Below are 41,770 nucleotides of genomic sequence, written 5' to 3' on the forward strand. Positions count from 1 at the left end.
AAGACAAGGTTAATATCAACCTTGTCTTTTTTGTAGCTCTCTCATTAATTCATCTACAATATATGCATCGCTCATGAGATATAGATCTCCAAGTCGGTGGACAATGCGCTGGTAGCTTTCGCTATTATAAAATATATCAAGTGCCTGTAGACTGGAAATATGCAGACGGGTAGCAAGAAGTTCTACAATGCTGTAATATTTGCCTTGCATTACAATATCAGCATTGGGGATTTCTTTTGAGAGAGATGGGAAAGGCAAAAGTATAGCATCCACAAAATGTAAGTGTTCGTCAATTATTTTTTGGTTCGTAATACAAATTTGATTGTTAGGCTCTTGATGAATCAAACGTGACAACGCTTCTTCACGAGTGTAATCACCACGCATATAAAGGTCAATAGTACGTATCACACGGTCATCTGCTATACCGCCTTCTATTATGTCATAATCCTGCCATATAACATTCCCTTGTCGACATGCTACAACAAAATCCAGCCAATGTGCATCGTAAGTGGTAAAGTGCAAATAATTAAAAGAAGAGTTGCGGCAGGCATCTATATCCAATGAATAAATATTGAGCCACACACTATTCTCATGGCGAATATCAGCTGTGCGAAGAGCCCAACGAACTGCCTGTTCCTTTAAATCAGTAAGATAAAAGCCCACTCCGAAATCAAGATTCGGTCGGCATACGCCAGCTAATGGTTGTTCTACACGGTAAGTAGAACCATGATAAACAGTTAACATGACTTATCTCCTTTTTGCTGTGTCGAAACTTGAAAAGGACGATAATCTTCCGGTAACCATTGTGGATCACGATGATAGATATATTCTAATAAAGAATCTACTATGTAGGCTTTGCCTTGGGTATGCAAAGTATCATAAAAAGCATTTATATAGCCGTCTATAGCACCTAATTCTTTTAGTTTATTATATACATCCGCACTATAGCGTCCTAACCGTTCGGCTGTATTCTCTATACAATAGATAATAAACTCTAATTGTTTTTCTTTGAGGGTCATATTATTTTCTCCTTTCTTATCTTAATCAATTAGCGAAAAAGATTAATATTAGCAAAGATAGAAAAGTTCCTTCTTTCTTCCAATTAATTAGTATAGTATATCACGTTTCATTATGGATTAAATCAAAATCAATATACTTTCATTATAGCTTTATAGCTTTTTCTTCTTTCACCAACTTCCTCCATCTTTGAAATGCCCTCATCAGCGTTTCTTCCTGTACCAGTCCTACCATTTCGTAGTGCTCTACGAATTGTTCTATTGACTTTTTAAATATCACTCCTTTATTGAACTTATTATCCAATAGAAAGGAGTATAATTCCGCTTTCATCTCCGTTTCTATTTCCTTTTCTATAATCAATGCACTATCGTTTCCGATATAGTTATAGACTTCCGGATTCTTCCCATTACGCGGTTTGGGCAGTACAAAGCAAATATTCCCAATTTCTTTCCATGAAGTATTTTGCGGATGAGGGACAGATAGTTGATGAAGGAAGTGATAAACTGGAGTAATGTGGGAGAGATGGATAGGGATAAGTCGTTTGGAAGAAGAAGAAGGAGAGGAGGAATGAGACTGGTTCTCTGGATCGGGTTCTAAACTTTGTCGATATCGGACATACATATATCCAGCCAAATATGGCTTGATATTAATTGTAACTGTAACCATGGGAAAATTTTTAAAGTTTGTAATAAAAAAGTATGTATATACAGCTCTTTGGACTGTGAATTCCGTTTGGTTTATTGAGAATATTCCCATGGTTATCGGGACGGAATTCTTCTTTTTATAATAAATTGATATACAGTGTATTATAGATACTGTTTTTTGGTTTAAAACCAAGGAACCGTTCCTTTTAAAGGAACGACCTGTTTCTCACCGAGGAACGCCTTGTTCCTTTTAAAGAAACGGATGACTCCTTAAAATCCGGGAACAAAACTAGTTGTAATATTCCGATATTTCAAGATGGATGATTGAAGCATTAAACAATACGTGTAAATATAAATAATCATTTTTATACATCGTTTATTTTACGCGTGTATAAACAACCGGTATGTCATGAAAGTTAATTGAATAGAATGGATAATAATTTAACAATGTTTACCGGATAAACCTTTTTTGAGAGTGTTAAAACTCGCTTCTTAGATGATTATGTGGCTATTTTGAGTGAAATTTCGGAATCTGTGTGCAATTTCAGAACGTTTTATTTTAATATATATTTCTTTTGTAAATCTGCAGCATATAATATTTAAATAAACATAAGCGAATAAGCAATAAATATACGCATTTTAATGAAGATACATGACATAGCAATTCTTTTTTTTATATTTTGGGGAAGCATTTCACAATGTGCGGCTCAAAAGATAGCGGTAAAAACAAACCTACTCTACGGTACATACGCCAGTTCACCTAATCTGGAAACCGAATTCGGGATTTCACCGCGAGGTACAGTAGATCTGGGTGCTGGCTTCAACTGGTTTACATCCGTTCATTCATCCTCAAACAAGAAACTGGTGCATTGGCTTGGCTCGGTAGAATATCGTTATTGGACGTGTGAAAGATTCAGCGGACATTTTTTGGGAATACATATACTAGGCGGACAGTACAACATAGCCGGTCATCATTTGCCGCTTCTATTTGGAGATGATTCCGGTCACTATCGCTATGAAGGATGGGGAATAGGCGGAGGCATTTCGTACGGCTACCATTTTCTTTTAGGCAATCGTTGGAGTCTCGAAGCAAATATAGGTATAGGGTATGTCAGACTACATTATGACAAGTTCCGATGCGAGACTTGTGGTGAAAAGACCGGAACAGAAAATCGCAACTATTTCGGACCTACTAAAGCAGCAGTTTCACTTATATTTCTTATAAAATAACAAAAACATGATAAATCTAAAATCTATCCTATGGCTGTTGCCTCTGTCACTGCTCGTTTCTCCATTACTATATGGAGAAAACCTGCCGGACAAATGGTATAAAGGAACGATACAAGCAACAGCCATCGAATTGCAACAAGTGGGGGATTCCCTACATATTCAAGTGCTTTATGACCTTGATAAAATAAAAGTCAGTTCCAATCATTCGATAGAACTGATACCGGTATTGATTGCTGCAAACCACCAACTGGAGTTACCGGAGATTTCTGTCAAAGGGCATAGTAATTTCCAAAACCTGAAACGTAAACTGGCTTTAATGAATACACAGGAACGTGATTTTTACCAGTCGGAAGCTCCGTACTATGTTGTGAAAGGATATGGAATAACCGAAGAAAAACAAATTCGATATTCCTTGGTCATTCCATTCGAATCGTGGATGAAAGATGCACGTTTGGATATAAAAAAGGAAGTAATGGGCTGTTGCAAACCGGGCAAGTTATTATCGACGTTTCCGCTTTTCGGTACCGTCACTTTGGAGCAACCGCCTGTTCCATATCACATCGTCCCGCATATCAGTTATGTCCGCCCCCAAGTTGAACCTGTAAAAAAACGTGAGATGTCATGTGAAGCGTTCCTGGATTTTGTTGTATCAAAGACCATCATAAGGCCGGATTACATGAACAACCCGGTCGAACTGGAAAAAATATCCTCTATGCTTGCCGAAGTGAGAAATGATACAACTATTACCATTCGTGGAATATCAGTCATTGGTTATGCTTCACCGGAGGGTTCTGTCCTTTTTAACAAACAGCTTTCCGAAGGACGTGCAAAGGCACTTGTTAATTACCTTCTCCCTCGTTTCCCTTTCTCTAAAGAATTATACAAGGTGGAATATGGTGGCGAAAACTGGGAAGGACTACGTAAAATGGTTGCAGAGTCTGACATGGCAGAAAAGGATAGAATTCTTCATATTATAGATCACATACCAGTTGAAATAAACTACCGAACGAATACCAGTCGCAAGAAATCGTTGATGCTATATAAACAGGGCAATCCTTATCGGTTTATGTTGCGTGAGTATTACCCACATCTGCGTAAAGCGATCTGTAAAATAGAGTACGATGTTCAGAATTTTAATATAGAACAGGCAAAAGTGCTGATTCATAGTCGGCCACAAAATTTGAGCCTGAATGAAATTTATTTGGTCGCTCTCACTTACAAAAACGGATCACCGGAGTTTATAGAATTGTTTGAAAAAGCTGTCAGTCTCTTTCCTGATGATAAGATTGCCAACCTGAATGCTGCCTCGGCTGCACTTTCGCGAGAAGACATTGCATTAGCAGAAAAATATCTTAAGAAAGCAGAGATTTCTGCACCGGAATATGAAAATGCCGTAGGAGTGTTGTACCTGTTGAAAAGCGACTATAAACAGGCAAAGCTACATCTAATCAAAGCTGCCGAATCCGGATTGGAACAAGCATATTTCAATCTGGAGGAATTGAATAAAAAGGAAGAAGATATTCGATCAATGACTAAACTAGATTATTGATTTTTTATTTATTATAATTATCATTTTATTTACAACATTTTAAAATTTAACAAAGATGAAAACAAAAAGTTTTCTATTATCTACATTGGTGACTTTTATGTTTGCCGGCTGTAGTAGTGATGATGCCCGGGAAGGGAATATTCCGAGCGGTGAACTGAATGGAAAGGCGTATCTGTCGCTTTCCCTGCAAAGTCACACATCCACTACAAGAGCAGAGAATGTAGTAGAAAAACCGGGAAGTTCAGGGGAAAGTAAAGCAGGGACAGTCAGAGTTTTATTATTTGACGAGGAAGATGTGTGCCTTGATGTGGTTAATTTTGATGGTCTTACTGTTGGGAATAGCGGAGGAACAAGTGCAGAGGGGACAGGGACCCCGGAAGCTGCAGCTAGTGAAGCTCAATTAGTACCGGAGAAGACTAAAAAAGTATTTGTGGTTATCAATCCTTACACCGACGGGAATAAAGGGTGGAATTTAACTGCGGATGCTGTAAAAGGTAAACCTTGGTCTGCAATTAACACTGCTATTGAGGCGGTTATTGCCAATGTCGCTACCACCAATCAATTCATGATGACGAGTGCTGGCAAAGGTACTGGGATAGAAGGAGCATTAACGAATGTAACAGTGCATAAGCCAAGTGGATATACCAATGAAGCCATAAATCAGGCAAAAACAGATGCCAAAAACAATCCTGCTGAAATTAGTGTGGATCGATTGAGTGCAAAAGTAGAAGTTGCGGTTAAAGACCCTTTCAGTACAAAACCTGATGGTGCCAAATTTGCTTTCGGCGGTTGGGAATTAAGCGTTACCAATAAGAGTGTGAAACTGTATAGTGAACTTATCACTTACGATAATGCCACGACTGGAGCGGTTTATCGTCGGGATAAAAACTACTTGTCTGACGAACAACCTGATGTATCAAATGCGAGTACTATGGAAACGAATATGGATGCAGCTTTCAATTATCTAAAAAATATAGATAGCGAAAGTGAGGAGATACCTGCTGTTGCACAGAGTAAGGGAACAAGTCTGTATTGTCTTGAAAATACAATGGAAGCTAAGGCACAGCAATTAGGATTCACCACCAAGGTAGTGGTAAAAGCTACATATACTCCCAATGGTTTGACCGAAAATAGCAGTTATTTCTCTTGGAAAGGGAACTATTATACATTAGACCAGCTTAAAGATGAATATAATAACACTGCTAGTGGCGGACTGAAAACAGACTTACCTATATTCTTAAAAAAAGCGGGTGTCGTGGCAGAGGGTGTTTCGGACATAGATAAGGCGATTGCAGAGCTTACCGCAGACAAATTTACTGCGAAAACCGGTATCATCGGACGCTTCTGTGCCGTACGTTATTATCATGAATCTGTATGCTATTACGATGTCCTGATTCGTCATGACCAAAATGTAACAACCAAAATGGCTTTGGGTAGATACGGTGTGGTACGTAACAACTGGTATCACCTGGAACTTCAGAGCGTGAGCGGTCCCGGAACACCGTGGATTCCCGACCCGTCTGATCCTGATCCTACTAATCCTACACCTCCGGGTACCGATGATGATGAAGCAGACGCATACATTTCTGTAAAAATCACTATCAATCCATGGACTTACTGGACACAAGGTGTTGATTTGCATTAATAGATGAAAATCAAGAGACACATAAAGAAATACATAATAATCCTTGCCGCTTTTATGGCGGCAGGGATTACCGGTTGCGACGTCTTTCATGACGATCTCGACCAGTGTGACCTTTTTCTTGAATTCAGGTATGACTATAACATGGTAAATGAAGACTGGTTTGCCGATCAGGTGGAGGAAGTAAAAGTCTATGTGTTCGATGCAGAAGGGAAATATCTTCAGACATTCATCGAAAAAGGTAATCCGCTGAAAAATACGGACTATCGTATGCTGATCCCTTATCGACTGAAAGGCTGTACGGCTGTTGTATGGGCCGGAAAAACAGATGAGTTTTACCGGCTATCATCAATGACTGCAGGTGATCCGATAGACAAACTATCCTTAAAATACGAACCCGATAATGACATGAGCAACAATCATCTTGATGCATTATGGCATAGCGGTCCCCTGCAAATGTTTTCTCCGGAGAACATAAGCAATACAGAAACTGTCAGCCTGATACGTAATACCAATGATATAACGATAGGCATTACACGAGGCAGCAATCAGGTCGATCTTTCAAAATACAATATACAATTGATAGCGGCAAACAGTATTTATGACTATAAAAATAATTTTGGAGATGGAAACAAGAACATAATTTACCACCCTTGTGCAGATGAGGAAGACAACAAACTATCTCTTCAGACCCGGCTCCACACGCTTAGATTCGTCAAAGATGTCGCTATGCCTTTTTCCATTACGGAGCAAACATCAGGAAAAGCGATAGACATTGGAGGAGAAACAACCATAAACCTTATTGACTACTTGCTGAAAAGTAAACCAGAAACGATGGGGGACCAGGAATATCTCGACCGCAGATATCAGTGGGACATTAACATCCGCATCGGAGATAAGGAAGAGAACGGTTACATAGCATTAAGTATCACTATTAACAACTGGACCTACTGGTTCCAACCAACGGATATGTAAGACGTTTCTTTGAAACGGAATTATGGCACGATAAAGGATGAATATAACTATCAACATAAAATTTTCGGCAATTATTCTGCTTTTGACGATGTTTGCCCTGTTTACATACTCTTGTACAAAGGAGAATGAAACAACAGGCGCACGTATTTACGAAGGAGAAAGGATACCGATGAGTATTAAAATGGGGACACGCAATACTACCGTCGACGAAGATGAAGTCATAAAATCCGTACGTGCAATTGTGTTTAATGACAAAAACGAATTGGTATACAACGACGTTTCTGACGCTTCCATAAATGCTGATGGTATATACACCGCTTCCATAAGAGCGGCACGGGGATATAATAACATTTACATCATCTGTAACGAAACACCGGAGCTTACGGAAAAGCTCGCTGCCATTACATTGGAAAATGAAATAGAAAAAGTGACATTCTCCGCCATAGGTATTGTTGCTCCGCCACCTATGTATGGAAATGTGTCACGTGCCTATGTGGAATCCCGTAGCGACGGAACAAATGCCACAGTTACCATCAATAATGTTACGACAACGGAACTGCCGATTGAGGTAAACCGCATGGTGTCCCGCATCAGCTTTACGGCAATTAAAAATATCGCCAATGAGGATGAAGATTTTAAAGTAACCAGACTGAATGTAAAAGTGTGTCGAATGCCGGTTGCCACTACTATAGGGGAGGGGCAGGCATATACGGAAAATATATGGTCGGATGATCTTACTATATCAGGAACAGGCGAGCTCGATAATAACGGTACGTATACGATAAATGGAAATAACTACACCATTCCTGATAACATAGATTTCATAACGATTCCTACTACTTATATTCCCGAACACATATTGGCCGACCCTCAAAATGCTTCACAAGCAACCTATCTTAAAATAGATGCACAATGCGTTCTTAAAAACGGCAGCACACAGGTGCTGAACTGCATCTATCTGCTGAATATCGGTCAGGAGCCTCCTAAGAATCATAACCTGATACGAAACAACCATTATCAAATATACGCCACCATTACCGGCATGGGAGCAATGGGACTTTATGCAGAAATAGTGGCAATGGAGGAACATGATATCACTATCAACTGGAAACCGATTGACGGGCTGGTCATTGTAAGTGACAAGGCTGCAGACTATGACGCCGTAGCCGATACGTCCAGAAATGTGAATATATGGAATGACTTTAGTGTTTATTCAGGGATACTGAAAGCATATCATTCAGGAACAGGATACAAGGATATCCTATTTAAATACGGCAGCCTGATAGCCATAAGTTCACCGGATGCAGATACGGGATTCACCCCACCTGCCAATGCCACTACATTGAACGATGTACTTTGGTATCCGGGCTCGTACACTCCTTTAAATATTACGGAATGGGCGGATATTCCTTATCTGGAAACGGATAAAATACCCACAGATAATACAATCGCCCAAGTGACAGCGGGAAAGGGAGACCCTTGCAAACTTGCCGGACTATCCGAATCCCAAATTAAGACTTTGGGGATTGTGGATAATAAGCAGTGGCGCATGGCTACTCCGGCTGAAAATCAAATACTGAAAACGGCAGCGGATAATGAAAGTAATTCACGGGGTTATCCTTCATTCCATTGGTTGTTTTCTCCACATAATAGGTATAGGGATACAAACGGTATATCGCAAGGAGACCGTTCCAATGGATGGTATTGGGACAACAATGCTACCGTATTCAATTTTTCCGGAGAAAATCCGCAAAATGCAGGAATTCAAGAAAATATGAACAGGCAAAACGCGTATATGATCCGTTGTGTGCGCAATGAGATGATAAAAAGCCAACTGGAAGTAGGTATCGTCAGCAGCCCGACTTATCAGGGAACCGAAACAAGTGGAAATGCTTATTTTGGTATTATCTCGAATATTCCTTACTGGACAGCAACACTTGTCACAGAAGGAGCAGATGTGGGATCAACAACCGAATTTGACGATTTCTCATTTGTAGCCGGAGAAACAATACATACCACCCATGGCAATAACACTCAAAACATTCCTATATACGTCAAACGTAAAGAAAGCACCTCATCCCGTTCATTTAGAGTGAAAGTGGAGGGGATCGGTTTGGAAGGAAAGACAGTCAATAAAATACTCACAGTTTCTCAAAGCGGGTATATTTTACGTGCGAAGACAGGATTAAGTAGCATAGGTAATATACCACAAGGAGAACACTCTTATACTACGACTATTGCCCTTACTCCTACAGACGTAACCCTGCCTGCTGGAAAGTTGTATTTACAAATTACTTACGGAGGTACTGTAAGGTGTGAAAGTACTAAAGTAGATATTGAATCGGGTAAATATAGTTATAATGTTGATATTACCATTCCGGAAAACAATAGTCCAAGTATCGTTGAACTTATAGGAAATATATATTTAGAGTATGAAAACAACTATACAGTTTCTCTTGGCAGTCCGATAATTAAGCAGAACGGGACAATATCCTCCGACAATGAGAATTGAGATGAAAGTATGATGATAAATAGATACAATATGACAATAAATATAAAATATAATGCGTATTTCCGGACAGCTTGCATTGCTTTGTTTTCACTGATATTCACAGGCTGTACAAAAGATAAACTGGAAGAATTCAGTCCTGGAAATGCTACCGGTAAAATGGTAATGGTCAGCCTGAATGTCAGCCTTCCCCCTGCTGTAGAGCCAACATCTGTGAGCAGGTATGCAGTTACCAAGCCATTTTTTAGAAACAGAACCAATGCTGATTCGCCGTTTACGGTGATTTTGGGAGAGGGGCAAAAGGAATATGCAATAAACTCTAATACCCGGGTATCCGATGGTACAACCTCGTTATATAATCTTTGGCTTTTCCAGTTTCATGAGAATGGTTCGATCAACGGAAAACCTCACAAACTTAGTGATGTAAAGACAGCTATTAATGACATGGTAACTATAGATGTTCCCTTAGTTGTGGCAGATAATCAGACTTTATACCTGCTTGTACTGGGACCTAAACTTGATTGTGATATGAGTGAAGTGGGAACACTTGATGATCTCAAGAAATGGAATTTCAAATATCTAACTAATGTAGAAGGACATACCCAATCGCTTATCACAGCTGATAATGAGGTGCCATTTGCCGGAGAAGTGTCAGGAGTCACTGTCGTAAACGTTGATGATGGTAAACGTGGCCTGGTGGAATACAACAAGCCCGTCGGTTTTGTAGGAGGTATTGAAATCAGGAGGTTGATGGCACGCATTACATTACGCTATAAATTTGAAGTGGAGAATTACCAATTACAAGGACTGAAATTATTGAATGTCAACAATACGATTCGACTTACCAACCCTTCAAAAAATACCACCGAGGACACTTATGCCACGCTTGAAACTGTTGATTTTGAGGGACCCGATTCCAATGATTTCTATTCGGCAACCTGGTATGTTGCACAGAATTGTCAAGGGACGATAGAAAAAATTCTTAGTGAAAATCAACGCTACTATAAAATTGTTGATAAAACCCCTGCTGGGGATGCACCGCCATTGGGTACGCAGATTGAGGCATGGGCATACCCGACAACTGCATCTGCAACTGACGAATATGCAATTTACCAGATGTATGTTGGAAATAACAATACCAATAACTTTGACGTAGAACCCAACCATTTTTACAACCTACGTACTACCATAAATGCAGACCTAACTTCAGCAAAGAATGACGAACGGATCAGAACGTATACCGCCAGTCAGTATGTAGAGTTTCATGCCAGTCAGAATATAAGCGTTGGTGGAGGAGCGAAATTTTATTATACAAAATACAACAAAGCGGGCGTAAGCTATGATCTTGATGCAGCCTATGATGTACGTCCCATAGTTATACAGACTCAAGGACGGAAAGTGGAAGTTGGGATATATACGGATAATCTCTGTATCACAAAAGTTTCTTCTGATAAGAGTTGGCTCTATCTGTCTTCCTCATCTAATTATACAGATGCGTTCAACAATACTGATGAGCCATTGGCTACATCTGCCAAAGCAAATACCATACTTCCTACACAAGTGAAGTTTTATCTTTACAATGATGAATATGTTTATGATGAAAACGGTAAACTGGTCAATCCTGGTGAAAATGATAAGGACGGAAAGCGTTCCCTGTATATTAAAGTGACTACTACAACCGAGGGTGACGAAGGAGAGCCTATACAAGCTTATCATATATTCAAGATGGATCAGCGACCAGCTGTATATGCCGGACGTTTCGGAGGAGGGAAAGATGCAGACGGGAACTATATGATGGGATTAGTGCATGACAGATTGCCTGCGCGCGGCAGCTCTAAATATTTGGAAGACATAACAGTTGGAACAATACAATATGGTTATGATAAAGTTGAAACAGCTACATACTCATACGGAACCGATAATATGGATTACGGAAAAGAGGCAACGAGAAATTTGGCTGAGAATATTAAAAATCTCACTTGGAATAACGAAAAAATAGCTGCTCCGCAAAAAAATGCATCTGGATATGTATTGCTCTATCAATATCAATATCCGGCCAGCTCCTTTTCAGCGAGAGTTTGCTATGACAAAAACAGGGATAAAAATGGAAACGGACGAATTGATAAAGAGGAAATGGAATGGTATTTCCCGGCCTCTAATCAAATGATTGGTATGTATATAGGCAGTTTTTTAAATAACGAAAACTTTCCTGGTGGTGCAACAACAGAAGACGGAAATGACAATGTCAAAAGATGGTACCAAGGGGTGAATTCTTATCAAAAAATGCAAACCGGATTTTCCAGATGTGTCAGAGATATAGATATCTCGCTCGATACTGATTAATGATGACATGAACTAAAATAAATAAAGAACAAAATGAAAAGAATAACAGTCATAATCTTCGTATCTTTTTTTATCCTGCTGAAAGGGTATTCTCAAAAGATTGAAATATATGAAGAGGCGGGAATTAAGTATGCAGCTATTAAATCAATGGAGTTACCGGCAAACAGGGTGGAAAATAGAAGTGAAAACCCTGACTTTTATAAAACTATTCAATTATTTAAGTACACCGACAGCGGTATGGATACTGAACCCATTCAAGTTAACGGTGAGAATGTTTATGTAAAACGGATTACACGACATCCTTACAACGAGAATAATCAAACAATAAAAATCGTTTGGAAAGTATCGGAATACTTTATCATTTCTCCGGATAATGTATGTAGCGATGGAAATGATAGTGATGGAAAGAATGTGGGAGAGAAAACAATGAAATGGGCTACAGCGAACGGATACCTTGCTACGGCAAACACAAATAGTTACACTACGGCAAGTTTTGCAGTACCTAAAGGATGTGCAATGTATCGTGGAAAGGACGGGAAAGATGAACCTGGGACATGGCGGATACCTACATTAAGGGAGGGAAGCCTAATTATGATTTTTTATAAGGAATTAGAGAGAACCAAGGATAAAGGCACCGATTTCCAGCCGTTTGATTTGTCGTTAGATGATAAAAAGGGAACAGCTTATTGGTTGGCAACAGAAAATAATAGTAGTGGGAGTGCATGGTCTATAAAATTTTATCCTATGGCAGTGAAATATACATCATCCCTTATCTCCAAGGGTAGCACTCTTTATCTCCGCTGTATCCGGGATATTCCATTAAAATGAGTTACGAACAAAATCATTATCAGTTTATATACACACTTATTATCATACCAAATGAAAACGATAAAAGCCGAAATATTAATGATTGAAGGAGCACCATTCCCTGCCATTGAAAAAGTATATGATCCTTCAAGTAAAAAATGTAATGGGAGGATTACACCACAAGCCCCCATTGTCATCACCGGACATCACTTGGATATGTTAACATGGGATAGCGCCAATCTATACCTTGTGTCTTCAGTAAATGACAGAATGTTGATAGAATGTGGTGATATTCATAAATATTCGGACGATAAAGTGTATACAACCATTCCTGATATTGATGAAGGTGAATATTTTCTGGCACTGATGATTCTGATGAAAGATAAAGAAAGTTTCTTATATATCTTTCCCATATCTTTGATTGTACAATTTACTTAATCAAAATGTCACGATTAACATATGTATATGATAGAAGCAAGAAATAAAGACAAACAGCATAATAGCATAAATTGCAGTCAATGAAAGATAATAAGCCATATAGGCAAAATAAAGTATTTGATAATATATCAGAAACAGAAGAGTTTAATGTCTATACTAAAATAGACGATTTACCGCTTAATGAAACTCCTGCGTATCTTGAAGAAGGGATAAACGGGATATGTACGGGAGGCAGTGCGCTTTTCAATGTTTTTGGTAATAAACGACGGATTGTTTCCAATGATCTGGTTGTTATTTTTCCTTTCCAGTTGGCTGCTGTCACAGAGATTAGCGATGACTTTTCAATGACTTTTCTCAAAGTATCCAAAAACTTGTTTATGGATACGATAAGCGGAGTATGTATACCTACTCTTGATTTTTTCTTTTATATGCGGAAAAATTTCAGCACTCCGCTATGCGATGAAGAATGTCAACGCTTCATTCACTTTTGTCATATACTGATTTATCGTATCAACTTGCCTCGGAACTTATTCAGACGGGAGTCTATTATGCAACTATTACGTGTTTTCTATTGGGATATCTATGTGGCTTATAAAAGAAATCCGAAAGCTGCCGAATTAGTAAAATATACCCGTAAGGAAAAACTTTTATTCGACTTCTTTTGTTTGGTGATCGAATTTCATACCGTAAGCCGGGATGTTGCGTTTTATGCGCAAAAGATGTGCGTGTCCGCTAAACACCTTACAATGGTAATTACGGATATGAGCGGCCGTTCGGCAAAAGACTGGATTATAGAATATTCCATTCTTGAGATAAAGGCTCTTCTACGGGATTCGGACCTTGAAATAAAAGAAGTGGCATCACGTACAAACTTCCAGTCGAATTCCGTTATGACAAGGTTCTTTCGCGAACATACCGGCATGACACCGTCTGATTATAGAGAAAGAATTTTTATTCAGATAGATGGATCATGATTTATAGTTAGTTAAGTAATATACGAAATACTGCCTGTGAAGGTCGTCTATTGTTTGTTTTGTTTGTGTGGTGCACCTTCTTCCGAGAGTAGGAAAGGAGGTGCACCTTTTTTTTGATTAAAGTTGTTATATTCCTGATCTCATAAGCTAATAGTGAGTACAAAACAGAGTGATTTTCGTCTTTACTTTAGTAAAAATATAGACTGGAATGAAAAGCCGACTGAAACAACAAATATTTGCACTTTCTCTATTAGCATGGACAGCCGTATGCCCTGCCGATGCACAGCAAACACGCTCACTTAGGGAGCAATTTCAAAATCCGTCAGACGAAGCAAAACCCTGGACCTTTTGGTATTGGATGTATGGTGCCGTGTCTAAAGAAGGCATTACAGCCGACTTGGAGGCAATGAAACATGCCGGATTAGGAGGTACTTATCTGATGCCGATTAAAGGTATTCATGAAGGTGCCCAATACGATGGCAAGGCGCAGCAGCTAACTCCCGAATGGTGGGAGATGGTACGTTTCAGCATGGAAGAAGCAGATCGTTTGGGGCTGAAATTGGGGATGCACATTTGTGATGGTTTCGCATTGGCGGGAGGCCCCTGGATTACTCCCGAAGAATCTATGCAAAAAGTGGTTTGGAGTGATACGATTGTAAACGGAGGAAAGCTGATGGCTATTCGCTTGCCACAACCGGAGGCTTATGAAAACTACTATGAAGACATCGCATTATTCGCTTTGCCGGTAGAAGGCGCAGCGGACGAAATGCAGGCAAAAATTACCTGTGTCAATTTAGCCACAACAGGAAATGTAAAAGCTGCTCAAACAGTGAATATGGATGCGGCAGGGGTGATCCGTTCTTCGTATCCTTGTTATATCCAGTATGAATACGAACAACCCTTCACTTGTCGGAATATTGAAATCGTTTTAAATGGTAATAATTATCAGGCACACCGCTTGAAAGTAATGGCCAGTGATGACGGAGTGAATTATCGTTTGGTTAAGCAGTTGGTTCCTGCCCGTCAGGGATGGCAGAATACGGATGAGAATTCAACTCATAGTATTCCTCCGACTACCGCCCGTTTCTTCCGTTTCTACTGGACTCCTGAAGGAAGCGAACCGGGAAGTGAAGATATGGATGCTGCCAAATGGAAGCCCAATCTGAAAATAAAAGAATTACGCCTGCATCGGGAAGCCCGTCTGAACCAGTGGGAAGGAAAAGCCGGACTGGTATGGCGTGTTGCTCAAGCTACCAAAGAAGAGGAAGTTGGGAAACAGGACTGCTATTCACTTTCACAAGTCATCAATCTGACAGAGCAATATACCGGTCATTTGAATGGAAAAACATTGACTGCCACTCTCCCCAAAGGAAAATGGAAATTACTACGCATGGGACATACAGCTACTGGACATACCAATGCCACAGCGGGAGGCGGAAAAGGATTGGAATGTGATAAGTTTAACCCGAAAACGGTACGGAAACAATTCGATAACTGGTTTGCGCAGGCATTTGCAAAGACCAATCCCGAAGTAGCTCGTCGCGTACTGAAATATATGCATGTCGACAGTTGGGAATGTGGCAGCCAAAACTGGAATAAACGTTTCGCTATTGAATTTCAGAAACGTCGTGGCTACGATTTGATGCCTTATCTACCTCTATTGGCAGGTATTCCGATGGAAAGTGTCGAACAAAGTGAAAAGATTCTGCGAGACGTACGTACTACCATATCAGAACTCGTCGTAGATGTGTTTTATCAGGTATTGGCGGACTGTGCGAGAGAATATGATTGCCAGTTTTCGGCAGAATGTGTAGCTCCGACGATGGTAAGCGATGGTCTACTACATTATCAAAAAGTAGATCTTCCGATGGGTGAATTTTGGTTGAACAGTCCTACACATGACAAACCGAATGATATGCTCGATGCTATTAGCGGAGCACATATCTACGGAAAGAATATTATTCAGGCTGAAGGATTCACCGAAGTGCGTGGCACGTGGGATGAATACCCCGGAATGTTGAAAGCCTTATTGGATCGTAATTACGCATTAGGAATCAACCGCCTTTTCTACCATGTATATGTACATAATCCTTGGCTGGACCGCAAGCCCGGCATGACATTGGATGGCATCGGACTTTTCTTCCAACGAGATCAGACCTGGTGGGATAAAGGCGCAAAAGCCTTTTCCGAATATGCTACCCGTTGCCAGTCGTTATTGCAATATGGACATCCGGTAACAGACATCGCAGTCTTTACAGGCGAAGAAGTTCCAAGACGTTCGATATTACCGGAACGATTGGTTCCCTCTCTACCGGGAATCTTCGGTGCAGAACGAGTGGAAAGTGAACGCATCCGTCTGGCTAATGAGGGACAGCCTTTACGTGTACGTCCAGTAGGTGTTACTCATTCAGCTAACATGGCGGATCCGGAGAAATGGGTGAATCCGCTTCGTGGATATGCATACGATAGTTTTAATAAAGATGCAATCCTTCGTTTGGCGAAAGCAGAAAACGGACGAATAACGTTGCCGGGTGGAGCAAGTTATAAAGTGTTGGTACTGCCTCTTTCGCGTCCTATGAATCCCGAACCTGTATTGTCATCGGAAGTGCAGAAGAAAATCAATGAACTAAAAGAAGCTGGCATTTTGGTACCTTCTTTACCTTATACAGAAGAAGATTTTTCTGTGTATGGCTTGGAACGTGACATGATCGTGCCGGAAGATATTGCCTGGACGCATCGTCGTGGCGAACTTGGCGAACTCTATTTCGTAGCCAACCAAAAGGACGAAACACGCACGTTTACCGCAAGTATGCGTATTAACGGTAGAAAACCGGAATGTTGGAACCCGGTGACGGGTGAAATGAATGTCCATCCTTCCTATCGTATCAACGGAAACCGGACGGAAGTTACTCTCACATTGGCTCCTAATGAGTCCGTATTCATCGTATATCCTGTGGAGGGAGTACATGAAGGCTATGGAGAATCCTCTCTCCAACTGCAAAAGGAGAAAAAAGATACAGCTAAAGCCCCTTTAAACATAGCTTTGGAGGCAAAGGAATATACTATAACTTTTGCAGCTAACCAAAAAATGCTCACACGACAAGAACTCTTCGACTGGAGCCAAGAATCGGACGAACAGACACGTTACTATTCGGGGACAGCGACTTATAAGATCACTTTCCGCTGGAAAAATAAACCGAATAAAGACCAACAGATTTATCTGAATCTGGGAACAGTTTATAATTTGGCAACTGTTCGTGTGAATGGCGTAGATTGTGGCACAATCTGGACTGCTCCTTATCGTGCAAATATTACAGGTGCCCTGAAAAAAGGAACTAATGAGCTTGAAATAGAGGTTACAAATACTTGGGCGAATGCACTGACAGGAGCTGATGAAGGAAAAGCACCGTTTGATGGCATTTGGACTAATGCAAAATATCGCAGGGCAGAGAAAACGTTGCTTCCGGCAGGATTGCTCGGACCTTTGAGTTTTTCTACCACAGAATAAAATAGATTTTTAAGGCACGGATTACGCGGATTACACGGTTTATGAGAATCGTATTACATAAAGTAACAGCGCAATCCATGTAATCCGTGCCCAATTCATTATAATATAGCTAAAGTATGAAAAGTTCAATTATTAAAACAGGTACAATGTTGGCAGGTTTTCTGCTTGCTGCCTGCCTGTCAACACACGCAGAAGTAAAGCTACCGGCTATTTTTTCTGATGGCATGGTGATGCAGCAACAGACCAATGCAAACCTTTGGGGGACGGCAACTCCTCATAAAAAAGTAACAGTAACCACTAGTTGGAATGGAAAACAATATGCAGCAACAGCAGATAAAAATGGGGCATGGAAACTGACAGTAGCTACTCCCGAAGCGGGAGGCCCTTATACTGTGACTTTTGATGATGGAACCCAAAAGACACTGAATAATATTCTGATAGGCGAACTTTGGCTTTGTTCCGGACAAAGTAATATGGAAATGCCGATGAAAGGCTTCAAAAACCAACCGGTGGAAAATGCCAATATGGACATTCTTCACAGCAAGAATCCACAAATCCGTCTGTTTACGGTGAAACGTACTTCTACATTCACTCCGCAGAATGACGTTATCGGTTCGTGGAAAGAAGCAACCCCGGCCAGCGTCCGTGATTTCAGCGCAACAGCCTATTATTTCGGGAGACTGGTAAATGAAATATTAGATGTTCCGGTTGGGTTGGTTGTAGCAGCCTGGGGTGGTTCCGCCTGTGAAGCATGGATGACAGCGGACTGGCTGAAAGCCTTCCCGGAAGCGAAGATTCCTCAAACGGAAGCCGACATAAAATCTAAAAACCGTACTCCGACCGTGCTTTATAACGGTATGTTGCATCCGTTAATCGGTATGACCATGAAAGGAGTGATTTGGTATCAGGGCGAAGATAACTGGAATCGTGCCCATACGTATGCTGATATGTTTACCCGATTGATTAACGGTTGGCGTGCCGAATGGAAACAGGGTGATTTTCCCTTTTATTATTGCCAGATAGCTCCGTATGATTACGGGATTATTACCGAAAAAGGAAAGGAAGTGATAAATTCGGCATATCTCCGGGAGGCACAGGCAAAAGTTGAACATCGTGTAGCTAACAGCGGTATGGCTGTATTACTGGATGCAGGAATGGAAAAAGGTATTCATCCCGCAAAGAAACAGGTTGCAGGCGAACGCCTGGCACTTCTGGCTTTAACTAAAACGTATGGAGTGGAAGGCGTGAATGGCGAAAGTCCTTATTATAAAAGCATTGAAATAAAGAACGACACCGTAGTTGTCAGCTTCGAACGTGCCAATATGTGGATCAGCGGCAAGAACTGTTTCGAATCGAAAAACTTTCAGGTAGCCGGCGAAGATAAAGTTTTTTACCCGGCCAAAGCATGGATAGAACGTAGTAAGATGCTGGTGAAAAGCGATAAAGTACCGCACCCGGTAGCTGTTCGATATTGTTTTGAAAACTATGTGGAAGGAGATGTATATTGCGACGGATTGCCTTTAGGGTCTTTTCGTTCGGATGATTGGTAATAGCAAATAGACAAGGTAAAATATGAAAAATATATGAAGAGATTTTATCTGATTATAACCATACTGTTTGTTGGCGTGTCGGCTCTTTGGAGTCAGCATGCCAATGTCATTTGGAATACTCCCAGTCGTAATTCTTCTGAATCTATGCCCTGTGGCGGTGGAGATATTGGGATGAATATATGGGTAGAAGACGGTGACGTTATGTTCTATGTGAGCCGTAGCGGTACATTCGACGAAAACAACTGCCAGTTAAAACAAGGGCGTGTACGTCTCCGCCTGTCGCCCAATCCTTTCAAAGACGCTAAAGATTTTCGTCAGGAGTTGAAGTTAAAAGACGGATATGTAGAAATCGCGGCAGGAAACACGCAGATACAATTTTGGGTAGATGTTTTTCATCCGATTATACATGTAGAGGTAACAAATGCACAACCGTTGCAGACTGAAGTCTTTTATGAAAATTGGCGCTATCAGGAACGACCTGTCAGAAAAGGAGAGGGGCAACAGTGTTCCTACAAATGGGCTCCCCCGAAAGGCTCTATGACGGAGGCCGACTTTATTTCTTTAGACAAAATTACTGATTCAACAGGAAAGGCTGAAACAAATAGGACTTCAATAAAGAGGAACCAACTTCTGTTTTATCATCGCAATCCCGAACAGACCGTTTTTGATGTAGTTGTGGCTCAACAAGGGATGAACGAAGTAAAATCTCAAATGATGAATCCTTTGAAAAACTTAACTTTCGGAGGAACTCTTTTCGGTGATAACTTAGAATTTGTCGGTATCACAGATGATGTATATGCCGGAACAGACTACCGTGCCTGGAAATTCCGTTCTTCCAAAGCGGCCCGGAAAGAGTATTTCTGCATTGTGTTACATACAGACCAGACAGAAACAATAGAAGAATGGGAGCAGGGAGTACAAACAGCTTTGCATAGAATAGCCCCCAAAGGTAAAGTTTCATCGAAGACTATCATACAGGATAAAAAACAGACCCGTTCGTGGTGGAATTCCTTTTGGCAACGCAGTTTTATCGAAGCAGAAGGTGAAGCAAAAGAAATAACCAGAAACTACACCCTTTTCCGCTATATGCTGGGATGTAATGCTTATGGCAGCGTACCGACTAAATTCAATGGCGGGCTCTTCACCTTTGATCCTTGCCATGTCGATGAAAAACAATCTTTCACTCCCGACTACCGGAAATGGGGAGGTGGTACGATGACTGCACAGAATCAACGTTTAGTATACTGGCCGATGCTGAAAAGCGGAGACTTTGATATGATGCCTTCCCTGTTTGATTTTTATAACCGCATGTTGAAGAATGCAGAACTGCGAAGCCGTGTATATTGGCAACATGATGGAGCCTGCTTTAGCGAGCAGATCGAAAATTTCGGTTTGCCGAACCCCGCAGAATATGGTTTCAAACGACCGGACTGGTTTGACAAAGGATTGGAATATAATGCCTGGCTGGAATATGAATGGGATACGGTTCTTGAGTTCTGCCAAATGATATTGGAAACAAAGAACTATGCAAATGCTGATATTACCCCTTATTTACCTCTGATCGAGAGTTCGCTGACATTCTTCGACGAACATTACCGGCAACTAGCTTCCCGCCGGGGACGGAAAGCGTTGGATGGCAACGGACATCTGATTCTTTTCCCGGGCTCTGCTTGTGAGACATATAAGATGACTAATAATGCCAGTAGCACCATCGCTGCTCTAAAAACAGTATTGGAAACTTATGGAAAGAAGGAAGAGATGCTAAAGACAATCCCTCCGATTCCATTGCGGTACATAGAAATAAAAGATACGTTGAATCCGACTATTGCTCCGGTCTTGAAGCAAACAATTTCGCCCGCTGTAAGTTGGGAACGAATTAATAATGTTGAAACGCCACAACTTTATCCAGTGTTTCCATGGCGTATTTATGGAGTAGGAAAGGAGGATCTGGATATAGCCCGTAATACCTACTTTTATGACCCGGATGCCATCAAGTTCCGTTCGCATACCGGATGGAAACAAGATAATATATGGGCTGCCTGTTTAGGCCTGACCGAAGAAGCAAAGAAACTATCTTTAGCCAAATTATCGAATGGACCGCATCGTTTCCCCGCATTTTGGGGACCGGGATATGACTGGACACCCGATCACAACTGGGGAGGTAGCGGCATGATAGGACTTCAGGAAATGCTATTGCAAACAAATGGAGAACAAATACTCCTTTTCCCGGCATGGCCGAAAGAATGGAACGTACATTTCAAACTTCATGCTCCGGGCGAAACAACAGTAGAAGCCACTCTGAAAAACGGAAAAGTGACGGACTTGAAAGTTTTACCGGAAAGTAGAGAAAAGGATATTGTTATAATGATTGAAAAGGAAAAATGATAATTTTGCGGAGTGCCCTGAAAGGGCTTAATTATATAGCGTAGGGCAACGCCCTACGTAAAAGCGACAATCTGAATTTGCGCCCAGAAAGGGCATCCCAATAAATATATAATTGTAAGGCTTTCAGCCTAACTGCAAAATTCCCATTTAACCGCTAAATTCCCATTTAACGAATGAAATATATAAATAAAGAATTATGAATAAAAGACCATTTATCATCTTATCAGCTTTTCTGTTGCTATTTTCCTTGATAGAAAAAGGGCAGGCTACAGAAACTTACCGTCCCGAGACATCGGTTGCCGGATTCATCCAGCTTCCCGGTAGCGGGCGACAAGTCTATAATTTCAATCCAGGGTGGCGTTTTTTCAGAGGCGATGTCCGGGGAGCAGAAGCGGTAAACTTTGATGACCGTTTCTGGAATGTCGTTTCCACCCCTCATACTGTAGAGTTGATGCCGGCCGAAGGAAGCGGATGCCGCAATTATCAGGGACCGGCCTGGTATCGTAAGCACTTTGTCCTCCCCGCTGAAACAAAAGGGCAACGGGTAGTGCTTCATTTTGAAGCAGCTATGGGCAAACAGATCCTTTATCTGAATGGTAAACGCATCCAGGAACATCTGGGAGGTTATCTACCTTTTACTTTAGACTTGACTGCCAATGGTGTACAGGCTGGAGACTCCTGTCTGCTCGCTGTTTTCACGGACAACAGTGATGACAAATCCTATCCTCCTGGAAAACGTCAATACACATTAGACTTTGCTTATCATGGTGGCATTTATCGTGATGTATGGATGATTGCCAAATCTCCGGTAGCTATTACTGACGCTATTGATTCACAAACCGTTGGCGGTGGAGGTGTATTCGTTCATTTTGATAAGATCAGTGAAAAGAGTGCGCAGGTATATGTAAACACCGAAGTTCAGAATGACGACGCCCGTTTCGAGTCAGTCACTGTAGAAACGACTTTGACAGATGCGGATGGAAAAGTAATCAAACGCAGTTCAGGAAAACTCTCTTTAAAGCCGGGAGAGAAGAAATCCATCCGTCAACAGATGGAAGTAAAGAATCCTACTCTTTGGTCTCCGGACACTCCTTATTTATATAGAGTACAATCACGCATTAAAAAAGGAAATAAATCCATTGACGGAGGCATTACCCGTGTCGGTATTCGTCTGGCAGAATTCCGTGGTAAAGACGGATTCTGGCTGAATGGCAAACCTTTCGGACAACTGGTAGGAGCCAATCGCCATCAGGATTTTGCATACGTAGGCAATGCTTTGCCGAACTCACAGCAATGGCGTGACGCCAAACGTCTGCGTGATGCCGGATGCACCATTATTCGTGTAGCCCACTATCCCCAAGACCCTGCCTTCATGGATGCCTGTGACGAGCTCGGCCTGTTTGTGATTGTCGCTACTCCGGGATGGCAGTACTGGAACAAAGACCCGAAATTCGGAGAGTTGGTTCATCAGAATACCCGCGAAATGATTCGTCGTGACCGTAATCACCCTTCCGTACTGATGTGGGAACCCATCTTGAATGAAACCCGCTATCCGCTCGATTTTGCCTTGAAAGCTCTTGAGATTACCAAAGAAGAATATCCCTATCCGGGACGTCCGGTAGCTGCTGCCGATGTCCATTCTGCCGGAGTGAAAGAGCATTATGACGTTGTTTATGGCTGGCCGGGTGATGATGAAAAAGAAGACAAGCCGGAGCAATGTATCTTTACCCGTGAATTCGGGGAGAATGTAGACGACTGGTATGCTCACAACAATAATAACCGTGCCAGCCGCAGTTGGGGAGAACGTCCGTTACTGGTACAGGCTATGTCTTTGGCAAAGAGCTATGACGAGATGTACCGCACAACCGGTTTGTTTATCGGTGGTGCCCAATGGCATCCGTTCGACCATCAGCGTGGCTATCATCCGGACCCTTATTGGGGCGGCATTTATGATGCTTTCCGTCAGAAGAAATATGCGTATGAAGTATTTCGCAGCCAGTCGCCGGCCAGCCTCCAACACCCATTGGCAGAATGTGGACCGATGATATTCATTGCTCATGAAATGTCACAGTTCTCCGATAAGGACGTAGTTGTATTCACAAACTGTGATTCAGTCCGTCTTTCTATTTATGATGGAACGAAAACCTGGACGAAACCGGTGGTTCATGCCAAAGGGCACATGCCGAATGCTCCCGTTATATTCGAGAATGTCTGGGACTTTTGGGAAGCACGCGGATATAGCTATACTCAAAAAAACTGGCAAAAAGTGAACATGGTTGCCGAAGGAATCATCAACGGAAAAGTGGTATGCACTCAAAAGAAAATGCCTTCCCGACGTTCCACCAAACTACGTCTTTATGTAGATACTCAAAAAGTGAACCTGATAGCTGATGGCTCCGACTTTATCGTCGTAGTTGCTGAAGTAACCGATGATAGTGGAAATGTGCGCCGTCTGGCAAAAGAGAATATCGTTTTCACGGTAGAAGGTGAAGGAGAAATCATCGGAGATGCTACTATTGGCGCTAATCCCCGTGCGGTGGAGTTCGGCTCTGCTCCGGTATTGATTCGTTCTACCCGGAAAGCCGGAAAAATAAAGGTGAAAGCCCGCGTACAGTTTGAGGGCACTCAAGCTCCGACAGCTACTGAAATTGAACTGGAAAGCGTTCCTGCAGAATTCCCTTTCTGCTATGAGGAACAGACTTATGAAATACAAAGGACAACACCGTCCACTCTCAATGTAAACCCGAGCAAAGAATCATCTGAAGGAAAAGTGCAACTGACAGAAGAAGAACGCCAACGAGTGTTGGATGAAGTAGAACGTCAACAGACTGAATTTGGAACTGAAAAATAGTACGATAAAGTGATTAGCAGGTTAGTGATTAGTGATTAGCGGGGTGACCTGCCAACTTGTTTTTTATATGTTACTAAAGCACTATTCAAAAAAAAAGACTATCTTTGAGTACGTTTAATTCCAATTATAGCCATCAATGAGAAAACGGAATATTCTAATACTATTACTATCCATGATAGGCATGTATGCTTTTGCCTATCCAAATATGATTGTAGAACACTACACGGCTGAACGTGGTTTGCCTAATAATATCGTAAACTGTACATTAAAAGGACAAGACGGATTTATCTGGTTTGGTACCTGGTATGGACTATGTAGCTTTGACGGAAGTAAATTCCGCTCCTACGATAATCATGACGGCTTTTATTCCACAGATATTCCGCCGCGTAAAATTCAGCGTATCGTAGAAGATAAGAATGGTTTTCTGTGGATTAAAACTATCGACCGTAAACTCTATCTGTTCGATAAACGGCATGAGAGCTTTCATGCCGTCTACGACGATGTGAAAGAATATTCCGAAAACATTCAGATTATCAAGATTCAGACGACCGAAGACGGCGACGTATTGTTGCTGACAAAAGATAAAAGCCTTTTGCGTGCGTACACCGACAAGGAAGGTAAAATAACGATGAAACAATTGCATGATTCGCGTCCTAACGTGAACGTGTACGACATGCGTCTGAAACACAACATATTCTGCGAAACAGCCGAATTTATCAATTGGATCGGTATGGATTATCAGATTCTGTCCCTACGGAAAGGGGAAGCGCTGAAAGACAAACCTGCCGACTTTATACAGAAAAAGGTATCTGCTAACCCGGATCAGTTTACTTGTGCCTCCTATAATTCTAAATTCTTATGGTTGGGAGACAAGAAAGGGCATATTTATAGCATTGATCCGCAAAACGGAGTTGTCAACCGTTACGAGATACCGGAAATTAAACAGCCGGTTTCTAATTTGCTGGTAACGGAATCCGGTCTGATGTACATTACCACTAACGAAGGAGCATACGAGTATAATATCGGCTACAAGCAGTTGACCAAGCTCCCCTTTACCATCCCCGAAAAGGACAATGGAATTATATTCTATGATAAATATGATAAGGTATGGTTTCAGGAGGGTAACCAGGCATTGACCTATTATGATCCCCTGAACAGGAGCCATCACCGCTTTACATTCCCCAATCAGAACGCAATCGGCAATTTTGAAATGCAGGATGCCGGCGAACAGGGCATGTTCTTTATGACTCCGGGAGGAGAAATTCTTCTATTCGACAGGGACAAACTGGAAATGACCCGTATCAACCAATTGAAGCCTTTCTCCGACGATCTTCCCAATCAGCTTTTCTTCCATCTTCTGCTGGATAAAGATGGTATCCTTTGGTTGGCATCTACAAGCAGCGGAGTATATAGGCTTAACTTCCCCAAGAAGCAATTCCAACTGCTGACAGAAGTTTCTCCATCTCCGGTAGTGCCCGAGAGATCAACTTCCTGGAATCAGGGAATACGTGCTCTCTTCCAGGCGCAAAATGGGGATATTTGGGTAGGAACCCGCTGGCAAGCTCTGTATCGCCTGGATCGTAACGGACAAGTGAAACAAATCTTCTCGGATAAGAACTATCTATTGGGAGCCGTATATCATATTATGGAAGACAAAGACGGTAATCTTTGGTTTTCCACCAAAGGAAACGGGCTTGTCAAAGCCGAACCGGACATGAATTCACCGCACGGGTTGCGTTTTACCCGTTATATCAATGACCCCAAGAATCCGAATTCTATCAGTAACAACGATGTGTACTTTACTTATCAGGACAGCCAGGGGCGCATTTGGGTAGGATTACTGGGAGGAGGTCTGAATCTAATTTCCGAAGAGAACGGAGCAATTACCTTTATCCATAAATACAATGGCTTGAAACAATATCCTGCATACGGTCTTTATATGGAGGTACGTACCATGACGGAAGATGAAGACGGACGTATTTGGGTAGGAACAATGGATGGCCTGATGTCTTTCGACGGACATTTCACTACTCCCGAACAAATCCAGTTTGAAACGTACCGCCAGGTAAGCGAAAATTCAAACGTAGCGGATAACGATATTTATGTACTCTACAAAGATACTGATTCGCAAATCTGGGTAAGTGTATTCGGAGGCGGTTTGAATAAATTAGTCCGCTATGATAAAGAAAAGCGTGAACCGATCTTCAAATCATACGGCATACGCGAAGGAATGAATAATGATGTAGTCAAATCCATCGTAGAAGATAAAAACGGCAACTTGTGGTTTACAACGGAAATTGGCTTGTCCTGCTTCAATAAGGCTACCGAACAGTTTCGTAACTACGACAAATACGACGGTTTCCTGAACGTAGAGCTGGAAGAGGGTAGTGCCCTCCGTACCTTGAATGGAGACTTGTGGATTGGTACCCGGCAGGGAATCCTGACATTCTCTCCCGACAAACTGGAAACATTGCATACGAACTACGATACACGTATTGTTGACTTTAAAGTTTCCAACCGCGATCTGCGTAGTTTCCGCGAATGTCCGATCCTGAAAGAATCCATCACATACGCCAAAGCAATCGAACTGAACTACAATCAATCCATGTTCACGATTGAATTTGCTGCATTGAATTTCTATAATCAAAACCGGGTATCTTATCGATATATACTTGAAGGATATGAAAAAGAATGGCATTATAACGGAAAGAACCGTATCGCTTCTTATACCAACGTACCTCCCGGAGACTATACATTCCGTGTAGAAACCGTAGATGAAGCCAATCCGGAGCTGGTTTCCAACTGTACATTGGCTATTACTATCCTTCCACCGTGGTGGTTGAGCTGGTGGGCAACCCTTATTTATGTAATTCTAGGTTTGGCAGCTCTCTATTTCAGCCTGCGCCTGGCTTTCTTCATGCTCAAAATGAAGAATGATATTTATATCGAGCAAAAGGTATCGGAGATGAAAATCAAGTTCTTTACCAATATCTCCCATGAATTGCGCACTCCTTTGACATTGATAAAAGGCCCGATACAGGAACTAAGAGAACGCGAAAAGCTCTCTCCGAAAGGATTGCAATATGTGGATCTGATGGAGAAGAACACCAATCAAATGCTGCAATTAGTGAATCAGATCCTTGATTTCCGGAAGATTCAGAACGGCAAGATGCGTTTGCATGTGTCATTAATTGATTTTAATGAGATGATAGCTTCTTTCCAGAAAGAATTCCGGGTACTTTCCGAAGAAAACGAAATCAGTTTTACTTTCCAGTTGCCGGATGAACCGATTATGGTATGGGCGGACAAGGAAAAAATGAGCATTGTTATCCGCAACATCATATCCAACGCATTCAAATTCACTCATTCCGGAGGAAGTATTTATATAACTACCGGATTGACAGACGACGGTAAACGTTGTTATGTACGGGTGGAAGATAACGGAGTAGGTATTCCACAAAATAAACTGACCGAGATTTTCGAACGCTTCTCGCAAGGAGAGAACGCGAAAAACTCCTATTATCAGGGCACGGGTATCGGATTGGCACTTTCAAAAGAGATCGTCAATCTGCATCATGGACAGATTCGTGCCGAAAGTCCCGAAGGACAAGGGGCGGTGTTTATTGTGGAACTTCTGATGGATAAGGAACATTACCGTCCGTCGGAAGTAGACTTCTATGTGGGAGATACAGAGACAGCCCCTGTTTCGGTAGAACAAGATCCTGTTGCAAATGCCATATCCGAAGACGGTACGGAAGAAGAACCGGAAATCGACGCTTCATTACCGACCCTTCTGTTGGTGGAAGATAACAAAGACCTTTGCCAGTTGATAAAGCTCCAGTTGGAAGACAAATTCAATATCCATATTGCCAATAACGGAGTGGAAGGTTTGAAGAAAGTACATCTGTATCATCCGGATATTGTAGTGACCGATCAGATGATGCCCGAAATGGATGGGCTTGAAATGTTGCAATCCATCCGCAAAGATTTCCAGATCAGTCATATCCCTGTCATTATCCTGACTGCGAAGAATGATGAAGGCGCCAAGACCAAAGCGATTACTTTAGGGGCGAACGCCTACATTACCAAACCTTTCAGTAAGGAATATCTGTTGGCACGTATCGACCAGTTGCTTGCCGAACGAAAACTGTTCCGTGAACGAATCCGTCAGCAAATGGAAAACCAGACAACAACCGAAGAAGACAGCTACGAACAATTTTTGGTAAAGAAAGACGTACAGTTCCTCGAAAAGATACATCAGGTCATTGAAGAAAATATGGACGACAGTGACTTTAACATTGACACCATAGCATCCGGTATCGGATTGAGCCGTTCGGCATTCTTTAAGAAACTGAAGAGTCTTACCGGCCTGGCACCCGTTGACCTGGTAAAAGAGATTCGTTTGAATAAATCTATCGAGCTGATTAAAAATACGGATTTAAGTGTTTCCGAAATTGCTTTTGCTGTCGGATTCAAGGATTCGGGATATTATAGCAAGTGTTTCCGGAAAAAATATAATCAGTCCCCTCGCGAATATATGAATGAATGGCGGAAAGGAGAGAGATAACCGATTACAAAATGCTTTCTTAATCGTCCTTTTAGAAACCTAATTAAGATTCGAAAGAATGAACAACATTAAGAAAGTATTATCAGCGTGGATGCTGGTTGCCTGTGTACTACCTGTGGCAGCCCAGTATCCTGTAATTCCGGACTCGGTAAAAGCAAGAGGAGCAAAACAAGAAGCGGAGTTTGAACGGAAATCGGATGCGGCATGGGAAAAAGCTTTGCCGACAGTGTTAGAAGAAGCAAAGAAAGGTCGTCCCTATAAGCCTTGGGCCTCCAAACCCGAAGATTTGATAAAAAGTAATATCCCGGCTTTCCCCGGCGCGGAAGGCGGAGGTATGTATACTCCCGGTGGTCGTGGAGGGAAAGTGATCGTAGTTACTTCGCTGGAAGATTCCGGTCCCGGAACATTACGCGAAGCCTGCGAAACGGGAGGTGCACGTATTATTGTATTCAATGTAGCGGGAGTGATTCGTTTGAAAAGCCCGATTAGCGTACGTGCCCCTTATGTAACGATTGCCGGACAAACAGCTCCCGGAGATGGTATTTGCGTCACCGGACAATCTTTCCTGATCGATACACACGATGTCGTGATTCGTCACATGCGCTTCCGCCGCGGTGCGCAGGACGTAGCTTTCCGTGACGATGCAGTAGGAGGGAATGCGGTTGGAAATATTATGGTAGACCATTGCTCCGCCAGTTGGGGATTGGATGAAAATATGTCTATCTACCGTCATGTATACAACAGAGGGGCAGACGGACACGGGCTGAAACTTCCGACGGTAAACATTACCATTCAGAATTCTATTTTCTCTGAAGCATTGGATACCTACAATCATGCTTTCGGTGCAACCATCGGTGGGCATAACAGTATGTTCTGCCGTAATCTCTTTGCTTCCAACATCAGCCGGAATAGTTCGGTAGGTATGGACGGCGATTTTAACTTCGTCAATAATGTTGTTTTCAACTGGTGGAACCGTTCCGTAGACGGAGGCGATCACAACAGTTTCTACAATATGATAAACAACTACTTCAAACCCGGTCCGATCACTCCGATAGGTAAACCGATTTCTTATCGTATTCTCAAACCGGAAGCAGGACGTGACAAAAATAGACCGCTTTCATTCGGAAAAGCATACGTAAATGGAAATATTATCCATGGCAATGCCAAAGTTACAAAAGATAACTGGGACGGAGGCGTACAACTTAAAGAAGAGGTGGACGCCGCAAAGTTTCTGCCGCTAATTAAATCGGACGAGGCTTTCAAAATGCCACCGGTAACTGTAATGGATACCAAAAAAGCTTATACCTTTGTATTAGATAATGTAGGAGCTAATTTTCCGAAACGCGACGCAGTAGATGCACGTGTCATTAAGACCGTACAAACAGGAAAGGCCATTTATGCGAAAGATGCACCGGAGTTTGTCTCTCCTTACGTGAAGAGACGGTTACCGGCTGATTCTTACAAGCAAGGTATCATCACAGATATTCGTCAGGTAGGCGGACTGCCCGAATATAAAGGTGAAGCGGTAGTAGACTCGGACGGCGACGGTATGCCGGATGCCTGGGAAACGGCCAACGGATTGAATCCGAACGACCCGGCTGACGCCAACATGGACTGCAACGGTGACGGATATACCAATATTGAAAAATACATCAATGGTATAGACACCAGAAAGAAAGTGGATTGGACAGACTTGAAGAACAATTACGATACATTGTCTAAACGGAAAAGTCTGTTGTAACCGGATGAAAAGATGATAAAGTTTATTGTAATGAATATACAAGTAAGAACGATCCTTTTAGGATTATTGAGCATTGGGTTTGTGCAAAGTTATGCGCAAACCTTTGCTTTACAGGTTAAGAATGACCAGATCACTTACCTGAATGATGATCGGGGAAACCGGATTCTCGATTTCTCTACATGCGGATATAAATCCTCCGAACAGGATATTCCTTCTGTCCGCAATGTGGTGTTTGTACCCTGGAAAGCCGGAGATAATACTGCACGTATTCAACGTGCCATTGATTATGTAGCTTCGCTGACTCCTGACGCTTCTGGTTTTCGGGGAGCCGTATTACTCGATCAGGGAGAATTTTCCCTGTCCGGCAGTATTCGTATCTCCGCATCCGGAATTGTATTGCGGGGTACGGATAAAGAAAAAACAATACTGCTGAAAAAGGGCGTAGACAGAGGTGCGCTTATCTATATGGAAGGAGTGGACGACCTGAATGTACAAGACACATTGAAGGTGCTTTCCCACTATGTTCCGGTAAACGCGAGAACATTGGAAGTCGCTTCGGGTGTTTCTCTGAAAAAAGGAGACCGTGTCATGGTTACCCGTCCTTCCGGCAAAGAATGGATTGCCTCTTTGGGTTGTGATATCTTTGGAGGAGGTATCAGCGCTTTGGGATGGAAAGAAGGTGACATGGATCTGACTTGGGACAGAACAGTCTGCGAAGTAAACGGCAACCAGATAACACTGGATACTCCGCTGACCGTAGCTTTGGATGCTAACTATGGAACTTCTTCCCTGTTGACTTATCAATGGAACGGACGTATTCACGATTGTGGCGTAGAAAATATGACACTGATTTCTGATTACGACAAACGTTATCCTAAAGACGAGGATCATTGCTGGACAGGTATTTCCATTGAAGATGCGGAAAACTGTTGGGTGAGACTGGTTAATTTCAAGCATTTTGCAGGAAGTGCTGTAATTGTTCAGCGTACAGGTTCCAAAATTACCGTTGAAGACTGTATCTCGAAAGAACCCGTTTCAGAAATCGGAGGGATGCGTCGTTGCACTTTCCATACGCTGGGACAACAAACTTTATTTCAACGCTGCTATTCGGAACAGGGTATTCATGACTTTGCTGCCGGATATTGTGCAGCCGGTCCCAATGCTTTTGTACAATGTGATTCGTATGAATCTTTGGGATTCAGCGGTTCTATTGATGCCTGGGCGTGCGGACTGTTGTTTGACGTAGTAAATATCGACGGTCATAACCTGACTTTCAAGAATTTGGGACAAGATAAAAACGGAGCCGGTTGGAATACGGCAAACAGCTTGTTTTGGCAATGTACCGCAGCGGAAATCGAATGTTATGCCCCGGCAAAAGATGCGATGAACCGTGCATACGGTTGTTGGGCACAATTCTCCGGTGACGGTGAATGGGCACAGTCCAACAATCATGTACAACCTCGCAGTATTTTTTATGCTCAATTGGAAGAACGGTTGAACAAAGAATGTGCAGAACGTGCACGTATTCTGCCCAGAAATACAAGTGCAACCAGTAGTCCTACAGTGGAAGTAGCTATGGAACTCGCTAAAGAAGCATATAATCCACGGTTGACGTTGGAACATTGGATCGGCGATAACAAGTTTGCTCCTTCGGTGGCATCAGCCGGAGTAAAATCAATCGATGATATTAAAGAGAAAAAGAGCGCTGCACTTGCAAATTCTTCTTCTACTGCTGCTAAATTATTAACCCAACCGGAAGTAACTGTAACCAATGGACGTATTCAGATGAACGGTGCTCTATTGGTTGGAGGCAGTCATACCACCCCTTGGTGGAACGGAAAGCTCAAAACCAATTATCTGAAAAAGGCAAGTCCGGCCATCACCCGCTTTGTGCCGGGACGCGAGGGATTGGGATTAACCGACCGCATTGATTCTGTAGTCGACTTTATGAAACAGAAAAACATTCTTGTTTTCGATCAGAATTACGGTCTTTGGTACGATCGTCGCCGGGATGACCACGAACGGGTTCGCCGTCGGGATGGTGATGTATGGGGACCTTTCTATGAACAGCCATTCGGTCGTAGCGGTCAGGGAACAGCATGGGAAGGATTGAGCAAATATGATTTGAAACGCCCTAATGCATGGTACTGGAGCCGCTTAAAAGAATTTGCAGAAAAAGGAAATAAGGACGGACTGCTGTTGTTCCATGAAAACTATTTCCAGCACAATATATTGGAAGCCGGTGCGCATTGGGTAGATTCTCCATGGAGAAGCAGCAATAACATCAATCAGACCGGATTTCCTGAACCTGCTCCATTTGCCGGAGACAAACGAATCTTTGTGGCGGATATGTTCTATGATATCAGTCATCCTGTTCGTCGTGAATTGCACAGACAATATATCCGTCAGTGCCTGAATAACTTCGCAGACAATTCGAATGTTATTCAGTTGACAAGCGCCGAATTTACAGGCCCGTTGCACTTCGTACAATTTTGGTTGGACGTGATAGCTGAATGGGAAACTGAAACCGGGAAGAAAGCAAAAGTGGCATTGAGTACAACGAAAGACGTACAGGATGCAATCCTTGCAGATCCTAAACGCGCTGCCGTAGTAGATATTATTGATATCCGGTATTGGCATTATAAGACGGATGGAATCTTTGCGCCGGAAGGTGGAAAAAATATGGCACCACGTCAGCACATGCGGAAGATGAAAGTGGGAAAGGTAACTTTCACAGAAGCATATAAAGCTGTCAATGAGTATCGTCAGAAATTTCCTCAAAAGGCAGTGACATTCTACGCACAGAATTATCCGGCTATGGGATGGGCTGTATTCATGGCAGGAGGTTCATGTCCTGTAATTCCGTGCACAGATAAAGCGTTCCTGAAGGATGCAGCAGCCATGGAAGTGGAAGAAACAAATACGGATGAGTACAAGAAAATGGTAAAATCTGATATTGGAAGTATCATTTATTCCAAGTCCGAAACAGAAATTCCTGTTCAATTATCGTCCGGAAAGTATGTATTAAAGTACATTCATCCTGTTTCCGGAAAGATTGAAACGATAAATAAATCACTGAAAATAAATGGCTTATACAATCTAAAGGTGCCAGATAAGAAAGAAGGCATTTATTGGTTCCATAAGTTATAAAGCAGAGAATCCCGTTGAAGACCATTCAGCGGGATTTTTGCTTTTTATTGGTAATTTCTAGTAAAAGAGTGTTATAAAACATGATACTTGTTTTTTCAATCCACAAACCAGATTTTACCCAAAGTTGCGGTCGATACTGCTTAGTTTTGCAACATCAAATCAATCGAATTAATGCTATGATGGAACAGACTAATCATTCAACCGACACTTTACTCGCTTCTTTTCAAGCGGGAAACATGGCAGCTTTTTCACAGCTGTATAACTTGCACATCAATGTCCTTTTTAATTACGGATTGAAGTTGACCATTGATAAAGAGTTACTGAAAGATTGTATTCATGACATCTTCGTGAAACTCTATACAAAGAAAGATGAATTAGGAACAATCGATAATTTGAGATCTTATTTATTCATCTCCTTAAAGAATAAGTTGTGTGATGAACTTCGCAGACGTATGTATATGTCTGATACAGCAATAGAAGAAGTTAGCATATCCACTCCTACAGATGTAGAAGATGATTATATGGAAGAAGAGCAACGCAAGAATGAATTTTCATTGGTTAGACGTCTGCTGGATCAATTATCTCCCCGCCAACGCGAAGCGCTTACATTATATTATATAGAAGAAAAGAAATACGAGGATATCTGCGAGATTATGAATATGAATTATCAGTCTGTACGCAACTTGATGCATCGCGGATTGACAAAGTTGCGTAGTCTGGCAAGTTAATTTTAGTAAAAAGGTAAATGGGTTGAGTACATAGACAGGATAACGCCGTCCTACTTATGTAAACGCTTAAAAAGGATGCGATATGTGCTCAAAGGTAATGGATTTTTTGACGGATGATGATTTTATCAACTATGTGCTGGGGGTAACTCCGCAATCAGCTTCCCAATGGGAAACTTATTTCAGAGAGCACCCGGAAGAGATGGCAGATGCAGAAGAAGCTAAAGCTGTATTATTGGCTCCGGCAAATGTAGACTGTGGCTTCTCAATAGTTGAAAATAACGAATTGAAAGATAGGATTATTAGTAGTATAAAAGATTTTTCGGGTATTTTGTAGATAGGTTAGTATAGTTAAGATAAAGTAGTTAGGTTAGTTAAGGCATTAAAAGATTGACGCGGCCTTTCACAGGAGGTTTAATTTTAAACACTGTGAAAGGCTGCGTTTTTTATTTGTTCTATTCAGGTTTATCGCCGGATTCCTGAATATCGAAAGCACTACTGAAACTGACTATTAATACGATACATCCACCCAATATACCGATAATCATATAAGCGATACGGATATCGAACGCCTGCGAGATGGCACCGATAAGCAGGGGAGCAATCAACGAACCTATAAAACTGATACTTGACAGAATGGTAAGTGCAATACTGACCGGTGTTTTTGATTTGGCTCCCACGAAGCTGTACAAAGTAGGCACAATGCAGGATATTCCCAAGCCGACCAGCATGAAACCTAAAGAATTGATGATTACTTTCATGGCCATAGATTCGAAAACTCCTCCTAACAGGGCAGAAACAAAAAAGCCGATACAGATAAAGCTGCCCGCCAGTTGCAGGATTTTCTTCTTTCCCCAAAGCTGATAAGCGTAGTTAGTCAGGAAACGGCCCGTTGCCATCATAATCATAAATACAAGAAAACCGATTTGCAATGATTTAGGTACGTGAACCACTGATTCGAAATAAACCGCACTCCAGTCGAACATCGCGCTTTCTACAATCAGCGCGAACAGTCCGACAAGTCCTAACTGCAAAAGCAACATTTCCGGTTTTTGAAATAACAGGCGAAAACCATTGGGAGCTTTGGCTGTATTTCTTTCCTGCGTCTTTGTATCAGAAACTTCCGCTTCCTGCGGTGCGCTCTCCTGCAAATATTTCCGCCCGGAAAGTGCAATTATAAGGATGATTATAAATATCAGTGTGTAATGCCAAATAGGGGAGACTCCTGCCAAAATCATTACGAAGCCGATAAGTGCTCCTGCACATGCCCCCAGACTCCATCCTCCATGAAAAGTGGCCATAATGGTTTTACCATACAAACGTTCCACTTCAATGCCTTGTGTATTGAATGATATATCACATAAATTCCAGAACACCCCGAAGCAAAAGAGCAGAAAGCCTAAAAGATAGACCTCATGAGCCAGTCCGACACAAAGCAGGGATGAAGCGTATCCCAGGATACTGACCTGTACCATACTCCGGCTTCCTAACTTCGAAACAAGATAGCCAGCCAAGGGGATCGCGACAAATTTTCCGACAGGGATCATAAATAAAATCAGTCCCCAGTAGAAAGCATAATTTGCAGCAAAAACGTCTTTAAAATCAGGGATTCGGCTGGCCCAACTTGCCATACAAAGTCCTTGGGCAAAGAAAAAAGTCAATATGGCAAAACGTATTCTCTCTTTTGGATGCGTAAATTGGTTATTCATGCATTTTTTATTTTTAATCGCGGCAAAGGTATCTATTTTTTTTGTACTTTTGCGCCCGATTTAAAAATATCATATTCATGAAGACAGGCGAATCTTTATTATCCATAGGTAAATTTATTGCAGAATATTCAGCCCATTTAATGGGGGCCGGAGTACACACCTCGCGGGTGGTACGCAACACAAAGCGTATTGGAGAGGCTTTCGGATTAGATGTCAAATTAAGCGTATTTCATAGAAACATCATTCTGACTATTATAGACAAAGAAACAAACGAGGCTTGTAACGAGGTTATAGACATTCCTGCACACCCGATCAGTTTTGAACATAATTCAGAGTTAAGCGCATTGAGCTGGGAAGCAGTAGACAATCATTTGTCATTGGAAGAATTGAAAGACAAATACAAGAAGATTATTTCTGCTCCGCGGATACACTCTCTTTTCGTATTATTATTAGTAGGATTTGCCAATGCCTCTTTCTGTAATTTATTCGGCGGTGATTTAATTTCGATGGGAATTGTGTTCTCGGCTACCATTACAGGATTCTACCTGAAACAACAAATGCAGGCGAAAAAGATCAATCATTATGTTGTATTTATAGTCTCGGCTTTTGTTGCTTCCCTGTGTGCTTCCACCGCGCTGATTTTCGACACAACTTCGGAGATTGCCATGGCAACCAGCGTGCTTTATCTTGTGCCTGGGGTGCCTTTGATTAATGGCGTGATTGATGTAGTAGAGGGATATGTATTAACAGGATTTGCCCGTCTGACAGAGGCTTCTTTGTTGATTGTCAGCATCGCTATCGGACTTTCCTTCACATTATTAATGGTAAAAAATAGTTTAATTTGATATGATAGCACTTGACATTCTTACGGATGGATTTTTTGCAGCAGTAGCAGGTATAGGATTTGGTGCAATTTCCGATCCTCCTTTGCGTGCATTCAAAATGATTGCCATACTGGCAGCACTGGGACACGCCTGTCGTTTTTGTTTGATGACCTATTTAGGCGTGGATATTGCCACAGGTTCGTTGTTTGCCGGATTAGTCATCGGCTTCGGCAGTTTGTGGTTAGGGAAAAAAGTATATTGCCCGATGACAGTATTGTACATTCCGGCATTACTTCCCATGATTCCGGGAAAGTTTGCATACAACATGGTATTTTCACTTATCATGTGTCTGCAAAATGTAAATGATCCGGACAAGCTGGACAAGTTTATGTCGATGTTCTTCTCTAATACTCTGATAGCAAGCACAGTGATTTTCATGTTGGCGGTAGGAGCTACGTTCCCGATGTTCCTGTTCCCACATAGAGCCTTTTCATTAACAAGACATTAAAACGAACTTTTATGGAGATTTTTTGGAGAACAATTGCATATTATAATTCAGCTACCTGGCTTTTACAGATAGTTATCATTCTGATTGGTATTGCATTGACCGGATTGCTTATCGGCCGACCACGTCCGTGGGTGAAAATGGCGATGAAGTTCTATATGATAGGTCTGTATACGTGGATTTCTCTGGTCTACTATTATATCTACTGTGAAGAGCGTAGTTATAATGGAGTAATGGCTATGTTTTGGGGTGTGATGGCTATCATTTGGATATGGGATGCGATTACGGGATATACTACCTTCGAACGTACCCACAAATATGATTTGCTGTCTTATGTCCTGTTGGCAATGCCTTTTATATACCCTTTGGTTTCATTGGCACGCGGTCTCTCATTCCCGGAAATGACTTCTCCGGTCATGCCTTGTTCAGTAGTTGTGTTTACCATCGGATTATTACTGCTGTTTGCACAAAAGGTCAATATGTTTTTGGTATTGTTCCTTTGCCATTGGTCACTGATCGGATTATCCAAAACTTATTTCTTTCAGATTCCGGAAGATTTCTTGTTGGCAAGTGCCACAATCCCCGGCCTGTATCTTTTCTTTAGGGAGTATTTCCTGAACAATCTGCATGCCGACACCAAGCCGAAAGCAAAATATATCAATTGGCTGTTGATAAGCGTTTGCGTCGGACTGGCCGTGTTGCTGACTACTACTATGTTTTTGGAATTGGTTCCGAAAGGTTAATCCGGAAACATAGAAGATATTCAAATCAAAAAAAGAGGCCGTTCAAAAAAGCCTTGATCTTATAAAATCGTCCTTACTACGATAGACTGTAGTAAGGACGATTTTTCTTTTAGGAACTTTGGGAACAGTTTCTTTTATATATCGTATCGTTTACTTAATTGCGTAGAATATCCGTAAGGCACACTGCATCACTGCATCAGGCAACCATTTTTTACTCTTCGCAAACAATACCTGTATCCATGGACCTACTTTCGTCCGAAAAGGAGGATTGGTACGTTCCACTATCTTACAGATGGCAGCACCCAACTTCCGCGGATGGCATCCATTACGTTCTTCCTTTTCTATAATCTCTAATGATTTCAGAAAACTTTCTCCGTAATCGGCATCCAGTCTTGTCTGTTCGGAGATATTCCGGTTATCAGTAAATCCGGTGTTGAAATCTCCCGGTTCTACTACACAAACCTTTATATGGAACGGATAAACCTCTAAAGCCAATGCTTCGCTATATCCCTCCACTGCAAATTTCGAAGCAGAATAAAATCCCTGATAGGGGATTCCCATTACACCACCGATAGAGCTGATATTGATAATCTTGCCCTTTCGCGCCTTTCTCATAGATGGCAAAACAGCTTTACACATATTCACTACACCGAAGAAGTTTGTATTCATTTGTATATTCACTTCTTCTTCAGTGGCAAGTTCCAATGCGCCGCCGATACCTATTCCGGCATTATTAATCAATACGTCAATCCGTCCTTGCTCCAATAGAATCCGCTCTACGGCCTGACAAACGGAAAAGGAATTGGTAACATCGACAACAAGCATTTTTACATGATTCATGTCTTCGGAAGGTTTCCGGCTTGTTCCATAAACGATGTGTCCTCGTTCCGATAACATTTGAGCGGTAATCTTGCCGAATCCAGAGGATGCTCCGGTGATAAGTATGACTTGTGGTTGCATATTTTTTATTTGCGATATGGTACTAACTGCTCAATTATCATTTCTGCAAGATAGCAGTCATTTCTTCCCGCCAATCCGCACCATTCTTCGGTTGGAACGTTTCAAATCCGAGTTCTTTACCGATTTGGATATTCGAAGCACCGTCATCTACAAATAAAGTTTCGGAAGGAATGATATTACAATCATTCACCATATAATCGAATATTTCGGGTGCAGGTTTCGTGTGACCGACCTGATAAGACAAATATAGTTTGTCACAATAATCATTCAACGGCTTTTTCTTCGATGAGAAATCGGGGCTGCATGCCCACGACATAACAAAAGGATTGGTATTACTTAAAATATACACATGATAGGACTTTCTCAATTCCAATATATAATCGAGTTTATTTAGATTCACTTCATTGAAGAAGCCCAGCCATGCCTGTTTGGTTTCCTCCATCGTCAATGGACGGCCACATAAATCCCCCAGTTGTTTCCGAAACTCATCCGCGCTTAGCTTTCCTTCTTCCAGTTCTTGAAAGATGCCGGTCTGGTGATATTTATCCAGCCGGGTATCAGCATCTGCCAGTCCCAGTTTGATAAATGCCTGAACCGCTTTGTCACGATCAATATCTACAATCACTCCTCCAAAATCAAATACAATGTTTTTAATCATGATATATAATTTTCTTGTTTGCTACAAAGATACGGCTTATCTTCTTAATTAATAGCCCGCATCGGCTTGATATTTGTCAAAAAAACATAGTGACGCTATCCTGTCAGGATAGTGACGCCATTTAGCAAGGATAGTGTCACTATAAGAACAGGATAGCGTCACTATATTTTGTGTAACTTATAGAAGCATAAATGCCGATTATTTTTTATATTTGCAAATCCAATCAATCCTTTGCAAAGACAAAAATAGAGTTATGAATAATCTTCGAATTTTATTGTATATGATGCTCCTTTCACTAGCTGCCTGTCATCCGGAAGGGACGAGCGTGAAGCAAGGGCTGGACAAGGCTGCGCAACTGATGGAGCAGGACCCTGATACAGCATCCATTATTCTTGAGACTATTCAGTCAAGCCAAATGAATGAGGCTCAACTGGCAGAGTATAATTTATTGTGTACCCAGCTCAACGAGGATAAAAACATTCCTCATTCCTCTGATAAGCAGATTAAGCAGGCGGCATCTTATTATGAGAAGAATGGCGATGAATATCAAAAATCAAAAGCATATTATTATCTTGCCTGTGTAGAAAGTGATTTGGAACAGAAAAAGGAGGCTGAAATTCACTTCATGGAAGCCATCAGGCTCGCAAAAGAAACAGAGGAATACGATTATCTGGCAAAAATCTGCAAACGATGTAGTCTTTATTATCAGAAATACGGTAACTTTGATGAAGCACTGGAAATGGAGAGAAAGGCATACGCCAGTCAGTTGATGTTGAATGACGGTAAAAGCGATTCTTCAGTAATTCTTTCTTCTGCTTTAGGAATGTTTGGTGTGATGTCTTTGTTACTTGGGCTACTCTGGAAGAAAAATCGGCACGCACTTTCCCAATTGGATCTTTTCAAAGAAGAAATACTGAAAAAAGATGTCGAGTCGGATAAGCTGATTTTGCAATGTAACCATCTCGAAGAGAAGTATCAGTCTCTTCAACTACATATCTATGAAAGTTCCCCCGTTGTCTCAAAAGTACGACAGTTTAAAGAACGGAATGTTTTGTCTTCTAAAATCCCTTTTTTCTCCGAGAAAGACTGGACAGAGTTACTGCGACTTCAGGAAAACGTCTATGGACTTGTATCTAAATTGAAAGAAATAGGTCCGAAGCTCACAGAAGAGGATTTAAGGGTATGTGCTTTTCTGCGGGAGGGAGTCCAACCTGCTTGCTTTGCTGATTTAATGAAACTGACTACAGAGACGCTGACCCGGAGAATCTCCAGAATAAAAACGGAGAAACTGATGTTGGCAAATTCTAAAGAGTCACTGGAAGATATTGTGAAATCATTGGGGGATCTTTCATTTTGTGCAAGAAATTAATTATTATCTGGTAATGATTCATTATCTCCTTACTACATTTAAGGCTTTTCGTTGCAGAGATTAATGGTTTTTGGTACAGAAATTAGTAATCTTTTATGCAGTCGGGTAGTTGTCCCGTTATAACGGGACGATGGGCATCCTATAGGGTGACAAATGTCACTTTATAAGGTGATATTTGTCATTCTGTAATATGACAGGGCAGACGCATTATATTTTTTACTATATTCTCCTTTGTTATTTCTTTGCTATACTACTGATTATTAATACACTATCATTTGTTTATATCGATTGTTTTTCTTATCTTTATAAGATATATTAAAACATAAACTAACATGAAAATTGGCATAAATTAGTACCTTTCGTTAAACAAAATAAGAAGAATCCTAGGATGAACCGC

The 41,770-nt window shown here is 41.6% G+C and carries 28 protein-coding genes; 22 read left to right on the forward strand and 6 right to left on the reverse strand.

Annotated elements, in window-relative coordinates; translation table 11 throughout:
- Nucleotides 1-15: 15 nt before the first annotated feature.
- From HMPREF9010_RS19215 to HMPREF9010_RS19205, 3 genes are all read right to left on the reverse strand, one after another.
- Complete coding sequence (locus tag HMPREF9010_RS19215; protein WP_008647470.1) at nt 16-744, reverse strand: DUF3990 domain-containing protein; 729 nt, start codon at nt 742-744, stop codon at nt 16-18.
- Entirely contained in the window at nt 738-1,019 is a 282-nt protein-coding gene (locus HMPREF9010_RS19210; RefSeq protein ID WP_004296045.1) for a DUF3791 domain-containing protein, read from the reverse strand. Before HMPREF9010_RS19210 ends, HMPREF9010_RS19215 begins: the two co-directional genes overlap by 7 nt.
- A gap of 142 nt (nt 1,020-1,161) precedes the next feature.
- The gene (locus tag HMPREF9010_RS19205; RefSeq protein WP_032852606.1) at nt 1,162-1,683 is read right to left on the reverse strand and encodes a hypothetical protein; all 522 of its coding nucleotides are present in this window, start codon (nt 1,681-1,683) and stop codon (nt 1,162-1,164) included.
- Nucleotides 1,684-2,303: 620 nt separating this feature from the next.
- On the opposite strand from HMPREF9010_RS19205, the gene HMPREF9010_RS19200 reads away from it, so the two are divergent.
- From HMPREF9010_RS19200 to HMPREF9010_RS19115, 18 genes are all read left to right on the forward strand, one after another.
- Nucleotides 2,304-2,891: a DUF3575 domain-containing protein gene (locus HMPREF9010_RS19200; protein WP_008647473.1), complete on the forward strand. Its 588-nt coding sequence runs from the start codon at nt 2,304-2,306 to the stop codon at nt 2,889-2,891.
- A gap of 7 nt (nt 2,892-2,898) precedes the next feature.
- The gene (locus HMPREF9010_RS19195; protein ID WP_004325964.1) at nt 2,899-4,440 is read left to right on the forward strand and encodes a DUF3868 domain-containing protein; all 1,542 of its coding nucleotides are present in this window, start codon (nt 2,899-2,901) and stop codon (nt 4,438-4,440) included.
- A 55-nt stretch (nt 4,441-4,495) separates the two neighbouring features.
- A complete protein-coding gene (locus tag HMPREF9010_RS19190; RefSeq protein ID WP_008647474.1) occupies nt 4,496-6,085 on the forward strand; it encodes an Mfa1 family fimbria major subunit in 1,590 nt (529 codons plus the stop codon).
- Nucleotides 6,086-6,088: 3 nt separating this feature from the next.
- Nucleotides 6,089-7,057: a FimB/Mfa2 family fimbrial subunit gene (locus tag HMPREF9010_RS19185; RefSeq protein WP_008647475.1), complete on the forward strand. Its 969-nt coding sequence runs from the start codon at nt 6,089-6,091 to the stop codon at nt 7,055-7,057.
- 37 nt (nt 7,058-7,094) lie between these two features.
- The gene (locus HMPREF9010_RS19180) at nt 7,095-9,569 is read left to right on the forward strand and encodes a fimbrial protein (RefSeq protein ID WP_008647476.1); all 2,475 of its coding nucleotides are present in this window, start codon (nt 7,095-7,097) and stop codon (nt 9,567-9,569) included.
- A gap of 30 nt (nt 9,570-9,599) precedes the next feature.
- The gene (locus tag HMPREF9010_RS19175; RefSeq protein WP_032852470.1) at nt 9,600-11,909 is read left to right on the forward strand and encodes a DUF4906 domain-containing protein; all 2,310 of its coding nucleotides are present in this window, start codon (nt 9,600-9,602) and stop codon (nt 11,907-11,909) included.
- Nucleotides 11,910-11,942: 33 nt separating this feature from the next.
- Nucleotides 11,943-12,737 carry a DUF1566 domain-containing protein gene (locus HMPREF9010_RS19170; protein ID WP_008647480.1) on the forward strand — a complete coding sequence of 265 codons (795 nt, stop codon included), beginning with the start codon at nt 11,943-11,945 and terminating at the stop codon, nt 12,735-12,737.
- Between the two features lie 51 nt (nt 12,738-12,788).
- The gene (locus HMPREF9010_RS19165; RefSeq protein WP_004296035.1) at nt 12,789-13,154 is read left to right on the forward strand and encodes a DUF4469 domain-containing protein; all 366 of its coding nucleotides are present in this window, start codon (nt 12,789-12,791) and stop codon (nt 13,152-13,154) included.
- Nucleotides 13,155-13,234: 80 nt separating this feature from the next.
- Nucleotides 13,235-14,128, forward strand: coding sequence for a helix-turn-helix domain-containing protein (locus HMPREF9010_RS19160; RefSeq protein ID WP_008647481.1), 894 nt, complete (start codon nt 13,235-13,237; stop codon nt 14,126-14,128).
- 208 nt (nt 14,129-14,336) lie between these two features.
- On the forward strand, nt 14,337-17,636 hold the full coding sequence (locus tag HMPREF9010_RS19155; RefSeq protein ID WP_008647483.1) for a glycosyl hydrolase: 3,300 nt from the start codon (nt 14,337-14,339) through the stop codon (nt 17,634-17,636).
- A gap of 116 nt (nt 17,637-17,752) precedes the next feature.
- A complete protein-coding gene (locus tag HMPREF9010_RS19150) occupies nt 17,753-19,186 on the forward strand; it encodes a sialate O-acetylesterase (protein ID WP_008647485.1) in 1,434 nt (477 codons plus the stop codon).
- 33 nt (nt 19,187-19,219) lie between these two features.
- Nucleotides 19,220-21,571 carry a DUF5703 domain-containing protein gene (locus HMPREF9010_RS19145; RefSeq protein ID WP_008647487.1) on the forward strand — a complete coding sequence of 784 codons (2,352 nt, stop codon included), beginning with the start codon at nt 19,220-19,222 and terminating at the stop codon, nt 21,569-21,571.
- Nucleotides 21,572-21,767: 196 nt separating this feature from the next.
- Nucleotides 21,768-24,422 (forward strand): glycoside hydrolase family 2 protein, encoded by a 2,655-nt coding sequence (locus HMPREF9010_RS19140; RefSeq protein WP_008647489.1) that lies wholly within the window; start codon nt 21,768-21,770, stop codon nt 24,420-24,422.
- Between the two features lie 136 nt (nt 24,423-24,558).
- The gene (locus HMPREF9010_RS19135) at nt 24,559-28,989 is read left to right on the forward strand and encodes a two-component regulator propeller domain-containing protein (RefSeq protein WP_008647491.1); all 4,431 of its coding nucleotides are present in this window, start codon (nt 24,559-24,561) and stop codon (nt 28,987-28,989) included.
- Between the two features lie 58 nt (nt 28,990-29,047).
- A complete protein-coding gene (locus HMPREF9010_RS19130) occupies nt 29,048-30,730 on the forward strand; it encodes a thrombospondin type 3 repeat-containing protein (protein WP_008647493.1) in 1,683 nt (560 codons plus the stop codon).
- Between the two features lie 30 nt (nt 30,731-30,760).
- Nucleotides 30,761-33,880 carry a DUF6298 domain-containing protein gene (locus HMPREF9010_RS19125; protein ID WP_008647494.1) on the forward strand — a complete coding sequence of 1,040 codons (3,120 nt, stop codon included), beginning with the start codon at nt 30,761-30,763 and terminating at the stop codon, nt 33,878-33,880.
- Between the two features lie 176 nt (nt 33,881-34,056).
- Nucleotides 34,057-34,608, forward strand: coding sequence for an RNA polymerase sigma factor (locus HMPREF9010_RS19120; protein ID WP_008647495.1), 552 nt, complete (start codon nt 34,057-34,059; stop codon nt 34,606-34,608).
- Between the two features lie 82 nt (nt 34,609-34,690).
- Nucleotides 34,691-34,942: a hypothetical protein gene (locus tag HMPREF9010_RS19115; RefSeq protein WP_004309749.1), complete on the forward strand. Its 252-nt coding sequence runs from the start codon at nt 34,691-34,693 to the stop codon at nt 34,940-34,942.
- Between the two features lie 118 nt (nt 34,943-35,060).
- Here the strand turns inward: HMPREF9010_RS19115 and HMPREF9010_RS19110 are convergent, their stop codons facing one another.
- Nucleotides 35,061-36,314: an MFS transporter gene (locus tag HMPREF9010_RS19110; protein WP_008647497.1), complete on the reverse strand. Its 1,254-nt coding sequence runs from the start codon at nt 36,312-36,314 to the stop codon at nt 35,061-35,063.
- 77 nt (nt 36,315-36,391) lie between these two features.
- Here HMPREF9010_RS19110 and HMPREF9010_RS19105 point away from each other — a divergent pair, with 77 nt between their 5' ends.
- Genes HMPREF9010_RS19105 through HMPREF9010_RS19095 form a run of 3 tightly spaced genes read left to right on the forward strand, consistent with a single transcriptional unit; the run spans nt 36,392 to nt 38,386 of the window.
- Complete coding sequence (locus HMPREF9010_RS19105) at nt 36,392-37,159, forward strand: threonine/serine exporter family protein (protein ID WP_008647498.1); 768 nt, start codon at nt 36,392-36,394, stop codon at nt 37,157-37,159.
- A gap of 1 nt (nt 37,160) precedes the next feature.
- Entirely contained in the window at nt 37,161-37,646 is a 486-nt protein-coding gene (locus tag HMPREF9010_RS19100) for a threonine/serine exporter family protein (RefSeq protein ID WP_004318282.1), read from the forward strand.
- A gap of 11 nt (nt 37,647-37,657) precedes the next feature.
- Nucleotides 37,658-38,386 (forward strand): DUF6064 family protein, encoded by a 729-nt coding sequence (locus tag HMPREF9010_RS19095; protein WP_004296021.1) that lies wholly within the window; start codon nt 37,658-37,660, stop codon nt 38,384-38,386.
- A 150-nt stretch (nt 38,387-38,536) separates the two neighbouring features.
- On the opposite strand, the gene HMPREF9010_RS19090 is transcribed toward HMPREF9010_RS19095, so the two are convergent.
- Nucleotides 38,537-39,346: an SDR family oxidoreductase gene (locus HMPREF9010_RS19090; RefSeq protein ID WP_008647499.1), complete on the reverse strand. Its 810-nt coding sequence runs from the start codon at nt 39,344-39,346 to the stop codon at nt 38,537-38,539.
- Nucleotides 39,347-39,383: 37 nt separating this feature from the next.
- The gene (locus HMPREF9010_RS19085; RefSeq protein WP_008647500.1) at nt 39,384-40,004 is read right to left on the reverse strand and encodes an HAD family hydrolase; all 621 of its coding nucleotides are present in this window, start codon (nt 40,002-40,004) and stop codon (nt 39,384-39,386) included.
- 253 nt (nt 40,005-40,257) lie between these two features.
- Between HMPREF9010_RS19085 and HMPREF9010_RS19080 the strand changes: the two genes are divergently transcribed.
- Nucleotides 40,258-41,373, forward strand: a complete 1,116-nt coding sequence (locus HMPREF9010_RS19080) for a hypothetical protein (protein ID WP_032852472.1) — start codon at nt 40,258-40,260, stop codon at nt 41,371-41,373.
- The last annotated feature ends 397 nt before the right edge of the window (nt 41,374-41,770 follow it).

The organism is Bacteroides sp. 3_1_23, from assembly GCF_000162555.1.
GTDB classification, from domain to species: domain Bacteria; phylum Bacteroidota; class Bacteroidia; order Bacteroidales; family Bacteroidaceae; genus Bacteroides; species Bacteroides ovatus.

Excerpts from the sequence above, each read along its gene's own strand:
- HMPREF9010_RS19215 (WP_008647470.1), bottom strand. The coding sequence starts at position 744 with ATGTTAACTGTTTATCATGGTTCTACTTACCGTGTAGAACAACCATTA.
- HMPREF9010_RS19210 (WP_004296045.1), bottom strand. The coding sequence starts at position 1,019 with ATGACCCTCAAAGAAAAACAATTAGAGTTTATTATCTATTGTATAGAG.
- HMPREF9010_RS19205 (WP_032852606.1), bottom strand. The coding sequence starts at position 1,683 with ATGGTTACAGTTACAATTAATATCAAGCCATATTTGGCTGGATATATG.
- HMPREF9010_RS19200 (WP_008647473.1), top strand. The coding sequence starts at position 2,304 with ATGAAGATACATGACATAGCAATTCTTTTTTTTATATTTTGGGGAAGC.
- HMPREF9010_RS19195 (WP_004325964.1), top strand. The coding sequence starts at position 2,899 with ATGATAAATCTAAAATCTATCCTATGGCTGTTGCCTCTGTCACTGCTC.
- HMPREF9010_RS19190 (WP_008647474.1), top strand. The coding sequence starts at position 4,496 with ATGAAAACAAAAAGTTTTCTATTATCTACATTGGTGACTTTTATGTTT.
- HMPREF9010_RS19185 (WP_008647475.1), top strand. The coding sequence starts at position 6,089 with ATGAAAATCAAGAGACACATAAAGAAATACATAATAATCCTTGCCGCT.
- HMPREF9010_RS19180 (WP_008647476.1), top strand. The coding sequence starts at position 7,095 with ATGAATATAACTATCAACATAAAATTTTCGGCAATTATTCTGCTTTTG.
- HMPREF9010_RS19175 (WP_032852470.1), top strand. The coding sequence starts at position 9,600 with ATGACAATAAATATAAAATATAATGCGTATTTCCGGACAGCTTGCATT.
- HMPREF9010_RS19170 (WP_008647480.1), top strand. The coding sequence starts at position 11,943 with ATGAAAAGAATAACAGTCATAATCTTCGTATCTTTTTTTATCCTGCTG.
- HMPREF9010_RS19165 (WP_004296035.1), top strand. The coding sequence starts at position 12,789 with ATGAAAACGATAAAAGCCGAAATATTAATGATTGAAGGAGCACCATTC.
- HMPREF9010_RS19160 (WP_008647481.1), top strand. The coding sequence starts at position 13,235 with ATGAAAGATAATAAGCCATATAGGCAAAATAAAGTATTTGATAATATA.
- HMPREF9010_RS19155 (WP_008647483.1), top strand. The coding sequence starts at position 14,337 with ATGAAAAGCCGACTGAAACAACAAATATTTGCACTTTCTCTATTAGCA.
- HMPREF9010_RS19150 (WP_008647485.1), top strand. The coding sequence starts at position 17,753 with ATGAAAAGTTCAATTATTAAAACAGGTACAATGTTGGCAGGTTTTCTG.
- HMPREF9010_RS19145 (WP_008647487.1), top strand. The coding sequence starts at position 19,220 with ATGAAGAGATTTTATCTGATTATAACCATACTGTTTGTTGGCGTGTCG.
- HMPREF9010_RS19140 (WP_008647489.1), top strand. The coding sequence starts at position 21,768 with ATGAATAAAAGACCATTTATCATCTTATCAGCTTTTCTGTTGCTATTT.
- HMPREF9010_RS19135 (WP_008647491.1), top strand. The coding sequence starts at position 24,559 with ATGAGAAAACGGAATATTCTAATACTATTACTATCCATGATAGGCATG.
- HMPREF9010_RS19130 (WP_008647493.1), top strand. The coding sequence starts at position 29,048 with ATGAACAACATTAAGAAAGTATTATCAGCGTGGATGCTGGTTGCCTGT.
- HMPREF9010_RS19125 (WP_008647494.1), top strand. The coding sequence starts at position 30,761 with ATGAATATACAAGTAAGAACGATCCTTTTAGGATTATTGAGCATTGGG.
- HMPREF9010_RS19120 (WP_008647495.1), top strand. The coding sequence starts at position 34,057 with ATGATGGAACAGACTAATCATTCAACCGACACTTTACTCGCTTCTTTT.
- HMPREF9010_RS19115 (WP_004309749.1), top strand. The coding sequence starts at position 34,691 with ATGTGCTCAAAGGTAATGGATTTTTTGACGGATGATGATTTTATCAAC.
- HMPREF9010_RS19110 (WP_008647497.1), bottom strand. The coding sequence starts at position 36,314 with ATGAATAACCAATTTACGCATCCAAAAGAGAGAATACGTTTTGCCATA.
- HMPREF9010_RS19105 (WP_008647498.1), top strand. The coding sequence starts at position 36,392 with ATGAAGACAGGCGAATCTTTATTATCCATAGGTAAATTTATTGCAGAA.
- HMPREF9010_RS19100 (WP_004318282.1), top strand. The coding sequence starts at position 37,161 with ATGATAGCACTTGACATTCTTACGGATGGATTTTTTGCAGCAGTAGCA.
- HMPREF9010_RS19095 (WP_004296021.1), top strand. The coding sequence starts at position 37,658 with ATGGAGATTTTTTGGAGAACAATTGCATATTATAATTCAGCTACCTGG.
- HMPREF9010_RS19090 (WP_008647499.1), bottom strand. The coding sequence starts at position 39,346 with ATGCAACCACAAGTCATACTTATCACCGGAGCATCCTCTGGATTCGGC.
- HMPREF9010_RS19085 (WP_008647500.1), bottom strand. The coding sequence starts at position 40,004 with ATGATTAAAAACATTGTATTTGATTTTGGAGGAGTGATTGTAGATATT.
- HMPREF9010_RS19080 (WP_032852472.1), top strand. The coding sequence starts at position 40,258 with ATGAATAATCTTCGAATTTTATTGTATATGATGCTCCTTTCACTAGCT.